The sequence below is a fragment of the Aquamicrobium ahrensii genome (genome assembly GCF_040545755.1).
Lineage (GTDB): Bacteria > Pseudomonadota > Alphaproteobacteria > Rhizobiales > Rhizobiaceae > Mesorhizobium > Mesorhizobium ahrensii.
Genome location: NZ_JBEPMN010000004.1, coordinates 56191 through 113861 on the forward strand (window position 1 = coordinate 56191; position 57671 = coordinate 113861).

A 57671-nucleotide genomic window follows, 5' to 3' on the forward strand; every position below is an offset into this window, starting at 1 on the left:
GCCATCGCGAACGTCTGCGGGAGCGTTTCCACTCTTCCGGACACAGCGCCCTGCCCGATTACGAGTTGCTCGAACTTCTGCTGTTTCGCCTCATTCCGCGCTCCGACACCAAACCCGTAGCCAAGGCCCTGCTTGCGCGTTTCGGAACGCTGGCCGAGGTTCTTGGCGCACCCACGAACCTGTTGCAGGAGGTGAAAGGGATAGGGCCGGCAGTTGCGCTCGACCTCAAGATCATCGCCGCAGCCGCCCAACGCATGGTGTTGGGCGAGATCAGGGAGCGCGAGGTTCTGACCTCATGGTCGCAGGTGCTGGACTATTGCAAGGCGGCGATGGCGTTCGAGGAACGTGAGCAGTTCCGCATCCTGTTCCTCGACAAGAAAAATGGCCTGATCGCCGATGAGGTGCAGCAGACCGGCACTGTCGACCACACGCCGGTTTATCCGCGCGAAGTGATCAAACGGGCGCTGGAACTGTCGGCCACAGCCATTGTTCTTGTCCACAATCATCCATCGGGTGATCCCACGCCGTCGCGCGCCGACATCGACATGACGAAGGAAATCATCGAAACCGGCAAGCGGCTCGGCATCGCCGTGCACGACCATCTGATCATCGGCAAGCAGGGCTATGCATCGATGAAAGGTCTGCTGCTGATCTGACTAAAAGCGGGCCGGCCGGCCTAGTTCGTCTTCGCGGAATCCGGCGCCGGCACATCCGACTTCTGCTTGCAGTCCTTCAGCCACACATCATACACGGCGTGTTCGACGGCGTTGAGGCCGGGGCTTTCGGCGAACATCCAGCCGGTGAAGATGCGCCTGATCTTGCGATCCAGCGTGATCTCATCGACCTCCACGAAAGAATCGGTCTTCGGCGCTTCCGCGCCCGGACGGGAGTAGCAGATACGCGGCGTCACTTGCAGCGCGCCGAACTGCACAGTCTCGTCAATATAGACATCGAAGGAGATGATGCGGCCGGTGATCTTGTCCAGCCCCGCAAACTCCGCCACGGTGTTGGACACACGCTCGACTGCGCCCTTCTCCTGCGCATGGGAAATGCCGGAAAGCGCGCAGATAGCGGTCAGCGCCGCCGCCACGCGGATCGAGATAGGGCCCATTACCCTCATGCAGAAACACCGAATGTTGCGCCAGTCCTGATTCGAAAGGCTAGCGGTCGTTGCGGACGAGGCAACCAGCTAAACGCAAAATGTGGCAAGAAATGCCTTGGCGGAGCGGATTCGTTCAGGATCCGGGCGTCCAGGCGTCGTAGTCACCGGTAACCTGCGGGCGATGCCCGGCGCCGAGGATCGACCCCTTGGGGCGATAAGCGGCCGGAGTGCCGGTCAGGTTCGCCTGATGCGGCTTCTCCCATTCGAACGGCTTGTAGTCTTCCTTCACCGGCGCGATGTCCACGCGATGATGAATCCAGCCGTTCCAGCCCGGCGGGATCGCCGAGGCTTCCGAATATCCGTTGTAGATCACCCATCGGCGCGTGCGGCCTTCGGAATCGATCCCGCCTTCGTAATAGACGTTGCCGAATTCGTCCTCACCGACGCGCTTGCCCTTGCGCCAGGTGTGGAAGCGCGTGTTCAAATTCTGACCATTCCACCAGGTGAAAACCTGCAGCAGAAACTTCTTCATCCAATCCTCGCCGGGCAAACCTGCCTGCCAGATGCTTATGACCCCGCCATATGGCAATGACAAGCGTCTTGGGCAAGCCTTTTGCTATTGCGGTGCACAATGCGCCTTGCCAAGCCGTCTTCATATTTCTAATGCTCCCTGCCCATCGGGGCCATGCGGCAAAAATACCGGAGGAAGAAAATGGCACCTGTCTTGTCGGCGCAATCGCACGCCAGAACGGAAGCCATCCGCGCCCGCAAGGGCGCTGAGCCGATCGTTTGCCTTACGGCCTATACCTACCCCATCGCACGGCTCCTGGAACCGCATGTCGACCTTCTGCTGGTCGGTGACAGCGTGGCCATGGTTCTGCACGGCCATGAGAACACTCTGGGCGCCACCATGGAGATGATGATCCTCCATGGACAGGCGGTCATGCGCGGCGTGCGCAACGCCTGCGTGGTCATCGACATGCCGGCAGGCAGCTATGAGGCGTCGCCGGAACAGGCGCTGGCTTCCGCGACCCGGCTTTTCGAGGAAACGCATTGCCATGCCGTGAAACTGGAAGGCGGCGCCGACATGGCCGATCGAATCGCGGCAATTGTCGAGGCCGGCATCCCGGTGATGGGCCATATCGGCCTTCAGCCGCAATCGGTGGAAAAGGAAGGCGGCTACAAGATCAAGGGCAAGACCGACGAAAGCGCGGCCAAGCTTCTGAATGATGCGCGCGCCGTGGAACAGGCCGGCGCATTCTCGCTGGTGATCGAGGGCACGCTTGAGCCGATTGCGGCCGAAATCACACGCAACCTGTCGATCCCCACCATCGGCATCGGCGCGAGCGCCGCCTGCGACGGCCAGGTGCTGGTGATTGACGACGCGGTGGGACTAACCGTCGACCGGGTGCCGAAATTCGTCAAGGAATATGCCGACCTTCGCAATGAAGTCGCCAAAGCGGCGATGAGCTATGCAGCAGAAGTGCGCGCACGCGCCTTCCCGACAGCGGACCATGTGTTCCGCAAGCAAGCGCCAAAGGCCTGACATGAGCGGACCGCATATTTCGCGCACCATCGCCGACCTGCGTACAGAGCTAAAGGGCTGGCGACAGCAGGGGCTGAGCGTCGCCATGGTGCCGACCATGGGCGCGCTGCATGAAGGCCACCTGTCGCTGATGCGCGAGGCGTTGTCGCGCGCCGACCGCTGCATCGTCTCCATCTTCGTCAACCCGACACAGTTTGCGCCGACTGAGGACCTCGATAAATACCCACGCCAGCTTGAGCACGATATCGAGCGTCTCAGAGAGGTTGGCGTGCATCTCGCCTTCACGCCCTCCCCGGACGAAGTTTACCCAAAGGGTTTCGCCACCAAAATTATTGTCGGCGGCCCATCGGCCGGGCTCGAAACCGACTTCCGCCCGCATTTCTTCGAGGGCGTCGCCACTGTCGTAACAAAACTGTTCCAGCAGGCGACACCCGACTGCGCCGTGTTCGGCGAGAAGGACTATCAGCAGCTTTGCGTGGTGCGCCAGATGTGTCGCGACCTCGATATTCCCGTCGAAATCGTCGGCGCGCCGACCGTTCGTGACGAGCATGGTCTCGCCATGTCCTCGCGCAATGCCTATCTCGATGAGGCGCAACTGGCCATCGCGCGCCGTCTGAACGTTATTCTGCGCGGAGCGTCGGCCGCTATTTCCGGTGGAGCCGACCCCGCTGCGGAGACGGCCAGCGCCAGCCTGGCCCTGCTCGATGCGGGCTTCAAAACCATCGACTATGTCGCGGCGCGCGAATGCGGTTCGCTCGGACCATGGCGACCTGAAACGGAAGGGCGTCTGCTGGCCGCCGCCTGGCTCGGCAGCACTCGACTCATCGACAATGTCGAGATCGCCGCGCGGAGCTGAGGGCCCGGCGACCGGTTACGCCAGCGGCTTTTCCATTACCAGAATGGAAACTTCAGGGTGCGTTTGCGCCGGCCTGCCGAAATCCGAAAATCCCCGCGCGCGGTAGAAGGAAACCGCCGCGGCGTTTTCCCTTTCCACCTCCACCCGCACCATGCGAGCCTCGGGAAAACATTGCTCGATCTCTTCCAGCAGCATGGCGCCGACGCCCGCCCCCTGCTTTTGCGGCAGAACATAGAGCTGGCGCAAAAGCACGAGCTTCCCGTCGTCTATCGCGGTCGCGAAAGCCATGCCGGAAATCGCCTCGCCGTCGTCGGCCACGAGAAACTCCGAATGCGGGTGCGTCAGCCTCGCCCGGAGCGAGGCCATTGAATGCCATTCGGCGGTGATCTCGTTCACCCGTTGCGGGCCATAGATCGCATCATAGGTCGCATGCCACGTTTCGGCGAGCAGCGTCCTGATCGCCTCAAGGTCGCGCTCGCCGGCCGTGCGAACGAACACTACTCGATGCCCAGCCTGGCCTTGACCAGATCGTTGACGGCCTGCGGGTTGGCCTTGCCCCCGGTCGCCTTCATCACCTGCCCGACGAACCAGCCGGCCAGCGTCGGCTTGGCGCGGGCCTGCTCGACCTTGTCCGGATTGGCGGCGATCACCTCGTCCACCGCCTTTTCGATGGCGCCGGTGTCGGTGACCTGCTTCATGCCGCGCTTTTCCACAATATCGCGCGGATCGCCGCCTTCGTTCCAGACGATCTCGAACAGGTCCTTGGCGATCTTGCCGGAAATTGTGCCTTCCTTGATGAGGTCGAGCACCGCACCGAGCTGATCGGGCGAAACAGGAGTCTCTTCAATGCCTTTGCCGGCTTTGTTCAACGCGCCCAGCAGATCGTTGATGACCCAGTTGGCCGCCAGCTTGCCGTCGCGCGCCACTGTCACCTGCTCAAAATAATCGGCGATCGCCTTTTCCGAAACGAGGATCGAGGCGTCATAGGCGGACAGGCCAAGCTTGTCGACGAAACGCGCCTTCTTGTCATCCGGCAGCTCGGTCAGATCGGCGGCGAGCGCATCGACATAGGCCTGATCGAACTCCAGCGGGAGCAGGTCCGGATCCGGGAAATAGCGGTAGTCGTGCGCTTCCTCCTTGGAGCGCATGGAGCGCGTCTCGCCCTTGTTGGCGTCAAACAGGCGCGTTTCCTGATCAATCCTGCCGCCGTCCTCCAGAATGGCGATCTGGCGGCGCGCCTCATATTCGATGGCCTGACCGACGAAGCGGATGGAATTGACGTTCTTGATCTCGCAGCGCGTGCCGAAGCCCTCGCCCGGCCGGCGCACCGAAACGTTGACGTCGGCGCGCATCGAGCCCTCGTCCATGTTGCCGTCGCAGGTGCCGAGATAACGCACGATCGTGCGCAGCTTGGTGAGATAGGCCTTCGCCTCGTCGGAGGAGCGCATGTCGGGCTTCGACACGATCTCCATCAGCGCCACGCCGGAGCGGTTGAGATCGACATAGGACATGGTCGGATGCTGATCGTGCATCGATTTGCCCGCGTCCTGCTCCAGATGCAGGCGCTCGATGCCGATCTCGATGTCCTCGAACTCGCCTTGTCTGTCGGGACCGACGGAAACGATGATCTGGCCTTCGCCGACGATGGGCTGCTTGAACTGCGAAATCTGGTAGCCTTGCGGCAGATCCGGATAGAAGTAGTTCTTGCGGTCGAAGACCGATTTCAGGTTGATCTGCGCCTTCAGGCCAAGGCCGGTGCGGATCGCCTGCCGGACGCATTCCTCGTTGATGACCGGCAGCATGCCGGGCATGGCAGCATCCACCAGCGACACATTCGCATTGGGAGCAGCGCCGAACGCCGTGGAGGCGCCGGAAAACAGCTTCGATTCCGATGTCACCTGCGCATGGACCTCCATGCCGATGACCACCTCCCAGTCTCCGGTTGCGCCGGAGATGAGGCGTTTGGGGTCGGACGTGCGTGTATCTACGAGAGTCATGTGCGGCCTGTCGTCTGTTCGGATGGACCGGAATAGGTTCCTTATCCGGCCGGTATAGATCGTATCGCTTCGCTAGTGCAAACCGCACGGCCAGACAAGCGCAAAGCCGGCGCAAGGCCGGCTCTGGCGGTTTTTGATGAAGCCCGGCGGCCTGTGAGGGCTACGCCGTGGCGATGTAGGCCCTGATGTCCTCGGCCTCGCGTTCGACATCCTCGATCCGGCGCTTCACCACGTCTCCGATCGAGATGATGCCGTGCAGCTTGCCGTCCTTCTCCACCGGCAGATGGCGGAACCGCCCCGCCGTCATGATCTCCATGATCTCGTTGACCGTGTGGTGCTCGTTGCAGATCTTGACCTTGGGCGTCATCGTATCGCGCACAGGCATGTCGAGCGCCGCCGCTCCATGCTTCGCCGTCACCCGCACGATGTCGCGTTCGGAAATAATGCCGACGATCTTGCCTTCGGAATTGGTCACCACCAGAGCGCCCACCCGATGATCGGCAAGTATGCGGACCGCCTCCCCGAGCTTCTCGTTGGGACCCAGCGTAAGAACGTCATAGCCCTTTTGTGCGAGAATGGCCTTAACCGTCATTGCGTCCTCCTCTGCGTTCGACCGGTCCCGCTTCAACCGGCCCTCACGTCGCAGGGAACATGGTGCGCTCTCGACGCCACCTTTTCAAGCGCTGCGCGCTTTCAGTCGCGGCGCGGAAGCCCGGCCTCGAACAGCCTCAGCCCGAAGAAGCCGGCCAGGAAACCGCCAATATGCGCCTCCCATGCGATCTGGGCTTCCTCGCCCGGAACGATGCCGACCAGCCCGGTGACGAGGTTGATCACCATCCATACCGTCAGGAAGGTGATGACGCTGCGCGACCGGACGATTTCCCTCATCGGCAAAGGCCGGCCGGCGAAGGCCCCCTTTCCCGTCGAGCGGTCGATGCGGAAGGCAAACCGGGCGGCGGCCCCCATCATTCCCGAGATGGCGCCGGAAGCTCCGACAAGGGGCGCCTGTCCCAGGGGGTGAATGGCGTAGAAGAAGAAAGCCGCCGCCAGACCGGTCACCGCGAAAAAAATGGCGAAGCGCAATGCGCCGAGCCGGTTGGCGAGCGGCGAGCCGAAGGCCGCCATCCACACCATGTTCACAGCCAGATGGGCGAAGCTGCCGTGCAGCAACGCATAGGTGAACGGGCTGGTGAACGCATAGACATCCAGCACATAGTCGCCGGAATAGCGGATGGGCACGAAGGCCGTGCGGATGATAAGATCGAAGTCCTGGTCCGGCGACAAAATATAGGTGCGCCCCAGATGGATGCCGATGCACAGCGCCAGCAGCACCAGCACGATGCCGGGCAGATTGAATACGGGTTCGCGGCGGGGCGCTGCTCGTGGCGCCGCACGATAGGGATCGGCCGCGCGGTCAGGTTCACTCATCGGGGATCATCCTGTTCGAAGGTTGCCATGTAGGCGAGGTCCGGCCGTTTTCCAAACGACGAATCGTCACCTCTGCCGCGAACCGGCGCTCCAACGGGCGAATCGAATCAAAAAAATGGCCGTTCAGGGCTTCCCCCGAACGGCCGATCGAGCCCCTTGGCTCCCCTGGACCTTTGACCGGAACATCGCCGCCTTTGTCAGGCAAATCGTTTTCCGAAGTAATTTCAACGTCTCACAGGAAGCGCTCGCCCGCAATCTAAACCCTTTGTTAACCTTAACGGCCTCCAGCCGTGCACAAGCCTCCGCAAGGCTGGCACGGTTCATGCTCCGCACCGCATGTAGGTCGTCGGAAATGTCCTCCTGTTCATCGTTGGGACAATCAGACTTCAGATTGCACAGAGCGGAGTGAACATGAAACTCGCAGGATCCATCGCACTGTTCCATTATTGGAATCGGCTGCGCGACGGACGCTCTGCGCCGAAGCGTACGGAAATCGAGCCAGCCGACATCAAGAAGCTGCTGGCCGACACATTCATACTCGAAAAGGATTCGCGCGGGGAAGCCGTCTTTCGCCTCGCCGGAACGCGGCTGTGCGCCGCCTATGGGCGGGAACTGAAAGGGTTCAGTTTTCCGTCCCTGTGGCGCGCGAAGGACCAGCCGCTCATTTCCCGGCTCGTGGACGGCGTGTTCCAGAAACATACAGTGATGCTCGTCGCCTATCAGGCGATCAGCCGCAGCGGCCGCAAAGTGCCGTTCGAGTTGCTGGCGTTGCCGCTGGAGGGCGGAGCTGAAAGCCAGCGTTGCCTGGGTGTCGCCGCGCCGGCTCACAAGCCGTTCTGGCTGGGGGCCGACCCTGTTGTCGACGCGACCATCGACAATATGCGGATAGTCGACCCGAAAACCGAGCAGATAGCGAGATCCGAACGTCCCGCAATCGGAGCCCCTTCCCTTGCTCCGAACGACCTGGATGCCGCAAGCACGCTGGCCGGATACGGGAAAGCGCGGCGAATCCGGCATCTTCTGGTGCTCGACGGCGGTCGCGAGGACGAATAGCGAACGCTGCCGCCAAACCGGTTTCATTTGCCGCTTGTTAACCTTCCCTGATCATAATTGTGGCAAGAATCCGTCCGGCAAAGGGCGGGGCGGCCAACGGGGTGCAGGCGGTTATGAATTCAGCGGCGAATCTGCAGACGCCGTCCCAGGCCGAGAGGCGTGGTTTCCAGCGCGTCCGGATCAAGGTCTACGGTCGTTTCATGCTGGAAGACAGATCCGAACACCCCTGTCAGGTCATCGAAATGTCGCCCGGAAACATGGCCCTGCGCACCGTCCGCATCGGCGAGCCGGGCGAGCGGGTGATCGCCTATATAGACCATATCGGCCGCGTCGAGGGCGTGATCGTGCGCACCTTCCAGAACGGTTTCGCCATGACGGTTCTCGCTTCCGAGCGCAAGCGCGAGAAACTGGCCGCGCAACTTACATGGCTCGCCAACCGCCATGAACTCGACCTGCCGGAAGACCGCCGCCATGAGCGCGTGGCTCCCCGCAACCCGATCAGCGTGCTGCACCTGATGGATGGCCGCCAGTATCCGTGCCGCATCATCGACCTGTCGCTGTCCGGCGCGGCGATCGAGATCGAGGTGAAGCCGGCTGTCGGCGTGCAGGTGACCCTCGGCGCCATGCGCGGACAGGTCGTGCGCCACTTCGAGGACGGCGTCGCGATCGAATTCGCGATGGTTCAGCGTCCGGAAACGCTCGACGCGGAATTCCACGCCCTTCGCAGTTAGGGCAATCCCGGCAAGAGCGCGACCCGGTTCCGCATTCGGAACCGTGTCAAAATAATCAGCTGGAATGTTCCCGTGATTCAGGGAAAGCAAAAATGCTCCCGAGCATTTTGCGGCCGGGCAAACACGCCTGACATCGCACAAATCCGCCAGAGAAAATGGGACAGAGCGGCAGTCCGGATTGATCCGTGCGCACCCTTTTCGAGGCGTCGCGCCGGGAAACGCGGAGATAAAATTAAAATTTGAATCAAATCTGTTTTAAATTTTATTCTTGTTTTATATTAAAATGATCTACGTTTTACTCAATATCTTCTTCCGTGTTTTGCGTCAAATAAATCCGGACCTGTCATTGTCTTCTCAAACGGGGAGACATCAGAATGACCTTCAACCGGGGCGCTTCATTCATCACAGCTCTGACACTGCTGCTTGCCGCACTCGGCACGGCCAATGCCGGCAGCGCCCATATGCATACCGGAAGCCGCACGACACAGCCGGTCGGGCACTATGAATTCTGCCAGGGGCTTCCGCAGGAATGCCGCCAGAAAACATCGAAGAAGGCGCCCGTCGAACTGACCCGCAAGCTGTGGGCCACGGTTATCGCGGTCAATAATGACGTCAACGCCAGCGTCACGCCGCGCACCGACATGGAGATCTGGGGCCGTGAGGAAGTGTGGTCCTATCCGGTCAACGGCGAAGGCGACTGTGAGGATTACGTGCTGGAAAAGCGTCGCCGCCTGATGCAGGCCGGCGTTCCGGCCGGCAATCTGCTCATCACCGTGGTACGCCAGCCGAATGGCGAAGGTCATGCCGTGCTCACGCTTCACACCAGCATGGGCGATTTCATTCTCGACAATCTGGAAGGCAAGGTCCTGCCCTGGTCGGAAACGTCCTACACTTATCTCAAGCGCCAGTCCGCGCAGCACTCCGGCGTCTGGGTCTCCATCAGCGACGGCGGCGCCGACGCCGTGGCGAGCGTTCGCTAGGCCGCGACAGAAACGATCGTCCACGCCAGCAGGACAAATCCGGTCGAGTCCCCTTCCCCGTCCCTATGACCGGATTCAGGAGCCGGCTCCCTCCCCGAGGGCCGGCTCCGCTTCTTTGTTCCTGAAGACCGGCTCAATCTGCAAGAGGTCTGAAGCCGGCGTTGAAGCGCTTGCCGTTCTCGACATAGTGCGCCGCCGACTGCCGCAGTTTTTCAATCGCCGCGTCATCGAGTGTCCGCACGACCTTGGCCGGAGAGCCGACGATCAGCGAATTGTCGGGAAACTCCTTGCCTTCGGTAACCAGCGCGCCGGCGCCCACCAGCGAGTTCTTGCCGATCTTCGCACCGTTGAGAACGATGGCACCCATGCCGATCAGACTGTTGTCGCCGATGGTGCAACCATGAAGAAGGGCCCGGTGCCCGATGGTGCACCCCTTGCCGATCGTCAGCGGAAAGCCGGGGTCGGTGTGCATGATCGTATGCTCCTGCACATTCGAATCCTCGCCAATGGCGATAGGCTCATTATCGCCACGGATGACGGTTCCGAACCAGATGCCGACATTGCGGCCGACCGACACATTCCCGATCACGGTCGCGTCCGGCGCCACCCAGTTGGTCCGCCTGTCATCGAAACGCGGTTCGATTGCATCGATTCCATAGGTCGGCATGACATCTCCTGATTAAATTGACCGGCGCAGCGGGGGTAATCCTTTTACGCTCCCTTTACCATAAATCTCCACAGTCGCACCTGATGGGCGACGGTCGCCCTGTCTGCCAACCATGTGTCCCGGGGCATGATGAAAGAGGCTGTTGCAGCACAGCAATTCAGGGTGAACGATTCGTCGCTGACGACCAGGGTCTTCTGCGGCCTTGTCGCGCTGGCGCTGCTGTCGCTTGCGGTGACCATCGCCGGCAAATGGCTCGGCGAGCGCATCGCCATGGGCGGCCATACCGACGATACGACAATCCACGCCGTTGTCATGGGCGACAATCTGCTGGCTGTTCCGGCCAACATGATCCGGTTCGAGCAGGCAAGGCGCAACGGCGACGCCGACCGTCTGGACCTTTATGTGCGCTATCCCGCGATGGAAGGCTACAGCCGCGCAACACGCGACGCCTTCAATCACACCGACGCAAGCGATTCCATCCTGTTCCTGGGATTTTCGGAACAGATCATGTCTCGCGACATGAGCGGACGCTTTGCGCCGATCTACAGTTCGCTGATCGCCAGCCCCGGAAAATCGGGGCCGGCCGGCGTCACATTCCACGAGTTCTCGGAAAATTCCGGCTATCTGGGCGAGATGCTCGCCGTAGCGGAACGCCCCGGCCGTGACCCGTTCGTGGCTCGCTGCCTGACGGGAGCCGCCGCTGAAAAATCGCTCGCCCCGTGTGAGCGGGACATTCTGGTGGGCGATCGTCTCAGCCTCACCTACCGCTTCCCGCAGCGTTTCCTCGGCGAGTGGCGGGCGCTGGACGCAGCGGTGGAAAATCTCGCCGCATCCATGCTGGGAACCTCAGCCGCGCAATCGCGCTGAGGCGCTGGTCTCCGCACCACAGATCAGGCGAGGTCGATGTCCAGAATAGCCATCGAGAAATTGTAATCGCCGTCGTCCTCGTCCTTGAAAACGATGCCGAGGAATTCATCGCCGAGATACACCTCGGCCGAGTCGTCCTTGCGCGGGCGGGCTTTCACTTCAAGGCGCGGATTCTGGAAGGCGCGCTTGAAATAGGCGTCGAGCTTTCGGATTTCGTCGGGTTTCAAGGATTCTCTCCGCTAACGGGCTGGATATGAGAGGCGCTTCTTGCACGCACTCATTCCTCTGTAAAGGCAAGGCGGCACGTTGCGCCCTGTCAAAATTCCTCGATGACCGTCAGCCTCAGATGTCGAAGCTGATGACCTGGTCCATCATCTGCGAAGGCAGAAGCTGGTCCATCTCCCGCGACGGCTGATCATCGCAACTCGTCTCGCCCACAATGCGCGCCGGCACGCCCGCCACCGTCTTGTTGTGTGGGACCGGCGACAGCACCACCGAACCGGCGGCGACTTTCGTGCAGTGGCCTATTTCGATGTTGCCGAGGATCTTGGCCCCTGCCCCGATAAGAACGCCGCGCCGGATCTTGGGATGGCGATCACCGCTGGCCTTGCCGGTGCCGCCCAGGGTGACGTTGTGCAGGATCGACACGTCATCCTCGATAACCGCGGTCTGGCCGACCACGAGGCCGGTGGCATGGTCGAGGAACACACCCTTGCCGATACGCGCGGCCGGGTTGATGTCAGTCTGGAATACGGACGAAGAGCGGCTTTGCAGATAGAGCGCGAAATCCCGACGGCCGCGATTCCACAACCAGTGCGCAAGCCGGTGTGTCTGGATGGCGTGGAAGCCCTTGAAATACAGCACGGGCTCAAGGAAACGCTCGCAGGCCGGATCGCGATCATAATAGGCCTGGATGTCGACGCGCACCACCGTCGACCACTCCGGATTGTCCTCGCGCATCGCATCGAAGGTCTGGCGAATCAGGTCCGCGCCGATATCCTGATGCGCGAGCCGTTCCGCCAGCCGATGGATCACGGCATCCTCAAGGCTCTCCTGATTGAGGATGGTGGAATACAGGAACGCCGCCAGCAGCGGATCGCGATTGACGGCAGCCATCGCTTCGTCGCGGATGGAACGCCAGATCGGATCGACCGGCTGCGGCGCATTCTGGCGCAAGAGCGTGTTCATCGACATGTCTCCGCCGCCTCCGGCGCTCCGGCGCGGGGCGTTTGAATATCGTCGGCCGGATCACAGGTTTCGCGGCCATGCACAACGGGCCGGAACGCCGCCCCGCCAATTTCGCACAGCTATAAAGCAGTTCCGGCGACCGGTGAACTCAATTTTCCTTATCATGGCTTCAATTGGGTTGCCCTGCCGCAAAAACAACCTGCCGGCTAAAAACCTTCCGCTGCGGGCATCGGCCACAGGCAAGGGCCACCGTCGCTTCTCCCCGATATCCACACAAGCGACATACAAGATGTTGGGGGTCACGAAACTTGGCAGACGAACCCTTGACGAACACCCTTCGACTCGCCTTTTATTGGTCATGCGTTCGGTGTTGCGGACGCGGCCGGAGAGTTTCGAGCCCGGTCTCTTTTCCCGGATAAAGCGCGTTTGGTCCGCATGTTTTCGTTCAGAACGGAAGGCTGCGGGAAGCGCATTTTTGCGCCCGGAGGCAGATGAATGGGTCGAAATTTTTGTCGTTTAATGCTATATTTAGTGTTTGCGATCACTCTTTCGACTAGATAGTGTGATGCGCTCCCTCAGAATGGGAAAGCGCAGCGATTTTTGGTTCTGGCAGGCGGGTGGCCGTTGGCGCTTCCCGGATTGCCGGTGCGGCCGGTCACCAGTTTCGTCGGAAAAGCAGGTTCAGCCGCTTCTCGGGCGTCATGTCCGGATCAGGCGTCGTTTTTCGGGAAGCGGGTTGGGCGAACGCCCCGAAAAGCGCTATATGTAGATGAAGGGACAAACGAGATGCGCATCGAAAGGCACTTCACCAGGGCGGGCCAGTCCCCCTATGCGGAAATCGAATTTCGCAAGGCGCTGTCGGAAATCAGGAACCCTGACGGTTCGGTGGTGTTCCGACTCGACAATATCGACGTGCCGGCGCAGTTCTCGCAGGTCGCGGCCGACATCCTCGCCCAGAAATATTTCCGCAAGGCCGGCGTGCCCGCGCGCCTGAAAAGGATAGAGGAAAACGACGTTCCTTCCTTCCTCTGGCGTTCCGTAGCCGATGAAGCTGCCCTTGCCGAACTGCCCGAGAACGAACGCTATGGTTCCGAGACCGATGCGCGTCAGGTCTTCGACCGTCTGGCTGGCACCTGGGCCTATTGGGGCTGGAAGGGCAAGTATTTCGACACGGAAGAAGATGCGCACGCGTTCAAGGACGAATTGTCCTACATGCTCGCCACCCAGCGGGTGGCGCCGAATTCGCCGCAATGGTTCAACACCGGCCTGCACTGGGCTTATGGCATCGACGGTCCCGGTCAGGGCCATTTCTACGTCGATCCCTTCACCGGCAAGATGACCCGCTCGAAGTCGGCCTACGAGCATCCGCAGCCGCACGCCTGCTTCATCCAGTCCGTGGGTGACGATCTCGTCAACGAAGGCGGCATCATGGATCTGTGGGTGCGCGAGGCGCGCCTGTTCAAATACGGCTCGGGCACCGGCTCCAACTTCTCCCATCTGCGTGGCGAAGGCGAAAAGCTCTCCGGCGGCGGCAAGTCCTCCGGCCTGATGAGCTTCCTCAAGATCGGCGACCGCGCAGCCGGAGCCATCAAGTCGGGCGGCACCACCCGCCGCGCCGCCAAGATGGTGATCGTCGACGCCGACCATCCCGACATCGAAGCCTTCATCGACTGGAAGGTGAAGGAAGAGCAGAAGGTCGCCGCCCTCGTCACCGGGTCCAAGATCGTGCGCAAGCATCTCGACGCGATCATGAAGGCCTGCGTCAACTGCGAAGGCCAGGACGACGACTGCTTCGACCCGGCCATCAACACCGCGCTCAAGCGCGAAATCAGGGCCGCCAAGAAGAACGCCGTACCGGAAAATTACATCCAGCGCGTCATCCAGTTCGCGCGGCAGGGTTACACCTCCATCGAGTTCCAGACCTACGACACGGACTGGGATTCGGAAGCCTACCTCACCGTTTCCGGCCAGAACTCGAACAACTCCGTCTCGCTGAAGGACGATTTCCTGCGCGCGGTCGAGAAGGACGGCGACTGGAGCCTGATCCGCCGCATCGACGGCAAGGTCCACAAGACCCTCAAGGCCCGGGACCTGTGGGAGAAGATCGGCTATGCCGCATGGGCTTCGGCCGATCCGGGCCTGCACTTCAACACCACCATGAACGACTGGCACACCTGCCCTGCCGCCGGTCCGATCCGGGCGTCCAATCCATGCTCGGAATACATGTTCCTTGACGACACGGCCTGCAATCTCGCCTCGGTGAACCTGCTGCCCTACCGCAATGGGGACGGCTCGATCGACATCACCGCCTATGAGCACACCGTGCGGTTGTGGACCATCGTGCTGGAAGTCTCCGTCATGATGGCGCAGTTCCCTTCCCGCGAGATCGCGGAACTGTCCTACAAATACCGCACGCTCGGTCTCGGCTACGCCAATATCGGCGGCCTGCTGATGACCTCGGGCATCCCCTACGACTCCGACGAAGGCCGCGCGCTGGGCGGTGTGCTGACCGCGCTGATGACCGGCGTTTCCTACGCCACCTCGGCCGAAATGGCGGGTGAACTGGGCGCCTTCGCCGATTACCCCCGCAACGCCGACAACATGCTGCGGGTGATGCGCAACCACCGCCGCGCCGCCTATGGCGAGAAGGACGGTTACGAGAAGCTGGCCGTCAATCCGGTTCCGCTCGAAGCCGAACATGTATGGCAGAAGGAACTGGTCGATCACGCCCGCGCCGCCTGGGACCGCGCCCTCGAACTCGGTGAGGAGCACGGCTACCGCAACGCGCAGGCGACCGTGATCGCGCCGACCGGCACCATCGGCCTCGTCATGGACTGCGACACGACCGGCATCGAACCCGACTTCGCGCTGGTGAAATTCAAGAAGCTCGCCGGCGGCGGCTACTTCAAGATCATCAACCGCGCCGTGCCGGAAGCGCTGCGCACGCTCGGCTATTCCGAAAGCCAGATCGCCGAGATCGAAGCCTATGCGGTCGGTCATGGCAATCTGAATCAGGCTCCGGGCGTAAACCCTTTAACGCTCAAGGCAAAAGGGTTTACCGACGAGAAGATCGAGACGCTGAACGGCGCGCTGATGTCGGCCTTCGATGTCAAGTTCGTCTTCAACCAGTGGACGCTGGGCGCGGACTGGCTGAAGGAGACCTTCGGCTTCACCGACGAGCAGCTCAACGACTTCTCCTTCGAGATGCTGCCGGCGCTGGGCTTCTCGCGGAAGGAGATCGAGGCCGCCAACATCCATGTCTGCGGAGCGATGACGCTGGAAGGCGCGCCCTTCCTCAAGGACGAACACCTGCCGGTGTTCGACTGCGCCAATCCGTGCGGCAAGATCGGCAAGCGCTATCTGTCGGTCGAAAGTCACATCCGCATGATGGCGGCGGCGCAGCCTTTCATCTCCGGCGCCATCTCCAAGACCATCAACATGCCCAACGAGGCGACGGTCGAGGACGCCAAAAACGCCTACATGCTTTCTTGGAAGCTGGCGCTGAAGGCCAACGCGCTGTACCGCGACGGCTCCAAGCTCTCGCAGCCGCTCAACGCCTCGCTGATTTCCGACGAGGAGGACGACGAGGACGATACGGTTGAGGCTCTGGTCGCCGCCCCCGCCGCCGCAAGGGCGGTCGAGGTGACGGAGAAGATCATCGAGCGCGTCATCGAAAAGGTGGTGCGCGACCGCGAGAAGCTGCCGAACCGCCGCAAGGGCTACACGCAGAAGGCCGTGGTCGGCGGTCACAAGGTCTATCTGCGCACCGGCGAGTTCGATGACGGACGCCTCGGCGAAATCTTCATCGACATGCACAAGGAAGGCGCCGCCTTCCGCGCCATGATGAACAATTTCGCCATCGCGATTTCGCTCGGCCTGCAATACGGCGTGCCGCTGGAAGAATATGTCGAGGCCTTCACGTTCGTGAAGTTCGAGCCGGCCGGCATGGTGCAGGGCAACGACGCCATCAAGTCCGCCACCTCGATCATCGACTATGTGTTCCGGGAACTGGCGGTTTCCTATCTGGCGCGCAACGACCTTGCCCATGTCGATACCGACTTCTCCAACACGTCGCTTGGCAAGGGCATCACCGAAGGCAAGGCCCTGCCCTTCTCCAAGGGGCTGATGCGGGGCGCCTCGCCGGTGAAGCTCGTCACCGCCACCGGCGAGCCGAAGGGCATGGCGGGCGGTTCCGCGGACAAATCCGCACCGCAGCGCACCGCGCCGACGGCCTATGCATCCAATGTCCATCCGATCACGGCCGGCGCAACCGCGCTCAAGACCGAAACCGATGGCGCAGTGGCCTTCAAGCGCGACTATGAGGAGCGGGCGAAGGAAGTCCTCGAGGAAGCGCCTGAAGCTACGGCGGAGGCCCTGTTCACGGACGCCGCCGCGAAGGAAGCGGCCGAAGCCAAGAAACTTGCCGCCGCACGTCGCCAGCAATCGCTGATGCAAGGCTATACCGGCAACGAGTGCTCGGAATGCCACAACTTCACCATGGTGCGGAACGGCACCTGTGAGAAGTGCGACACCTGCGGCGCGACCAGCGGCTGCAGTTAAGGCGAACACAAAGCCGCGGTGTCGGCCACCCTGTAGTTTGGCTCAAAACACCAAAAGACAGTCCCATACCAACAAACCGGTCCGCTATCGCGGACCGGTTTTTCTTTCAGACCAACTCACTGCCGGGGGCCGTTGCGCGTCGACAGTTCTCTACCAGAGGAACCCGTCACCTCATTGGTGCAACGGGGCCCTTCTGAAGCGAAGTGAAGCTCCTAAACGCAAATCTCGATGGGCATACCCCATATGTTTTTCAGATCAATGACCTGCGTATGGGTGGCATTTCCTGTCGCGAGATTTGCGAGGTCCGCTTGCGTGTCGGCATGCGTGATCATGAACCAGTTCGTGTCCGCCCCCGTGACCGGGAGCCGGTCGAGACTGTGCCACGTGCCCACGTGGAGCGCATATCCAAAACTGCCGTCCAACAGAAAGGCGGCGACATCCTGAGGGCCGGGCAGATCATCACCGCTGGTGGGTCGGGCGACGATCAATGCCGCCGTTGCACCGCCCAATGGCAGGAATGTCTGCTGCACGTTGAAATGGCGCTCAAGCTGCGTGACGAGCAGCGTGCTGGGCGGGGTGCGCAAGGCAATGTACAAAGGCTGGGCTACATCGAGATCGACTCGCCATGCAGCCGTGCCAATATCGCTGCTGTAGTGGGGCTCGTCCTGGCGGTCGCCATTAATCACCGTGCCGTATGGCGCAAAGGCCTCTGCAGTCATCGGTTGCGGTCGAAGCTTCAGAATATCCATATTTTGCATCCTGCTATGATTAGATGTCGGGGGCAGTGAAACCGGGACCAGCGCCCATGGTTTCGCGATTGTGGTTTCCGATAGACCTCAACGTACCGCGGCAAGTTGTGGAAGCCACAGCGCGATCTGCGGCCAGATCGCCAGGATCAGGATCATCATCAGCATCGTGACGACGAACGGGGCCGCGCCGATGATGACGTCGTTGACCGTGCCGTGCTTGCGTATGCCCTGAACGACAAAGAGGTTGATGCCGACCGGCGGCGTGATCATGGCGAGCTCCATCAGGATGATGATGATGATGCCGCTCCAGACCGGATCGTATCCGGCCGCGAACATGATCGGCGCGATGACCGGAACCGTCGCCACCATCATGGAAAGCGTTTCCATGAACATGCCGAGGATCAGATAGAACACGACGACGGCGAGGAGAAGCTGCGTTGGCGTCAGGCCGAGATTGGTGATCACGCTGTTGATCTGGTTGGTCAATCCGATCGCGGTGATGACGAAGTTCAGGAAATGGGCGGCCAGCATGATCGCAAGGATCATGGCGCTGGTGCGCATGGTGCCTTCGAAGACCTCGAGCAGGGTGCGCAGCGACAGGTTCCGCCTCCACAAGGCGATGGCGAGCGCGGCGATGACGCCGAACGCCGCCGATTCGGTCGCCGTCGCCCAGCCCATGTAGATCGAGCCGATCACGGCGAGGAAGATGACGAACGGCGGCAGGAGATCGGGCAGGGCCGCGATCCGCTCGCTCCAGGTGGAAGGCTGAAGCGTTCCGCCAAGCGAGGGCTTCGCGAGGCAAATGATCAGGACAGTCAGGCTGAACAGGCCGGCGAGGACGAGGCCCGGAATGAAGCCGGCCAGATAGAGCTGCGGCACGGAGGTTCCCGTCAGCACGCCATAGATGATCAGGTTGATCGAGGGCGGGATCAGGATGCCGAGCGTGCCGCCGGCGGCGATCGTGCCAAGGAACAGCCGTTCCGAATAGCCGCGCTTTTCCACCTCCTTGAGCGCGACCGTACCGATCGTCGCGGCGGTGGCGACGCTGGAGCCCGAGGTTGCCGAAAACATCGCGCAGGCCGCGATGTTCGAATGCATCAGCCCGCCGGGCAGCCAGGGCACCCACAGGACAAGCGCATTATACATGCGTTCAGCCATGCCCGTGCGCAGCATGACCTCCCCCAGCAGCACGAAGAACGGGATCGCGACCAGAAGGAAGTTGTTCGACGCGCTCCAGGCGATCTCGCCCAGCGCCAGCGAGAGCGGCATCGGTGAATAGAGGACGGAAAGGCTCAGCCCCAGCAGGCCAAGGACCGCGGCCACCGGGACCGCGACGGCGAGGAGGACGATGAGGATTACGATTGTTGCCAGCAGCATTTTCAGCCTTGCTCCTCGCGGCCACGCCGCATTTCGATATCGCGGATTTCCTCTTCCACCTCCTCTTCCGCAGAGCGGGTGGACAGCGTGCGCTGCATGGCCCCGATATCGCCCTTGAGACCCCGCCACACCGCATACGCAAGCATGAGGACGCCCATGATCACGGAGCAAAGCAAACCGAGGAGCCAGATCGTCTGCGGCACTGAGACCGGAATGGACAGCGCCGTCTGGCTTCGCGTGCCCGATTGCCAGGATTGCTGGACCACGCCATAGCCGCGCCAGGCGACCATGGCGAAGAACGCCAGAAACAGGACCGCCGCCGCGACGTCGAGGACAAGGCGCGCCTTGCGGGGGAACAGAACATAAAGCGAATCGATCCGGATATGCGCCCGGTCGATCAGCGCCCCGCCCACCGCCCAGGCCATGCTGATGGCCATCACATAACCGGCGAACTGGTCGGCCCCGCCGATGGTGACGGAGAGAAATTTGCGCATCAGGATATCGACGGCGATGACGACCACCGCCAGCAGCGTCAGCGCGCCGCCGAACCAGTATCCCCATCGCGTGAAGCGTCGCACGCCTCGCATCACATTTTCCATAGTCCGGTTTCCTCCGGTTGAGGGAAGGCAAGTCGCGCCGGCCGGCCCGGAAGCCGCGCGCGGGAGCCATCCGCGGACAGGGTCGGGGAGCGAACCGGCAGGCGTCGCGCCTGCCGGCGAAGGGATGGAACGGAAGCCCGTATCAGGGAGCCGGAGCGGAAGCGCCCAGCGCCTTCCCGACCGACTCGTTCCATTCCTGTGCGCATTCCGCGCCGCAACGCTGAGCCCAGCCTGGAATGATCGCGTCCTGAAGAAGCTTCATGCGGGCGGCTTCATCCTGCTCGCCCGGCGTCACGATGGAAATCTGCGCCAGCTTGCCCATGGTGCAGGGCTCCTTGCCGGTGTTGCAGTTTACGGCCTCTTCCGTCGTGAGCTTGACGGTTTCCCACATCTTGTGCTCGAACGCCCTGAATTGGTCCTGCATGAACTGCTGCACGTCGGGATCGAGACGGTTCCAGGTGTTGAGGTTGACCGCCTGGATGACGATGCTCCAACCGAGCGGGATGGCGTAAAGCGTGCTCGCCACTTCGTTCAGGCCGCCGATATTCCCGGACAGGGTTCCGGTTACGGCACAGTCGATGACGCCGTTGCTGAGCGCGGGAACGGCCTCCGCGAACGACATGCTGACCGCCGTCGCCCCGACGCCGCTCAGGAAATCGCGCATCGAATTATTGAACACGCGCACCTTCTTGCCACGAAGATCCTCAAGGCTCGAAATATTGTCGCGGCACCAGAACACCTGCGGGTTGTTGCCCCCGAAAGCGAGCAGCTTGGCGTTCCAGTTCTTCTGCATCTGCTGGTCGATGACGTCGCGATATGCGTCGCATGCCTTGCGCGCCTCGTCAGGCGTAAGCGTCAGCCCGGCAAGATCGCATCCCTCAAAGCGGGGGTCATCGCCAGCCATCTTGGAAATATCCAGGCCGGCGAAATCCATTACGCCCAGTTTCAACAATCTCAGGCCCGCCGCCTCATCGATGCCCATCAGGTCCTGGGGCGTGATGTCGGCCGTGATGGAACCGTTGGACGCATCCGGAATGGTCGTGCGCCAGAACGGCAGCTCATCCACGGTGGAGACCGGCGTCGGGCTGTTGAGGCCGATTACCTTGAAATGCGTCTTCGGCAGGTCCTGCGCCATCGCGCCCGCTCCAGAGCCAAGCGCAATGGTGAGAGTAGCCAAAACGTGCTTAAGCATGCGTTATTCCCCTGTGTTTTCGTCGAAGCTTCGGCGACGCCCGCGACATCGCCATCAGCCCACCGATATTGTTAAGCGGCCGACCACCGGCTTCGAGCCAGTTTCTCCCATTGACACCTGGATGATCAGCATGCCGGATGTTTCCGGCGCTATAATACTTATATATTATTATTGATCTTTACAAATTAGAATATTGTATTGAGAAATTCCATTATGGAATACTTATTCCAGTAAATATACAATTATATATACATATTATATTCAATTTTACTCATGAATATTTATTCTCCGGGTTTTCTGAAGGAAAATCCGGAGATGTACTCTGACATGCAATTAATGCTCTGCGGTCAGCAGGCGGCCAACCGGGTGACCCGTTCCGGATTCATATCGGTCAGATAGATGTTGCCGCGGGAATCGCCGCTGACGCCATGACCTTCCCGCAGAACAGGGCTGCAGCAGCCGATGCGCGCATTGTCGCGATCGAAAGCGATCAGACGAGGCGCCTGATCGGATACGTAGATATTGTCGTCCTTGTCGCCATAGATGGACATGGGGTGATAAAATCCTCCCAACTCTCCCAGATAGTCGCCCTCAGGCGAGAATATCTGCACGCGGTCCGCCTCGCGGTCACCTACGAACACTCTTCCGTCGCTGGCCACCCAGAGGCCGTGCAGGGTCGTGAACTGACCTGGACCCCGCCCCGGGCTGCCCCAGGTCGAGATCAATTCACCGTCCACGGAAAAGCGGTGGACATGCGTGCCGCCATAGCCGTCGGAGACGTAGATATCCCCGGAGGGAGCGACGGCGACGCTGGTGGGATGGTTGAAGGGTGAGCCCGGCCGACCCCGTTCGCCGATGGTGAAAAGCAGACCACCATCCAGATCGAACACCATCACCTGCTGGCCGTTCCTGTCGACAAGGAACAGACGATCCTGCCTGTCGATAAAAATATGATGAGTGTCCTGCACCTGGGCGTTTTCCCAGCTTTTCACATAACTGCCATCGGCGTCGAAGACATGGATGGTCGGCGCCGCGCCCCGATACAAGGAAAAGTCATAACGCTGACAGACATGGACCCTGTCGCGGCTATCCACGGCGATGTCGATCACCCGACCTTGAAACAGATCAGACGGGGCGTTCTGCCAGGTGCGCTCGACCTTGTAGCGTCTCGATCCCAGCTGGACGAAAAGATCCTCACGGGCAGCCGACGTTTCCAACTTTGCGTTCATGATATTCGATCCTCGTCCATGCTTGCTGAAGCGCCGCTATTTCCCCGCCAGACCGCCGATGCGCCGCACACCGATGAGCCATCCGGCAACGAGAAGCTGCAGCATGGAAAACAGGATGAGCAGGGTCGAGGCGGCCGCGACCGTCGGATCGATCGCCATCGCCACATAGGTCAACATGCGGATGGGCAGCGTCTGGGTTGCGGCGTCCGACAGAAACAGACTGACGGAATAATTGTCGAAGGACATGATGAAGGCGAAGATCGCGCCATTGATAAGCCCCGGCCGGATGCTCGGAACGATGATATGGGCGAAGGTTTGCACGGCGTCTGCGCCCAGGACACGGGACGCCTCGATGACGCTTTCGTCCTGCTGTTCCAGGCTCGATGCGACCGTCCTCACCATATAGGGGAACACGATCGCACAATGGCCCAGCACAAGGGCGGTAAAGGTCGAGAAGAAACCGAGCGACGTGTAATATTGCAGCAGACCGATACCGATGACGATCGATGGCAACATCAACGGCGACAGGAAAAGCGACATAGCCGCGCCTCGCCCCGCAAAACGATGCCGCGTCAGCGCCAGCGAGGCTGCAACCCCGAGCACGAGAACGATGACTGTCGACAGAACAGCCAGCTTCAGGCTGATCACCACCGCGTCGAAGAAGCCTTCAAGCTGATCGATATTCGCATACCATCGGAACGAAAGGCCCTTCGGCGGAAACTGCATGAAGGCGGCATCGCCGAACGAGACGACGACGATGACGACCAGGGGCGCGAGCAGGAAGCCCAGAATGGCGACTATCGTGGCGCGCAACGCCAATCCTGCAAGCCAGTTCATCATTTCGCCTCAATACGGTAACGTTGAAAAAAGCGGGCGGCGACAATGCCGTAGATCACCAGGATGATGAGCGTCACCATCGTCAGGATCGTTGCGATGGCCGCCCCGAAGCTCCAGTCGAGCAGAACCAGAACCTGCTGGGTGACGAGCGTCGGCATCACCTGCACTCTTTCGCCGCCGAGAAGCATGGGAATGACGTAGGCGCTGATGCTGGCCGTGAAGACAAGAGCGGCGCCAGCGCCGATGCCGGGGAGGCTAAGGGGCAGAATTACCGTGCGGAAGAGCTGGAATGCGCTTGCTCCCAGCGTACGGGACGCTTCCTCAAGAGCCGGGTTTATCCGCTCGATCGCCGCCGCCAATGGCAGAACCATGAAGGGCAGATAGGCATGGACAAGGCCGATCACGACGCCTGCCGGCGAAAACAGCAGCATGAGCGGCTCATCGATCAGGCCGAGCGAAAGCAGGGTGGTGTTGATCGGGCCGCTGTTGCGCAGCAGGATTTGCCAGCCGAAGGTGCGGATCACGACGCTGACCATCAGCGGCGAAACCACCGCAACCAGGATGACGGCCCGCCATCGCCCGCCCAGCCGCGCCATTCCGTATGCGAGCGGGTATCCGATCACCAGGGCGACCAGCGTCACGTACAGCGCCAGGCGCATCGAATTCCACAGCACGCCGCGATAGTGGGCCGAGCCCAGGAAATGGGCGTATTGCGCCAGCGTGAAGCTTCGCGCCGCATCGCCCTCGACGAAGAAGCTCTCCCGCAACAGCAGGAGCATCGGGAGCACGAAACAGAACATCATGAAAAGGAAGGACGGAAGCAGCAGGAGAAGGAAGGCGTAGGGTCTTCTTTCTATCCAGCCGATCACTTCCGAGAACGGCGCATAGATCCTGCGCCTCAAGCCGGGAACAGAAGCGTATTCTTTGGCGACCATTGCACCCATACCCTATCCCCTGTGCTCAACCTCTCCAGAAAGGCTGTCTCTTCTGTGTTCTGACTGTGAACGACGGCCCGCGTGCCTGCCGATGTGTCGATATGGTAGTGTGTGATGGTGCCAAGGTAGATGGCGCCGACGATCTTGCCCTCCACGCAGTTGCACGCCTCCGACGGGCGCTCGGAACTCAGGATCATCTTGCCCGGCCGGACGGCGGCATTGACCTTGGAGCCCGCAAGGAACCCGTGGTCCCTGCCGGAGGTCTCGGCGGTGAAGGCCCCGTTGCGCAACGCGGTCACGCCATCCGTCACCTCCTCCACCTGCATCGGGAAAATGCTGGACTGCCCGATGAACTTGAGGACGAATTCCGTCTCCGGCTCCTCGTAGAGCGTGCGGGGCGAAGCGATCTGCTCGATACGCCCGGCGTTCATCACGGCGATGCGATCGGAAATGGTCAGCGCCTCCTCCTGGTCGTGCGTCACGAAGATGGTCGTGATGCCGAGGTTGCGCTGCAACTCACGCACTTCGAGCTGCATCTCCTCGCGCAGCGCCTTGTCCAGCGCTGCGAACGGCTCATCGAGCAACAGGACGGACGGCTCCAGGATCAAAGCGCGCGCCAGCGCCACGCGCTGCTGCTGGCCGCCCGACAACTGGCTCGGATATCTTTCGGCGAAGCGCTCGAGGCGAACCAGCGCCAATGCCTCGGCCACTTTCTGCGCGACGACGTTGCGCGCAACGCCCCGCATGCGCAGACCGTAGCCGACGTTTTGCGCCACCGTCTGGTGCGGAAACAGGGCGTAGCTCTGGAACACGAGACCGATATTGCGCCGATGCGCCGGCATGTCGGTGACATTTTTTCCGGCGATGCGGACCATGCCGGAACTCGGTTTCAGAAGCCCGGCAATCAACCTGAGCAGCGTCGTCTTTCCGCAGCCGCTCGGCCCGAGAAGCGTAAGGAGCTCGCCCCTCGGCACCGTAAGGTCCAGCGCTTCGAGCGCGGTGACTGAGCCGTAGCTCTTGAACAGGTTGCGCAGTTCTATGTCGTACTGCGCAACGCCATCCACATCATATCGCCCGAGCGACAGGGCCTGCATGCTTGTCACCCGGCGACCTCCTGATTCCAACGCTCGGTCCAAGCGCTACGCTCTTTGTTGATATGCGTCCAGTCGAGAAAGTTCATTCTTTCAATGTCTTGCGGCTGGAAGGGCACCAGTTTTCGCAACTCCTCGGGCATGGTCGCCCTGGAGTTGACCGGGCCCGATATCGCCCCGGTGGCAAGGGCGGACTGGACCTCGGCGCGCAGTCCGAAGTCCAGGAACCGCGCCGCCAGCTCGGGATCGGGAGCGTTCTTCACCAGGCAGGCGCCGTTGATGCCGGCGAACGGCCCTTCCTCGGGCAGACTGATGGCGACGGGAGCGCCTTCGCGGGTGAAGCGATTGATGTTCTTGCCGTAGAACGGCGCAGCTATCTTCGCCTCTCCCTGCACAAGCAGATTGAGCGCGCTGGCGGTGTTGCTGAACATGTCCACAAGATTCGGCTTCAGCGCCTTGATCTGCTCAAATCCCGGATCGATGGCGTATTGCGCTTCGCTAACGGACTTGTCGCCCCCCAGAGCAGCCGCCATGATAAGCATCATGACGCCATTGGTCAGATTGATCGAAGGGATCAGCACCTGGCGCTTCAGGTCCTCGCGCCAGAGATCCCGCCACGACGAGGGCGGCGTCATCGCCGTGTTGTAGGCCATCGACACGTAGTGGATGGCGATTCCCACGCCGTGCCCATCCTCAAGCACGTACTGGGGATAGACTTCGGCCAGCGCCGGCAAGGCCGAAGTCGTCAAAGGCTCCGTCAATCCAAGCTGTCGCGCCTGATTGATGACGGCGTCGTCCATCATCATCACGCTGTGGCGCGGGTTACTCGCCTCAGCGCGCATCTTGGCCAGCTTGTCGAGGCTCGATCCGGCCGACATATGGACCTTGACGCCGTATTCCTGTTCGAACGGCTCGATCCAGACACGTTTCAGGACATCCGAAATGTCATCATAAATCCCCACATAAAGCTCTTTTGTCTGGGCGCGCGCGCGTCCGGCCCCGGCCGCCACGGCAACGGCGCCCGCTCCAGCCAGCGCCAGGAAATTGCGCTTGCTGCGGTCAATAGTCTGTTGCTTTTTCATGCCCATTTCTCCCAAGGTTACTCGTTCCCTGCCCCAACCTATTGTTGGCGCTCACTTGTTCTTATTGCGATCATCATAATCTTTTTCGTTTAAACTCACAAATTCATAAATTATATTTGCCCATTCCAATATGGAATATGTAAGTATAACTCAAACTATAAAAGAACATTAAAGCAATATTTTATCATTAAAAATATATACTTACATATTTTACAGATACATCGTCGCAATAATACTAAAAAAACATCTCCATCCTCGATATAATGTCTTATCTAAATTGACCTTGCCGCACCGGCCGGATGAACGATCCGCAAGGATCGCCCACCGGCATTCCATCCTCCACGACCCTCCGGCCCCGCAACATCACCAGATCGATGGTGCCGGCCCCTTCGAAATCGAGAAAGGGCGTCGAGCTCGCGCGCGTCTTCATCGAGGTCGGCTCGATCTTGCGGCGCACGGATTGATCAACGACGATCAGGTCTGCATCCGCGCCCGGCGCAACAAGGCCCTTCCGGGGGAAAAGGCCGAACAGTTTCGCCGGCGTCGTCGACAAGGCCGCCACCATCTGCGTCAGATCGATCTCACCGCCCAGGCTTCGCGCAAGCATGACGGGCAGCAAGGTCTCGAGGCCCGGAACTCCTGACGGCGCTTTCCAGATGTCATCGCGGCCAAGCTCCTTTTCCTGTGGCAGATGCGGAGCATGATCGGTGACCACAATGTCCAGTGCGCCTGCCTTCACCCCTGCGATAAGCGCCTGCCCCTGTTCGGGCAAGCGAAGGGGCGGCGCCATCTTGGCGAAAGGGCCGAGCGCGCGAAGATGGTCTTCGTTCAGGAACATGTTGTGGGGAAGCGTTTCCGCAGAGATCAACCCCGGCGCACGTTCCTTGTAGGCGGCGACCGCATCGACGCCTTCACGGCTGCTGACCTGCCGGATATGCAGGCGGCACTCCGCAAGAATAGCGGCTTCGCACGCCAGGGCGATGCCCAGGGCCTCGGCTTCCGGGGGGCGCGAGGCTGCGAAATCGAGCGGGGCCGCCCTCCCCTGTGCGCGCAGTTCGTCGGTGCGTGTCCGGATGATCGAGTCCAGCATCGGGGTGACGCCGGCGACGCCGCCGACCGCCGCTATCGCACGCAAGGCTGTCAGAAGCTGCCCAGCGTCGGCGATACGATAATGGTCGGGGACATCGGCCAGAAAGAGTTCGAACGCGCATGGCCCGCATTCGGCCAAGGCGCCGAGGTCGCCCGGATTGGGGCCAACGATGACATTCAGGCCGAAATCCACGAACGAGCGCCGCCCAAGCGCGATCTTTTCCCGAAACGTGACCGGGTCGTCGGTCATCGGATCGTCGGTCGGCATGATGACGACGGTCGTGACGCCACCGCAGGCGGCGGCCAGCGAACCGTTTTCAAACCCCTCCTTGTGGACGAGGCCCGGATCGCGGAAATGGACATGCGCGTCCACGAGGCCGGGCAGCACATAGCGGCCAGCCGCATCGTAGACCTCGCACGCATCGTAGTTCTCGTCCGGCGGACAAACGGCCCCGATCCGCTCGCCATCGATATAGATATTCGCTCGCGTGACCGAATTGTCGCTCACGAGAATACCGTTCTTGATCGCCAGGTCGAACATAATGCGGCCCGCTACGCCTTTCCGGTGCAAAGGTCGGCGATGATCCCGACCGCCCGCTCGCAATCGGCCCGATCCGCATCCAGATGCGTGGCCAGACGAACCGTCCGCTCCGCAAAGGCGGATAGAAGCAGGCCCTGCCGACTCGCGCGCTCAACGAAGGAGACCGCATCGTCGCCGCCCTCCTCAAGGCGGAAGATGACGATATTCGTATGGACCGTAGCCGGATCGAAACGGACGCCAGGCAGGCCCTGAATGCGCGCCGCGATGAGTTGCGCATTGGCATGATCTTCCGCCAGGCGGTCGATATTGTTGTCGAGCGCGTAAAGGCCGGCAGCGGCCATAATACCGCTTTGGCGCAGAGCGCCGCCGAACATGCGCCGGATTCGCCGCGCCGCGGCGATGGTCGCCGAACTGCCTGCAAGCACGCTGCCCATGGGGCAACCCAGCCCCTTGGAGAGCGCAACCGAAACCAGTTCGAAGGGTCTTGCAAGGGTCGCAAGATCGGCCCCCGTCGCGACGGCAACATTGAAGAGGCGCGCTCCATCCAGATACATGGCCACGCCGGCCTGCGATGCAACCTCGGCGATGGCGTCGATCTCGGATTGCGGAAAGATGACGCCTCCGCCGCGGTTATGCGTGTTCTCGACCACGATCAACGTGGTTGGGGGAAAGACGAAATGATCGCGCGGCTTCAGATTGGCCGTGATCTCCGCAGCGGTGAACAGGCCACCTTCGCCGATGACCGTGAACTGGACGCCGGCGTTGGCCGCAGACGCGCCGGCTTCGTGCCAGACGATGTGCGGCTCGGTTCCGACGATGACGTCGTCGCCCGGCCGGGTCAGAACCTTGAGCGCGATCTGGTTGGTCATGGTGCCGCTCGGAACGAAGATGGCGTCATCCTTGCCGAGCAGCGCCGCAATCCGCTCCTCCAGCGCGTTGGTGGATGGGTCGTCGCCATACTGGTCGTCGCCGACGGGAGCCTGCGCCATGACGGCGCGCATCGCGCTGGAGGGCTTGGTTACGGTATCGGATCGCAGATCGATCAATTGCATGAGAGGCCTCTGACGTAGCGACTAAGAGAAATGGGGAGCCGGCGTCCCTGGATGCGGCGCTGAAGCCAAGGCTGCGCCCTCGCCTTTATCATCCGCATGAGAACACCCGCCTCGTCATCTTCAGCACCTGCATGAATTTGGTCATGCCCTTAATTCCACCTTCGAATCAGCAAGCTCGAATGTTCTGCTTTCCGGCCTGCCTGCCGAGCATCGCCGTCATGCGATGGGCCGCGTTCAGCGCCACGTTCGCTCCGCGCACGATGTCGCTTTCGTGACTGTTTTCCTCGGTGGAGTGGCTGCGGCCACCGATGCTGGGGATGAACAGCATGGCGGCTGGAATGTATTTTCCTATCGCCGCGGCGTCATGCCCGGCTCCGCTGGGCATCCATACGCTGCTTGCGCCCACATCTGCGGCCGCGCCTTCGATCTCGCTGGCGAGACCGGCATTCATCGCGACCGGTTCGGTGCGAAGCACGATCTGGATTTCGATCTGCGCCCCATGAAGGCGCGACACCTCGTCAACCACTTCGCTCATGGCGACATCGATCGCGGCAAGCACATCGCTGCCGGGATCGCGGAACTGGATGAGGAGTTCCACATCGGATGGCGTCGTGTTGTTGAATCCGGGCTTCGTCGACACGTTTCCGAAAACCCATACCGTCTGCGGGCCGCGAACCCGTTCCAGCGCGGCGCGGAACTGATGCACGAAGTCGAACATCTGGATCCCCGCATCCTGGCGCATGTTCATCGGCGTGGTGCCCGCATGATCGGCGCGCCCTCGAAACCGGGCGACGTAGTTGCGAATGCCCACGATCGAGGTGACCACGCCGACATCGACCCTGGTGTTCTCCAGGATCGGCCCCTGCTCGATGTGGGATTCGAAATAGCCGACCCAGCGGCCCATTTCGGGTTCGGGGCCAAAGCTCGCCGGCAGCCGGGCCAGAGCATCGGCAAGTTCCTCCCCGTGCGGACTGCGGGCATGCCGCACATCGTCGAGTTTAAGCTCGCGGCAAACGGAACGGCTGCCGAGCCAGCCGACATAGGTCCCTTCCTCATCCTGAAATGAAATGACGTCGATGCCCACGTCGCCGACGAAGCCTTCTTCGCGCGCTCGCCTGGCGATCTCAAGGGCGTAGATCACGCCCAGGCTACCATCGAGCCAGCCGCCCATCGGCACCGAATCGGAATGCGAGCCAACGAGCAGGGCCGAGCGTCTGGCCGCATCACGGCCATAGACATTGCCCACATTGTCGATTCCCACCTCAAGGCCGGCCTCCTCCAGCCGGGCGGCCAGCCACTGCCTGGCCTCGATATCGGGCGGCGAATAGGCCGTGCGGCTCACACCCGCACCATGCTTGCCGAAGCCGGCAAGCGTCCTCATATCCGCCATCAGCCTTTCGGCATTCACTTCAAGGACCATGGAAGCCTCCCTCCGGAACCGGCGTCGGTTTTCCGCCTATGCGAGCGGGCCAACCTGAACCTCGGCGGCAAGCGCGTTCAATTCGCTAACCACCCGCTGCTGGACAGGGATGCCCTCCCGCGCCCGGCGCTGCTCTTCGAGAAAGCCCTTCTCTCCCGGATAATAAACCTCGTCGAAACCAGGACGCGGACCGGAGGCGTGCACCGCATTCAGCGCCTCATCCATCTGGCGCTTGAACTGCTCCAGAGAAATGAAATGCTCGATGCTGATCGCCTGGAAGGTCTGACTGACATTCATGGGGCCATCGTGCGGCAGAAAGCCGGTTGCGCCGCCGCCGAACAGTTGCCCGCCCATGAGAACGCAAGTGAGTATCTCATGCGCCAGCCCCAGGCCGAACCCCTTGTATCCGCCCCACGGCAGCAGGGAACGCGAGGCAAGCACGTCGGCTGGGTTCTCGGTGTCGTAGCCATCCACATCGATCGCCCAGCCCGCAGGAATTTTCTCATCCCGTTCGTAGGCCTGGAAAATCTTCTCCATCGCCGGACTGATGGCCATGTCAAGCACGAAAGGCGAATTTTCGAGCGCCGGCGCAGCGATCGAGAGCGGATTCGTTCCGACCAGCGGCTTGCGCCCGCCGTGCGGGGTGACAAGCTGCACACCGCTGTTGGTGTAGGTGATGCCGATCATTCCCTGGGCGGCGGCCATCAGGGGATAGTATTTCGCGGACGTATAGGAGTTCGCATTGCGCACGCCGACCATCCCGATGCCGAACTGGCGCGCCTTGTCGATCGCAAGCTGCATGGCGCGTACAGCGACCGGCTGGCCGAGGCTTCTCTTGGCGTCGATGAGCGCGGTGGCGGCGCGATCGCTGACGATCTCGGACCTGTCGCCGGGGAAGTCGCCGCCGGCCTTGATACGGTAGAGCACCTGCAAAAGCAGGCGGATGCCGTGCGATTCCTCACCGCGAAGGTCCGACTGGACGAAAACGTCGACAGTGAGGTCCGCATCGTCCCTGGGAACGCCATACGCCACCAGCATCGCGGTGCAGAACTTCCGCAGATCGACCTCGCTGACAATCACGCGCTCACTACGTGCGCTCGACGCGGCGATGGCTTGTGCATACGGATTCCAACTGTCGTTCATGACGTCTCCAGACCTCCCAAAAAGCGCGCGCACTTTTCATGGTGCGACAAGTAGATATCAATACTTTGCTTGAGTTTGATCCGTTGTACAAATTTAAATATTTCAAGGGCGTATTCCAAAATGGAATGCCATATATTCTGTGTATTACTTGTAATTATTAGAATTATTAATGAAATACTTGAGTTTTACACAGTCGCAGGAATGCCGGTTCCGGCAGGCGAAGCACAGGCCTTCGCCGCGGAAGGCCGCGGCGCATTCCTGCCGGAACTCGAATCTGCTCAGAGCCCGTTCGTGTTGAGGAACACGGAAAAAAGACTCCGTGTCGCGCATATGAACAGTCGGTTGCGATGGGCGCCGCCGAAGCAGAGATTGGCGGCTGTTTCCGGCAGGCGAATCTTGCCGAGAAGAGAACCGTCCGGCGCAAGGCAATGAATGCCCTCCGCGGTCCCGGCCCAGATGTGACCATGCCGGTCGATTCGAATGCCGTCATAGATGCCGGCCGGGCATTCGCAGATCAGCCGCCGATCACCGAGAACAGCGCCGTCGACAACGCTGAATGCATAGAGCGCCGACGGCTCGCATCCGCTGTCAACGACATAGAGCTCATCGCCGCCGGGGGAAAAGGCAAGGCCGTTGGGTTGGATGAGATCGGTGTAAACGGCTGCGATATCGCCATGAGGGTCGACGCGGTAGACATTGCGCGAACCGATCTCGCTCGGGCTGCGTGAACCTTCATATTCGGTTGAAATGCCATAGGTCGGATCTGTGAACCAGACCGCGCCGTCATCTGCAACCACCAGATCGTTCGGGGAATTCAGGCGTTTTCCCTCGAAGCGATCAGCTATGACGGTCAGTGTCCCGTCATGCTCCACCCGCGTGACCGAACGGGAAAAATGCTCGCAAGCCAGCACCCTGCCCTGCCTGTCCAGCGTGTGTCCATTTGCGAAATTCGAAGGCGACAGAAAGGTCGAAATCGAATTGTCGGTCTCATCCCAGCGCAGCACGCGATTGTTCGGAATATCCGAAAACAACAGGTAGCGGCCGGCCGGGACGTAAACCGGCCCCTCCAGCCAGCGCCCATCAGAGAACAGTCTCTCAACGTGGACGTTCGGCAGAACCAGCGCGCGAAAGCGCTCGTCATGAACTTCAAACCAGTCGGTCAGCATAAACTCTCCCCCTGAACACCTGCCCGGTCCAGGCAGGAACTGGAGCATTCCCGGCAAAGCAGAGAACCGTTTTGCGCCCGGAAATGCGGCTAAAGCGATGAGATGGAGCAGTTGCGCCGATTTAATGAAAACCAGAACCGCTCCGGACCTTCTCCATCCAGCCCAGCCCGGCGACGGTTCCCGCCGCCGGACGATATTCGCATCCCACATAGCCGCCATAGCCCAGCGCATCGAGGGCGGCGAAGATACGGAAATCGTCGAGTTCGCCCGTTCCCGGTTCGTTGCGCCGGGGAACCGAGGCGATCTGAACATGCCCTATCAGGGGCATTATCGCCTCCAGCGCCGTCAACACATCGCCACGCATCACCTGACGGTGATAAATATCGAACTGGAGACGGACGTTGGGATGGCCGAGGTCGTCGATGATCTCCACGGCGCGCTCGAAACTGTCGAGGAAATAGCCCGGCATGTCGCGTCCGTTGAGCGGCTCGATCACAACGCCGACACCCTCCGCGCCCGCCGCATCGGCGGCGAAAGCCAGGCAATCCTTGTAGGACGCCAGCGCCACCGCGTCTTGCGGCGAGGCGATGCCCGCCATCATATGCAGCAGCGGCGCATTGACCACCCGAGCATAGCCGACCGCCTCCCGGACCGCGCGCCGGAATTCCGCCTTGCGCTCCGGAAAGACGGCAAAACCCCGCTCGCTCCCCCTGCCCCCAGTCCCCTGGCGGCATGTTGAACAGAGCCTGGCTCAACCCGTGCGCATCAAGCCGCTCGGCCACGGTTTCTGCCGGATAATCGTAAGGAAACAGGCATTCGACCGCAGTGAAACCGGCCGCCGCCGCGGCCGCGAAACGGTCAAGGAATGGCTCTTCGTTGAACATCATAGTCAGGTTTGCGGCAAGACGAGGCATGGCTAGTTGCTCCGCTCCATTCCCGGAAGTTCGAGGCCGGCAATTTGCGCCAGCAGGCGCGCGACGGACGAATCATCGTCCTGCCCCATGCCCGCCGCTTCCGTCATGAGGAAGAGCTGGAGCGCCGCGCTGGCGACGGGAAGCGGAAAGCTTTGCTTGCGCCCCAGTTCCGAAACGATGCCGAGATCCTTGGTGAAGATCGCGACGGCGCTATGCGGCGCATAATCGCCTTCCAGAACATGTGGGATGCGGTTCTCGAACATCCAGCTGTTGCCAGCCGACTTGGAAATCACCTCGAACACCTTCGATATGTCAAGACCAAGCCGCTTGGCGAAGGTGATAGCCTCGCAGGCCGCAGCGATGTGAACGCCCGCCAGAAGCTGGTTGACGATCTTGAAGGAAGATCCGACGCCGACATCTTCCCCCAGCGAGTATACCGTCTGCGCCATCGCATCCAGGGCCGGCTGCGCCGCCGAGAACGCTTCCGGTGAACCGGACGCCATCACTGTGAGTTCGCCTGCATCCGCCCTGGCCGAGCCTCCGCTTATCGGCGCGTCGAGATAGAGCACTCCATGCTCCCCCGCGCGCGCAGCAAATTCCTGCGCCTCGACGGGCGACATGGTGGCCGATGAAATAATGACCGAACCGGGCTTCATCGCCTCCGCTGCGCCGTCGGGGCCAAACAGGACGGCTCTCGTCTGGGCCGCGTTGACGACGACCACGACCACGACGTCGGCGTCGTGCGCGGCCGCGGCTGGCGTATTAAACGCCGAGCCGCCCGCAGCCGCGAGTTTCTCCAGCGCGTCCCTGGCCAGATCGCATCCCCGAACCTCATGACCGCCGCGCATCAGCGACCGGGCCATGCCGAGACCCATGGAGCCGAGCCCGATAACGGCAACCGATTGGAATGCTTTCATAGTCGCTTTCTCCAATTCCCTATGACAGCGCTAACAGCGATTTGACACAGCCGCCCGCGGCGTGCAACAGAATAATGTTAGCGCTGTCATTTACGATGAACGCACCCATTCAGGAGGAAGTACGGGAAATGCCCCCGGTTGCCCCGACATTAAAGGACGTGGCTCTGATGGCCGGGGTGAGCGAGATCACCGTATCGCGGGTGGTGCGCAACAAGGGGCCGATCTCCAGCGACACCCGGTTGCGTGTGACCGCCGCCATCGATGCGCTGGGCTATGTTCCGAACCGTGCGGCCGGATCACTTGCCTCCGCCGGCGCTCCCCTGATCGGCGTCCTGCTGCCCTCGCTTTCCAACATCGTCTTTCCGGAAGTGTTGCGCGGTATCCAGGCGGCTCTGGCGTCGACAAACTATCAATCGCTGGTGGGTGTCACCGAGTATGATCCCGTCGTCGAACAGCATATCGTATCATCGCTGCTGGCCTGGAAGCCCGCCGCGCTCATCATGACCGGCTTCGACCATACCGATGCGACCCGCATGATGCTGGCCAAGCATGATGTCCGCGTCGCCGAACTGATGGACATCGACGCCGAGCCGATCGACATCGCCGTCGGCCTTTCGCATCGGCGCGCCGGCTATGACAGCGGACGCCATCTCATTCAGCGTGGCTACAGGCGCTTCGGCTATGTCGGTCACGACTGGGATGCCGACCGCCGGGCGCGCCGGCGCTATAACGGCCTTTGCGCCGCCCTCGCCGAGGCGGGTCTGTCGCTCACAGCCGAGAGCCGCAGCCCCCACGCCAGTTCGACGCGTGCGGGAAAGGAAACTCTCAAGGCGCTGCTGCTGGACGCTCCGAAACTGGATGTCGTTGTCTTTTCCAATGACGACATGGCTATTGGCGGCTTCTTCCACTGCCTGGAAGCGGGGATTTCGGTGAAAGAGGAGCTCGCCCTCTTCGGCTTCAACGGCCTCGCTATCGGGCAGGACCTGCCGAAACCCTTATCCACTGTACGCTCGAACCGCTTCCTCATCGGAAAGACCGCGGTCGAAAGGCTGTTGGGCGCGGCAGAAACATCAGACCACCGCCGCGTCATCGACACCGGCTATGAAATCGTCGAAGGCGCGACGGCATGAAACGAACGGGAAGGACTGAACGATTATGCTTCTAGGGGCGGTTGCCGATGATTTGACCGGAGCGACGGATCTTGCCTTGACGCTTGCCCGCGAAGGCATGCGGACCGTGCAGGTGATCGGTGTTCCGCCGGCGGATTTCGACTTCGGCGATGCCGAGGCCGTCGTCCTTGCGCTGAAATCGCGTACGATCCCGGCAAGCGAGGCGGTCACGATCTCGCGCGCCGCCGCCAGGAGACTGCTCGACGCTGGAGCCGAGCAGATCGTCTTCAAATATTGCTCGACCTTCGATTCCACTCCCGCCGGCAATATCGGCCAGGTCACGGAGGCGCTGCTCGAGTTGCTCGATGCGCCGCTGACCATCGCCTGCCCCGCATTTCCCACCAATGGCAGGGCGGTTTATCGCGGGCATCTCTTCGTCGGCGACACCCTCCTGTCCGACAGCCCGATGAAGGATCATCCGCTGACGCCGATGGATGACGCCAATCTCGTGCGGGTGCTCCAGCGGCAGACGACGCTTCCGGTCGGCCTGGTTTCCCATGATGCGGTCAAGGAAGGCAGCGCGGCGATTTCTTCCGCATTCCAGGCCGCGATAGCGGGCGGCGAGAAGATCATGATCGTCGATGCGCTGGATGACAACCATCTGCGCCAGATCGGCCGCGCAGCCTCCGGCATGAAGCTCATCACAGGCGGGTCCGGAATCGCACTCGGCCTGCCTGAGAATTTCCGGCGCGCTGGAAAAATCGGCGAAAAGAAAGCCGAATGGGCCTTCTCCGCCACGGACGGTCGCGCCGTGATACTGGCGGGATCTTGCTCGGCGGCGACACGCCGGCAAATCGATCAGGCCATGCGCGCCGAAGTTCCCGCCCTCAAGATAAATCCGCTTCTTGTCGCAAAGGGCGTCGTCACCGCGGAAAGCGTCGCGGACTGGGTCAAGACAAGCAATCACCCGACGCCCATCGTCTATTCGAGCGCCGATCCCTCGGAGGTCATCGATATTCAAAAAGAACTCGGGCGCGAGAATGCGGGCGCATTGGTGGAGGACCTGCTTGCCGAAGTAGCGGGCAGGCTGAAGCAGGACAACTTCACCCGCTTCCTCGTCGCCGGTGGTGAAACATCCGGCGCAGTGGTCCAGGCGCTTGGAGTGAGCGCCCTGCAGATCGGCCCGGAAATCGATCCGGGGGTCCCCTGGACCCGCAGCGTCGGGGAAGAGCGGCCAATTGCGCTTGCGCTCAAGTCCGGCAATTTCGGCGCAGACGATTTTTTCCTGAAAGCGTGGTCCCGCATCCAATGAGCACCATCCTCTCCGAAGCGACGCGCCTGCGGGACCAGATCGCCAGCGTGGGGAAATCTCTTTTCGACCGCGGGCTGACATTCGGCTCGACAGGCAATATCAGCGCCCGCCTTTCCAATGGCGAGATCCTGATGACGCCGACCAACATTTCGCTCGGCAGCCTCGAGCCAGCGCGCCTGTCGCGCTTCAGCGCCGAAGGCGTTCATATCGACGGCGACAAGCCGACGAAGGAGGCCTTCCTGCATCAATGCATGTACTGCCAACGCCAACATGCCGGGGCCGTCGTGCATCTCCATTCCACCTATTCGGTGGCCGTCAGCATCCTGGATGGCGTCGATCCCGACGACGTGCTGCCGCCCCTGACAGCTTATTATGTGATGCGGGTGGGCTCGCTGCCGCTCGTCCCCTATTTCCCGCCTGGCGACAAGGCGCTTGCCGCGGCCGTGGCGGAAAAAGCAGGCCACAGCCATGCCGTTCTCCTGGCCAATCACGGGCCGGTCGTCGCGGGAAAGACCCTGCTTGACGCCCAATATGCGACGGAGGAACTGGAAGAAACCGCCAAGCTCTTCCTGCTTCTTGAGGGGCGGAACACAAAGCCCCTGACGCCAGCCGAGGCGGGCGCCCTTCGGGCCAGGACGCAACGGGATTCTGCCTGAATTGAGATAGCAGCGGCGAGATGGACAATGGACGGCCTGGATTTATCCAGTATTAGTGTGGTGTCGGCCCTCGTGTCGTCACACTTCCATCCGTAACAATCCGCCGCCATTGCGGCAGAGCCCCGAGATATTTTTCGGACCGGCCGTCCCTGGAGGATCGAATGCGAATCCGCAGTATCGAGGCTTTCATTTCCGCCTATTCGGGTCGTTCAATGACCCACGCTTCCCTGAAGCTGAATCTTTCGCAACCGGCCCTCACCAAGATGATCCAGACTCTGGAAGCCGAATTGGGGATCAAATTGTTCATCCGGGGCGCCCGGGGCATTGAACCGACGATGCATGCGGAAGCGTTCTTTCCGCGGGCGAACCGGATTCTCGCCGAACTCAATGCAGCACAGGCCGAGTTCGCTGCGCTTGCGGGCGGCAACACCGGCCGTTTGCGCGTTGGCTCGGATTCCTACGTTGCGGCCGAAATGCTGCCAAATGCAGTAACCGATGTTCTTCAGAGCGTTCCCGACCTGAAAATCGAAATAGTGACCGGGACAAGCGACCATCTGGCTACAGCCATCGAAAACGGAGACCTCGATTTCTTCGTGACATCAGTCTCGCGAAGTGTGGACCTGACCGATCTTGTGACCATAACCATCCTGCAGGAACAATATTGCGTGGTGGCGCGCTCCAATCATCCGCTGACATCCAGCAACCACGTTACGCTTGCGGACATGACGGAATATCCCTGGATAAATATCGGAGACAATTTTGCCTCGACGAGCAATATCGTACCTATTTTTGAGCAGATGGGGATCAAGCTGCCCAAAAAAATCGTCGAGACGGATTCTATTTCCTATCTGGTGGCGCACCTCCTCCGCTCCGACAGCCTGAGCTATCAGCCACGCCGATTGCTGGAAACTGCAGGCCTGGCGGCCCTCAATATTGTGGACGCTCCCGGCTCGCTCGGCCAATTCAAAGTGGTGGCGGCCCATCGCAAGGACAAGCCCTTGTCTCCTGAGGCGAAGCTGCTTCTGCAACGACTCGCAGTTTGACCCGCAGGCTGGGTGGCGGCGCTCAATTCACACCGCATCCTGACGCATTACCTGCACTGTGTTTTCTCCAGATTGCTTGCCGTCGCGCCGGCTTGCACGGCATGCAGGTCGCGATAGCGGCCGCCCTCGCGCGCAAGCAACTCTGCATGGCTCCCCTCTTCGACGATGCTGCCGTCCTCAACGACCATGATGCGGTCGGCATTGGCGATGGTGGCGAGGCGATGGGCGATGACCAGGGTGGTGCGGCCTGCCGACAGATCGGCCAATGACTGCTGGATCGCGCGCTCGGTCTCGGTGTCGAGCGCCGAGGTCGCCTCGTCGAGGATAAGGATCGGCGGGTTCCTCAGGAAGATACGGGCGATAGCCAGCCGCTGCTTCTGCCCACCCGACAGCTTGACCCCACGTTCGCCGACGATGGTGTCCATGCCTTCGGGGAGAGAGGCGATCACATCGTCCAGCCGTGCGCGACGGGCGGCGTCGAGGATTTCCGCTTCCGTGGCGTCGAGCCTTCCATAGGCGATGTTCTCGCGGATCGTGCCGGCGAACAGGAAGACGTCCTGCTGCACGATGCCGATATTGGAGCGCAGCGAATTCAGCGTCATGTCCCTGATGTCGACGCCGTCAATGCTGATCGCGCCGCCAGTCACCTCGTAGAAGCGCGGCAGCAGCGAGCAGATCGTCGTCTTGCCAGCGCCGGACGAGCCGACGAAAGCGATGGTCTCACCGGGCCGGATGCTGAAGTCAATATCGAACAGGATCGGCCGGCCGGTGCGATAGGCAAAGCGAACATGGCGGTATTCAATTTCGCCATGCAGGCGATCGACCGTTTTCGCCGAAGGCTTGTCTTCGATGTCCGGCCGCGTGTCGAGAAATTCGGCATAGCGCTGAAAGCCCGCAATGCCCTTCGGATAGGTGTCGATGATCGAGTTGATCTTGTCGATGGGGCGGAAGAACACGTTCACCAGCAGCAGGAAGCCGACGAAGCCGCCCGCGGTCAACTCGCCGCGCACGACGAACCACGCGCCCGCCAGCATGACGATGACCTGGACGAAGCGCATCGACAGATAGGACAATGACAGGGAAGCCGCCATGATCCTGTAGGCTTCTAGCTTTGTCGTGAGATAGTTGCGGTTGTTTTCCGCAAACAGTTTGCGTTCGTGGTCCTCGTTGGCGAAGGCCTGCACCACGCGGATGCCGCCGACATTCTCCTCGATGCGGGCGTTGAACTCTCCGATCCGACCGTAGAGCGCGCGCCAGGTGGCGGTCATCCGCTTACCGTAGAGCGTGGTCACGATCATGGTGACAGGAACGATCGTCGCTGTGATCAGCGCCAGCGGCACATGCACCCACAGCATCAGCAGGAAGGCTCCGACCAGCGTCATCAGGGCGATGAACAGGTCTTCCGGGCCATGATGGGCAACTTCGCCGATTTCTTCGAGATCCTTGGTCAGCCTTGCCACGAGATGGCCGGTCTTCTGGTTGTCGAAGAAGCCGAAGGAAAGCTTTTGCAGATGGTCGAAAGCTTTGCGCCGCATCTCCGTCTCGATCCTCAGGCCAAGCATATGGCCCCAATAGGTGACGATGACCTGCAGTGCGGCATTGAACAGATAGATGAGGAACAGGCCGACAGTGGCCAGCGCGATCACACTGAGCTGGCCGGTTGGAAGCAGCCGGTCGATGAACAGCGTCACCGCGACGGGAAACGCCAGTTCCAGCAGGCCCGCTGCAACCGCGCTGCCGAAATCGAGCGCGAACAGGCCGCGATGCGGGCGGTAATAGGTGGCGAAGCGTTTGAGCAGATGAGTCATGGCCCCGCTTCTTTCCCGAACGAAGGGATATGTCCAGTCGCATGACTTGCACAGCCGCATAGCATCCAGTCTGCCGTCCTTTCGGTACGATCAGCGGTGTGGCGGATATCGGGTCGCCGATAATGACGGAAGGCGGCCTGAACGCATCTTCGATCAGCGGTTCGGTGACGGTGTTCAATGGCCCACCCTCCGCGACGACCCCTCGGATCCAGCCGGCGGTCCGAATCTTCTTGTGATAGTGCTCATCCGGCCAGTTGTGGAAGAACCCGACCCTTCGGTTGTCGCACCCCTGGCCTCAGCCAGTCATTTCGGCGGGAGCGAAGAAAATCCGCCGAAACGGTCCGTCTCCAGGACATCCCGGATTTCCCGCTCCAGCACGGCCACGTCCGCACCGGGACACCCGAACTCGACGCAATCCCGGAACTTTCGTGAAATTTCTTCCCGGGAGAACGGCGCTCCCCAATGGCCTTTCGGGTTGTCCACACGCTCCGACAGCACGTTCCCGGAACGAAGCTCTACACAGACGACGGCATATCCTTCGTACCAATCAGGCTTTCCGACCTGCGGCGCCGGGTGTTCGGAAACTTCTATCCGGCGCATCAGCGCCTGCAGGGCCTCGCTTTCCAATATCCCCTCGCCGAAATCCGCAGGACCGAGCATTCGGCCGTGCGCCAATGCGCCTAGCACATACTCGGCGCTGAACTTGCACTCGAGTGCGGCAGTTGGCTGGCTGTGGATGAGCGGCGCTTTCCCCTGCGGTTCGACGGCAACGCGGATGCGCACAATGTCGTCGGGTTGAACGGCCGTGCGCGCCTTGATGTTCGCCATGGCGTCGCACATGCGATGGAGATTGTAGCAGATCGCGTAATTCTTGAGGCTGACGCCATGGCGCGAAGGCGTCCATGCATCGCGCAGGCTGCGCGCCACCTGGTCCAGACGCTGCCGTCCGTCGAACAAGGCATAGTAACCCAAAGGACCCTCGAGCATCGAGGGATTGGCTTCGAAACCGGCCTGGGCGAGTTTAACGGCGACGACAGCGTTGCGAGCGGCAAACCCCGCATGAAACGGCTTCGTCATCGTGCCGAAGTTCTGGCGGCTGCCCCCAGCCATGGAGCCGGCCAGCCCCAGCGCATGTCGCGTCTGGTTCAGGCTCAGGCTAAGCAATCTCGCCGCCGCGCATGTCGCCGCCACGACCCCGACGGTCGATGTCGAGTGCCAGCCGCGCGCATAATGATCATCGATCGTCATTCCGTCCGCGATGGCCACAGCGGCGCGAACGCCAACCACATAAGCTTCGGCCAAAGCTTGGCCGCTGGAACCAGTCTGTTCGCCGAGAGCCAGAAGAACCGGCCAGATGGTCGCGGCGAGGTGACCCCTCATCGACTCATTGGTGTCGTCGTAGTCCATTGCGTGCGCGGTCGCACCGTTGACCATGGCCGCCGTTTCGGCGTCCGCTCGGCAACCGCTTGTCCAGATAGTCGAGCCACCTGGGCCCGCGCCGCCCGGGTGCGTCCTGGCGAGGATTCCAACCAGTTCGGAGTTCCGGGCAGCAAGCGCAACGCCGATCGTGTCGAGGAGCGTGTCCCGGGCCTGCCGGGCCGCCTCCGCCGTCAGGTGATGAGCGACGTCTCCGAGCGCGTATCCGGCGAGCGTCGCCGTTACAGCGTGATCCGCCCTGGCGGATGTTTCAGTACCACAAACCAAGTCTTCTTCTCCGGGCAGGCGTCAGGCGGCGAGCGGAAGTGGCGATCCTTTTTCTTCCGCCCACCGGGTTCTGGAATGCTGGAGGCCGTTCGCCCCCAGCATTCGACCGCAGCTTCAGCAGGCCCGGCCGGCCTCATTGCGCGCGACATCCACCGCAACGCCGAGATAAGATGAGGGGTCCATCAGCGACTGAAGCTGCTCCTTGCTCAGATGGGCGCTGACGCTTTCATTCGCGCTCAGAACGTCGAGGATCGGAATGCGCCTCTCATGGGCGAGCATGAAGCACTCGTGCAGCACATCATGCGCGTTGTGCCGGCCGAGGAAGGAAGCCAGGGCGCGCATCATCGGCTCTCCCGCCACCTCGGCGACGATGTTGGCGCGCATCCGCTCGCGGTCCACCTCAAGTCCCTCGACCAGGTAGGTCAGGTTGCCTATCTGGCCGTCGAGCAAGAGGAAAACCTCAGGCACAATACGCGAGTCGATCTGCCAGCGGGAATCGTCCCGCTCATGTTCGGTCGCCATCAGTTCCATAGCCAGACCGGCCTGTGCGCGCAGCATCAGTCCCGCCGATAGAACACCCTCGGCGATGCTCGGGTTGCGCTTCTGGGGCATAGTGCTGCTGCCAACCTGTTCAGGCCCGTGCGGTTCGTGAACCTCGGCCAATTCGGTCTTCTGGAGAACGGCCAGTTCATGGCCGATACGCCCGAGGGACGAACCGAGCAGGATCATGCCAGACAACATTTCGCCGAGACGGTCGCGGGCGGCCTGCCACGAGACCGGATCCCAGCCCAGCCCCAGATCGGCGGCTACCTTCTGAGCCACCTCCGTCCCCTTCGGGCCCATATAGGCGGATGTGCCGACCGCGCCAACGATACTGACGACGAACACACGCTCGCACATCGCCTTGAGCCTGGCCCTGCCACGGCGAATTTCCGAGAGCCAGTTGGCGACCTTGAAGCCAAAAGTGATCGGCAGCGCCTGCTGACCATGGGTGCGCCCCGCCATCACTGTTTCGGCCTCGCGCGCGCACAGCGCCGCCAGAGCCGCTTCGAGCGTCTCAAGCCCTTCCAGGATCATCGACATCGCTTCCCTGGAGCGCAGCATGGCGCCGGTGTCGATGATGTCCTGTGTCGTCGCGCCCCAGTGAAGATATTGCCCTGCATCGTCCGGACAGGCGTCGCGGAACTGATTGATGAACGGCATCAACTGATGAAGCGTCGCGGTGACGCCGTGCCGCATGGCGACCATGTCGAACACATGGGATTTGCCGGTTTCCTCGATCGCCGTCGCTGCTTCTGCGGGGATCAATCCGACGGCCGCCTGGGCTCGCGCAAGCGCGACCTCGGTCCTGACCCAACCGCCAACCATGTCGAGATCGGAGAACTTCCGGCGCATTGAAGCCCTGGACCACAGATCTTCGAACAGCGGACTGCTGAGCGTGTAACCTTCTTCTTCCTTCACAATAAACTCCATGATGATCTTGAAGTGAGAACGACCTGATAGGAATGACTAAATGTCACTTCTAAGCTCGTATTTTCTGGCCACGAAGCTGAGTGCGAAGCAGATGCAAAAATACACGACTGCAGCGAACATCAGTAATTCGAACGGATGAACAAGAACGCGGGAATTTGTGATGCTCACCCTCGTGTAGAATTCCTGCACGCCGATCACGGAAACAAGCGAGGTTTCCTTGATAAGCATGATGAATTCCGATGACAGGGACGGCATCATGCGGCGGATCGCCTGAGGCAGCACAACATGGAGGGTGGTCTGAAGATAGCTCAGCCCGCTCGCACGCGCCGCTTCGACATGCCCAGGATGCACGCCGAGGATACCGCTTCGGATGATCTCCGCCACATAAACGCTTGTGAAGACCACCAGTGCAATGCATCCCGAAACAAACGCCGATACATTGTAGCCAAGTTCCGTCATCAGGAAGTATGTGAAGAAGATGAACAACAGCAGCGGAACGCTTCTGACGAGTTCGATGAAGACCTTGGCCACAAGCCGCGCCGGCAAATATGGCGAGAGGCGCAGAGTCGCCAGTATGCAGCCAAGCAAAAAGCTGCCGACGATGCCTACCAGAGCCAGCGCGAACGTATAGCGCAGACCGGCAAGCATGTACTCCCAGTTGTTCAGGATCGCGCTCATGCCGCCCACGCCTCAAGCCATGATTTCAGTGAGTGGGGCCGGTTCGAATGACGGACATATCCCCATCGGTGGTCGAGATAGTTGGCCAGCGCATTGAACCCTGAACTGACGACCGTGCAAAGCACCACGAAGGTAGCCACCGCTGTCCCCATGACGAGGAAAACCTCGAAAGTGCGCGATGTGAGCGTGTAGGCCTGGAAGACCAGATCCGGGACACCGATGACCAGCACGATGCTGGTGTTCTTGGTTACTCCGACATAATGGTTGATCAGCGCCGGCAGGGACATTCTGTAAGCCTGCGGCAAGATGATGCGAACCATCGTTGTCAGGTAGCCAAGCCCGCTGGCCCTGGCCGCCTCATATTGCCCCCGGGGGACAGACTGGAGACCCGAGCGAATGGCCTCGGCAATATATGCGCTGCGATAGACGATCAGGGCGCACGCACCGGCGATGAACTCAATGCTGTAGAGGGATGTCAGCGGCGAGACGAGCCACTGGACCGCCGACAGTCCGAACACGCCGAAATACCAGAACGCCAGTTGGACCAGCACCGGCACGTTGCGGATGAATTCGACCAGAGCCGTCAGCGTAATGCGCAGGGGACGCAGGGCGGGTGACTTCGACACCCGCCCGACTGCGATCAGGCTGCCGATTAACGTTGAAAAGACAATGGCGAAAAAAGCGAGTTGCACGGTGATCCAAAGGCCGGATGCAAACAGCGCTCGACCTTCGGGTCCAAAAACAACGTTCCAGTTGACGGAGCCCATATCAAATCGTCCAGGTGCTTATTTCGGCCAGACTTCGACCTGATAGGTCTTCGCGTAGAGGTCGCTCCACCATTTCCTGAAGATGGTTTCGTAGGTGCCATCCTCAACCATTTCCATCAGTGTGAAGTTCAGATGGTCTCGAACCAGGGCGTCGCCCTGACGCACACCGAATGCGAAGGGTGAGTTGCCGATACCGTCCTCGCCGACCACCTTCAACGAAACCCCGGCTTCCTTGGCCGCGGCCACAGCGGAGCCGAGCGATCCGGCTGTATCGAAGGCTGCATCCGCCCGACCCTGCTGGACGGCGAGATAGACGTCGGCCCAGTCTTTCATCTCCAGAACGCGCGCCTGCGGGTTCATCTGCTTCATCATCTGCGACTGGATCGAGCCCTGCGCGAGAGCCACCGTCTTACCGCCCAGGTCGGCGATGGTGTTGATGGCCGAATCCATAGGCACCATCAGCTTCATAGATTCAGCAATGTAGGTGACCGAGTAGTCGATCTTTTCGTCGCGCTCGCGCGTGTGAACGATCGAGGCGGCGATGAAATCGACCTTGGACGTGGTCAGGTTGGCGATGCGATTGGCGCTTGTCACCGGCTGAAGTTCGATCTCGACCCCCCAGCGCTTGGCGATTTCCGTGGCCAGGTCAATGTCAAAGCCAACGGGCGTGTCCTGACCCTGCGGGACGAAGCCATAAGGGATCGTATCGTACTTGACGCCTACGACGACCTTGCCGTTGCTTTCGATATTCTGCCAGGTAACCGCCGAAGGATCGACGTCGCTCTTCTGCTGCTCAGAAGAGGAACAGGCCGAGACGAACATCGCCAGACCACAAACACCTGCGACTGAAAGCAGGTCCCTCTTATTTATGGGCATTTCTTATCTCCTCCAACTATTGATGTTCTAATGAAGTACACTGGATAGAAACTGCCGCGCCCTTGGGTCGCGGGGGTTTGCGAAGAGCTCTTCCGGCTTGCCGAACTCCACAATTTTCCCTCCATCCATGAAGACGACCTGGTCAGCCACCTGCTTGGCGAAACCAAGCTCATGCGTAACCACCACCATCGTCATTCCATCCCGAGCCAGGTCGACCATGACGTCGAGCACTTCTCCGATCATCTCGGGATCGAGAGCACTGGTTGGCTCATCGAAAAGCATTACCTTCGGGTCCATCGCCAGAGCTCGCGCGATTGCCACGCGCTGCTGCTGGCCGCCCGAAAGCTGCGCCGGATGCTTGTTGGCCTGATCTGCGATCTTGACGCGATCGAGCAGCTCAAGCGCCCGTTTTTCCGCGGCGGCAGCCGTCATGCCCTTCACCTTTCGCGGAGCGAGGGTGATGTTTTGCATGATCGTCATGTGCGGGTAGAGATTGAACTGCTGGAAGACCATTCCCAGAGACGAGCGCAACTTGTTCATGTTGGTCTTCTTGTCGAACACATCGACGCCATTGACGGAAACAGAGCCGCCATCGATCGTCTCCAGCCCGTTGATGCACCGGATGAGCGTGCTCTTACCGGAACCCGACGGGCCGATAATCACGGTGACAGCCTTTTCGGCCATGCTGTGGCTGACATCCTTGAGCGCATGGAACGCCCCATAGAACTTGGATACATTCGTTATGACTATGCCGCTCATGGTTGCGGTCTCCTCTGATCCGGACACGACGGGCGCGCCCTGCTGTTCTTCCGCCCCGCCTGCTCCCAGATCGCTCAACCGCAATCGGGCACGGGTCCAAATTCCGCGGAAAGTCCGTGAATTCGCGGCCGGCGCGCGCACTGGAGTCAGAAACTGGACGGTTCTGGCGTTCCGCCCCCCTCTTTCATTATGTCAGGTCTCCCGGCGGTCTCGCCGTCTCGTGCGACCGTCCGGCTCGACTTCCTGCTCCTCGGCCTTGTCGCCGAAGACGCTCGCCAGAATGCTCTTGCCGGCCCATTCGATCATCTCGTAGACGACCGCCCCCGCGCGCTCGCCATCCCGCGCCGCAAACGCATCCAGAATGACGCGGTGGGCGGCGAGCGAACGTTCGATCCGTCCGGGAATCTTGAAACCGACGTAGCGGTAGCGGATCGTCTGCTTGCCGAGAAACTCCACGACCATGCGCAGTCGCATGATGTCGGCGACGTCGAGCACCATATCGTCGAATTTTTGCGACAGGGCGCTGAACTCGACCACGTCTCCGCGCGCCGCGACCCGCTCCATGTCGGCGACGATGGCCCGGAACACCTTCAGATGCTCGTCCGTCATATTGGCCGTCCCATAGATGTAGGCCAGCTCAAAGAGGTGCTTGCGCAGAATGTAGATTTCCTCGACATCGCGGCGATTGAGCAGCGCGACATGCGCGCCACGACGCGGGATGATCTCCACCAGCCTCGCCGTCTCGAGAATGCGGAGCACCTCGCGGAACGACCCTCTGCTGATGCCGAACTTCTCAGCCCACTCCTCTTCGGCCAGGCGCGCACCGGGGTTGAGGCGCCCCTCAATGATCTCCCGCTCCAGATGCTGCGCGGCGATCGCGGCCACCGAACGCGGCAATTCGGGAATTGCCGCCATATCTCTGGATCCTGATTTAGATTTACTCACAACCGCCCTCCGCACATAGCAAATCTGCCGCCCCTGGAAACGGGACCGCTCCGAAAGAAGACATGAGAGGGAATCAAACCTCTTTCATGCCCGCTCATCGACATAGTCGCCGGAACGATCCGCCGCAGTCCTGAAAATCTGCCCCCTCGAACCGGCAGCATCACCCGTATCCCCGATCTGCTTGGCATTCTCAAGAAAAGCGATCCTTGTATAATTGTCAACAATTAATTGTTATGATAGGCCACATTCATTCGACGGCGGGGAGGCGTGGGGAGGACTTGTCCGAACGAGCATGAGGAAGGCGCCGCGCGTATGCAGGCGATCTGCGCTCGGCCTGTGTTTCACGACGAAGGTGGGGAGATGGACAGCCATGTCGCCGCCATATGTCGGAAGCGAACGCCATCATCGACCTGTGGCGTCGCGCCGAGGCCGGTAATTTTTAAGTGAAGAGGAAACTTGAAATGAACATCGTTCAACATTTCGTCGACGGCGAAATCTGGGGTGGCTCGGCCACACGCACCGCCGACATCTTCAACCCCGCCACCGGCATGGTCACCGGCAAGGTCGAGCTTGCCAGCGCCACCGACGTCGCACACGTCGTCGCCATCGCCAAGAACGCGCAGGTTCGGTGGGGCGCTCAGCCGCCCGCGAAACGCGCGGCCGTCATGTTCGCATTCCGCGATCTGCTCGTGCGCCACACCGACGAACTGGCTGAACTGCTGTCGCGCGAGCATGGCAAGACCCTGCCTGACGCGCGGGGTGAAATCGCACGCGGTATCGAGGTCGTCGAGTTTGTCTGCGGCATCCCGCATCTCCTGAAGGGCGAATATTCCGAACAGGTTGCAACGCAGGTGGACAGTTTCTCCGTTCGCCAACCTCTCGGAGTTGTCGCCGGCGTCACGCCGTTCAATTTTCCCGCCATGGTGCCCCTGTGGATGTATCCGGTTTCGATTGCGTGCGGGAACGCCTTCGTACTCAAGCCGTCGGAGCGCGACCCGTCGGTGGTGATCCGTATCGCGCAACTCTTTCACGAGGCTGGACTGCCGGCGGGCGTGTTCAATGTCGTCAACGGTGATAAGGAAGCGGTCGACGCCATCCTCGACCACCCGGACGTCGATGCGGTCAGCTTTGTCGGCTCCACTGCGATCGGCCACTACATCTACAGCCGCGGGGCCGCTAACGGAAAGCGTGTCCAGGCGCTTTGCGGCGCGAAGAATCACCTGGTGGTCATGCCCGACGCCGACATGGACAAGGTCGCCGATGCGCTGATCGGATCGGCTTACGGTTCTGCGGGTGAGCGGTGCATGGCGATTTCGATCGCCGTTCCGGTGGGCGAAAAGACGGCTGACCGGCTGGTGGAAGTTCTGGCCCCGCGAGTAGCAGCGCTAACCGTCGCCCCGTATGACGATCCAGCCTCCGACATGGGGCCGGTCATCTCTCGCCAGAGCCTCGACCGGATTCTGGGCTATATCGGGGAAGGCGAGCGCGCTGGCGCAAAGCTGGTCGTCGACGGCCGCAACGTGAAGCTGCAAGGCTATGAAAACGGCTACTTCCTCGGCGGATGCCTGTTCGACCATGTCAAGCCGGACATGTCGATCTATCGGGACGAGATTTTCGGACCGGTCCTGTCCGTCCTGCGCGCCCAGTCCTATGAAGAGGCCGTGACCCTGATCAACGATCACGAATATGGCAACGGGACGTCGATCTTCACCCGCGACGGCGACACCGCACGCGACTTCTTCTCCCGCGTTCGCATCGGCATGGTCGGCGTCAACGTGCCCATTCCGGTGCCGGTGGCCTATCACTCCTTTGGAGGCTGGAAGCGGTCTCTGTTCGGAGACCACCACATTCACGGCATGGAGGGCGTGCGCTTCAACACCCGCCTCAAGACAATGACGACCCGCTGGCCGAGCGGCATCAAGGAAGGCGCGGTCTTCAACTTTCATTCCGGCAGCGACACACAGGCCTGACTTGCGGGGTTTCCCGTCTTGGTCGGCGGGAAACCCCAGCTCCGGAGCGGCCAGGAACCGGCGGAGCGAAACGGACAGAAACAAATCTCAAACGGTCATGCAACGGAGAGACGACATGGCATCCGACTATTTCGATCTCGGCGCTTATCAGGTCGCGATCACCACGTCTTCGCCGGAGACGAAACTGTGGTTCAATCGTGGCCTTGTGCTCTGCTACGCCTTCAACCATCAGGAAGCCTATGAATGCTTCAATCTCGCGCTCGCGGGCGATCCTCATTGCGCGCTGGCCTACTGGGGCAAGGCTTTCGTGCTGGGCTGCAACTACAACAAGCCCTGGGTCGCCTTCGATCCGGATGATGCGGCTCGCTCGATCAGCGAAGCGTTCGAGGCGACGCAGAAGGCCATGGAATTGCGCGAGGGAACCTCGCAGTTCGAGCGCCTGCTGATCGAAGCGCTGCCCTACAGATATCAGTGCGGCTCCCCGCGTGAGGATCTGGAAAAGTGGAACGACGACTTCGCGACCGCGATGCGCAAGGCCTATGCCCAGCTTCCCGACAATCTGGAGATCGCCACCATCTTCGCGGAAGCGATGATGAACCGTACGCCCTGGCAGCTTTGGGACATCAATGCCGGGACGATAGCTGCCGGAGCCGACACCGAGGAAATCCTCAGCGTGCTGGAAAAGGCCATGCATTCAGGCGGAATGACCCATCCCGGCATTTTGCACCTGTATATTCATGCAATGGAGATGTCACCCACCCCTGAAGCCGCGCTGCCGGCGGCCAATGCGCTGCGCAACCTGGTTCCGGATGCCGGCCACCTCAACCATATGCCGAGCCACATCGACGTCCTTGTCGGAGACTACCTTTCCGCGATCGACGCCAACACCGCCGGCATCGAGGCCGACAGCAAGTTCCTCGCGAAGCGGGGGCCGCTCAATTTCTATTCGCTCTATCGCTGCCACAACTACCACTTCAAGATCTATGGCGCGATGTTCGCCGGGCAATATGAAACGGCGATAAGCACTGCGAACGCCATGCTCACGACTTTGCCGGAGGATTTGCTTCGGGTGGAATCCCCACCGATGGCCGACTGGCTGGAGGGCTTCGTCTCCGTCAAGCAGCATGTGATGGTCCGCTTCGGTCGCTGGAGCGAGATCATCGCCCAGAAATTGCCGGAGGATCAGAATCTGTTCAGCGTCACGACGACGATGATCTGGTATGCCAAGGCGGTCGCCCATGGCGTCCTCGGCAATGTCGAGGAGGCCAAGGCTTGCGCGGCAGAGTTCGACGCTGCGCTGTCGCGGGTTCAGGAGAGCCGCTACCTGTTCAACAACCGCTGCATCGACATTCTGGCGGTCGCCCGCGAGATGATGCTGGGCGAGATCACCTATCGCGAGCAGCACTACACGCAGGCTTTCGAACATCTGCGCAACGCTGTCGCGCTCGACGACGCCCTGCCCTATGACGAGCCGTGGGGCTGGATGCAGCCGGCGCGTCACGCGCTCGGCGCGCTGATGCTCGAACAGGGGCGCGTCGAGGAATCGATGGCTGTCTACGAGGCCGATCTCGGACTGAACGACTCGCTGCCCCGGGCCTGCCAGCACCCCGACAACATATGGAGCCTGAAGGGTTATCAGGAATGCCTCCAGAAACTTGGCCGCGCCGCAGAAGCGGAAGCGGTGCGCGCCAAGGTCGAGAAACTGGAGAAGACAAGTGACGTCTCGATCAAGTTCTCCTGCTTTTGCCGGAAGAAGTGACGAGGGGGCGGCTGCATGTGCCTCTGCACAGGGACGCTCATCCCCGACACATCTGCCGCATCCGAAGACGGGACAGGCGGCGGCCGCCATGACATGGCGCTCTATCTGGTCATCGTCGCGGTGCTGGCCGTCAACCTGACGGCCTCCATCGCCTATGTCGCCTTCTGACCAATTGTGATTTTTCGCGGGATGAGGGCTCTGGCCTAAATTTGCTGCAATTTCTGCTGATTTCTGGCCATTGGCATGGAGGTTTCAACGATGGTCCAGAGATTTCCGCGCTCACGATTGGTGGCTGACGGTTTTGCGAAGGAGCGATCTGCGGCCTACTCATTGGCTTGACCCCTGCCGCAGATCGTTTCGATCCACGCTCCCGAGAGGGAGCGACCGAAAACAACACCTTAAAGTTAACGCTTTGTTTATGCTTCGATCCACACTCCCGTGAGGGAGCGACCAGCACGGCATTGTTGATCATGCCGAGGCCACCCTTGTTTCGATCCACGCTCCCGTGAGGGAGCGACCCGTCAGCGCCCGTGATCATCCCGGCTTCGATGCGGTTTCGATCCACGCTCCCGTGAGGGAGCGACGACCTCTTGGCTGATCGGTTAGGCGTGACGCACGAGTTTCGATCCACGCTCCCGTGAGGGAGCGACATACTTTTCGCGCCACCCCTCGACAAAGTACCGGCAGTTTCGATCCACGCTCCCGTGAGGGAGCGACGCCGCGCCGCCAGCACGTCATCCAGCGTGGCGGCGTTTCGATCCACGCTCCCGTGAGAGAGCGACCACTCCAATCGCCGACAACCAGTCCGCCTTGCTGTTTCGATCCACGCTCCCGTGAGGGAGCGACTCGTCAACGGACCCTTGCCTCGCGGCATGGTCCTGTTTCGATCCACGCTTCCGTGAGGGAGCGACGCCGTATCGCGCGCGGTGTGGTGCGCTATGTGCTGGTTTCGATCCACGCTCCCGTGAGGGAGCGACGTGGTGATTCATCTTGTCACCGCAGGGTGGGAGGGGTTTCGATCCACGCTCCCGTGAGGGAGCGACGTGCCAATCACCTTTCAACATCCCGACGCCGAGGTTTCGATCCACGCTCCCGTGAGGGAGCGACCGCCTGTGGCCCGATTACGCACAACCAGCCAGAGGTTTCGATCCACGCTCCCGTGAGGGAGCGACGAAAAGCATGAGGCCGAAGAAGATGACAAAGCCGTTTCGATCCACGCTCCCGTGAGGGAGCGACGGCTTGCGGGTGAGACGGCACCGTTCTTCGACGGGGTTTCGATCCACGCTCCCGTGAGGGAGCGACCCCGGCGTACTCACGTTTTAGTTCGCGCCAGTACGTGTTTCGATCCACGCTCCCGTGAGGGAGCGACTCGAAAGCCATGTCGCTCGGCAAGCTTAACGGCATGTTTCGATCCACGCTCCCGTGAGGGAGCGACCCTCACCAGCGGGCCACCACCACCAGAGGAGATGCAGTTTCGATCCACGCTCCCGTGAGGGAGCGACGCTTTGCTGGATTTGCGACCGGGCCGGACGATGTGTTTCGATCCACGCTCCCGTGAGGGAGCGACTACGCCGTCACAGCGCGTTGTGCAAAACATACTGGTTTCGATCCACGCTCCCGTGAGGGAGCGACGCGCTCTCATTGCTTCTTTCCTTTCTTGAAGCGTTGTTTCGATCCACGCTCCCGTGAGGGAGCGACGCCTGGCCGAAAGCACCGAGGCCGGCAACAAAGGTTTCGATCCACGCTCCCGTGAGGGAGCGACGTGATCTTCCCGTCAGTGTTGAGCACGTCGGGGAAGTTTCGATCCACGCTCCCGTGAGGGAGCGACAGTTTGCGCCGTCCGATCCAACAAGCATGCCATCGTTTCGATCCACGCTCCCGTGAGGGAGCGACATCAGCAACGGACGGTTGGTCGCGTTCGCCATTGTTTCGATCCACGCTCCCGTGAGGGAGTGACACGTTTACGGCTATCGAAACCAAGGCGAGCAATTGGTTTCGATCCACGCGCCCGTGAGGGAGCGACCCAATTGCAGAACGTAAAATCATGGTTGAGCGGGGTTTCGATCCACGCTCCCGTGAGGGAGCGACACGCCCTTGCTTGTCAGCGTCGGCGTTTCCGAATGTTTCGATCCACGCTCCCGTGAGGGAGCGACCTTGCCCGCACCTATTCCGACAACCCGATCGACGTTTCGATCCACGCTCCCGTGAGGGAGCGACGCGGCGGGGGCTGGTTCCGGGTATAGGTAGCACCGGGTTTCGATCCACGCTCCCGTGAGGGAGCGACTTTGGAGCGCGCTTGTCTCGGGTGGCGAGTTTGGTTTCGATCCACGCTCCCGTGAGGGAGCGACGGCGGAACTGGCTGGTCGTTGCAAAGAATAACGTCGTTTCGATCCACGCTCCCGTGAGGGAGCGACGCGATATGGAATGGTCATATTCGCTCATCGGTCAGTTTCGATCCACGCTCCCGTGAGGGAGCGACCCACCGCCGTAAGCTGTAAGATAGGTTCCGAAAGTTTCGATCCACGCTCCCGTGAGGGAGCGACCGGCAGGGCGCACCAAAACATCGGAGAAAGGAAACGTTTCGATCCACGCTCCCGTGAGGGAGCGACGTTGTGCCGGGGCTTGGGCCGGACGCCTATGCCAAGGTTTCGATCCACGCTCCCGTGAGGGAGCGACGGCAGGAAAAAGTGCCGGAAATCACGTTGCGCAAGTTTCGATCCACGCTCCCGTGAGGGAGCGACCAAGCAATGGGCCATCCTCGGCCATCTTGGCAAGGTTTCGATCCACGCTCCCGTGAGGGAGCGACCACCCCGCTTTCTTCTCCATCCCCGCCCAGGATGTTTCGATCCACGCTCCCGTGAGGGAGCGACGGCCCCATGGGAGGGGGAATGATGGCGCTGAAGAAGTTTCGATCCACGCTCCCGTGAGGGAGCGACCCATTCGCGATGTGAAACTCCGACTCACTTACAGGTTTCGATCCACGCTCCCGTGAGGGAGCGACAGTTCACGCCGAACAGTTTGAGAAACATGACGTTGTTTCGATCCACGCTCCCGTGAGGGAGCGACCGTGCTGATCTAACGCATGGATTTTCAAGGCACAACTTGGTCTGGTCGCGCGAATACGACGAGCAGCAAGGGGTTGCGGCGCGCAAGCCAAAAAGCGGCGCAAGAAATATCAACGATTTCAAAGAGCAGCAGCTGGTGCGAACCGGACCGGATTCCGATGCACGCTACAGGTTCGCACCCGCGGTGCGGATGGAAATTTCAGATGATCAGCGGTCCGTTGAGATCGGTGGCCGGTTTTGCTCCGACATATTCCACACGTCGTCGCCAGTTTGCACCGAGGTGATAGTAGCGCAAGCTGTCAGTTTGCGGGTCGATCAGGCTTTCCAGTCTGGCCTTCAGCCGGGTCCATTGCGCAGGATCGACCTCGATTTCGAAGACGGAATACTGCACCCGCTGTCCGAAATCCCGGCAAGCCTTTGCAACCGCGCGGAGCCGGGCCGGGCCGTTACCCTGTGTTGTGCTGACATCGTATGTCACCAGAACGAGCATGACACATCCTATTTCCAGAACCACGGCGGATAGGCGTCAATGTCGCCACGCAGATGGCGTGACAGCATCTGAGCCTGCAGATATGGCACCAGGCCCAGAGGCGCTTTCTCGCCAAGAAAAGGATGCGTGCGTTCTTCCCGCTTCCTTTCCTGCCATGAAGTCAGGACTGTACGGCGCGCATCTTCATGCAACATGACCGCTCCGCCATCCCTGGTCTCGAAATCGCGCGCCCGCAACTGGCGGCGGTTGATCAGCGACAGCGCCATCCGGTCGGCCACGACCGGCCGCAACTCCTCCATCAGATCGAGCGCCAGACTTGGCCGACCGGGCCTGTCACGATGCAGAAAGCCAGCGGCGGGGTCCAACCCCACCGCCTCCAGCGCCGAGCGGCAGTCATGCGTAAGCAAGGTATAGAGGAACGACAACAGAGCGTTGACCGGGTCGAGCGGCGGACGGCGCGAGCGGCCACGCCAGCGCAGTTCGGCATCCGGCGAGCGGATCAGATGATCGAAGACGGAGAAGTAGAGGTTGGCGGCCTCGCCTTCGGAGCCGCGCATGCGCTCCACTGTCTCATCGGCCAGTTCCACCCTTCGCATGATATGCGCCAGACGTACGGTGACCACTTCGATCGACTGGCGAACAACTGCGTCATAGTCGCCGCCATAGTCACGCAATGCACGCATGAGAACGGCTCGCTGGTTGGCGATCTTGCCGACCAGGAGAGAGCGCACAATATCCTCGGGCGCATCGCATGCCCGGTATTGGGCCCGGCGCAAAAGCACGTTACCGGCCGTCGGGCCGTCGACGCGCGCCTGAAACCGGCCATTTCGGTCAAGAAGCGTCAGCGTGACGCCAGCGCCTGCAAGAGCGCCGATGAGCGCCGGCGACACAAGAATGGCCCCGAAAACCACCACGCCGGCCAACATATGCAATGGCACCCGGCTGCGCTCCACGCCATCCACTTCGGCCACGAGGTTTTCGCCTTCCTTGCGCAAGACGGCGCCTTCCGTGGTCACATAAACCGTATTAAGCAGCTTTTTTCACGCTGGCCGCTTCTCCTCAAGGCTTGCCTCAACCATGCGCCGCCGCCATGCGCGCACCGGGCGCGCCACCGTGTCAGGCCTGCACAAGGGCAGCAGCGAACAGGCCCGGCAGCGCTGGCGATGCCGGGTCGGAGGCGGCGTCTCGCCACTCGAAAACACGACGGCAAGCGCGGCGATGGTGTCCAGGGTAAGTCGCCGAAGTTCATCATCGAACGGCACCACCACCCGTCGCCGCGTCTCGCCATAGAACAACGCCCCTTCGGGAACGCTCACGCCCGTCATTTCCTCCAGACACAGCGCCTGCGCGCATAGCTGAACCTCGTCGGCGCGATGTAGCTTCGGCTTGCCGCGCTTGAACTCGACTGGAAAAGGCGTCTCGCCGCCTGCCACCGGTATGAACTCGACAACATCGGGCACGCCGCCGATGTTGAGCGCGCGCGAGGCCAGCGGAAGCGACATGACACGGCGCGTGCCGCGCACCTTCCGGCCGCCGCCCTTGTCAGCCACGGCGTGCATGACATGACCCTCGGCGGTGAAGCGATTGTCCGCCCATATGCGTTCGAGGTGGATCAGCGCCGCCTGGCGCAGGCAATAGACAGCGTGCTGAAGAGCAGAAAGGGGAAGCGGCTCCATATCCGACATGACCGCGTCTCCCCTTCGCCGCCCCCGATCACAGCAGTTCGAGGATTTCGACGCCATCGGGCAAGTCTTCGCGATCGATCTCGATAATATAATCCGAGAAAGAGCGCGCGGGCGGCTGGTTGTCGAGGCGACGGTCGACCTCGCGGAACTCACCGTCGATGTTGCGGCCAATCCTGACGCGCTCGAACAGGGCATGGGCCGGCGCGTTGCCTAGGGCATTCCCGTGCCTGAACACCACCAGCTTGCGGGTGGCCATTTCGCCCCGCGCGGCCGAACGGTCGTGCTCGAACATGGTGGTGAGCGCCTCGAACAGAAGGTCGAGATCGTCCTGGGAAAAGCCAGTGCGTTCGGCGAATTTGGCCGAAATGAAGCCATGAGCGACATAGAGGCCATAGGGCACGATGTGCTTGCGGCCCATGGTGCGGTTGTCGGTGCGCCCGTCGCTGTCGTCGCCCTCGGCGCTCTTCTTCTTTTCCGCCTCGTTGGTCGCGGCCATGCGGGTGATGGAGATTTCCAGCGGCCAGATCGGCTCCACCGAGCGGGCAAAGCCAAGCTGCACCGGGCCCTTGACCTGTCCCGCGTTGATGCCGGTGGACATAACCGCGCCGAAGCTGCGCACGTCGAAGAAGTTCCGGCACATGAAAGCCGTAAGCGCCTTCGCTTCAGCATCGTCCTTGGGGTTGAGCTTGGCGTCCTTCTCCGCTTTCGCGTCGTCCGGACGCAGCGCCTTGTAGGCCTGCCGGTGCTTTTCGTTGAGGATCGCGCCTTCCTGCACATAGATGTGGAAGCCATCGACGCCCTCGCGCGCCAGTTCGACGTAGTTCCTGATCTTGCGCTTCAGGCTGACATCGGTGACCAGCCCGTTATTGGTCTCGGGATCGAGACGCGGCAGGTTGCCGGCATCGGGGTCGCCGTTCGGGTTGCCGTTCACCACCTCGAACACCAGGGCAAAATCGTAACGGTTGGCAATCGCGGTCATGCGTCTTCTCCAGAAGCGACGGCTCCATCCGTCTTGTTGAAAAACTCGTTGCGCTGGTGGTAGTAGCCGAGGCCGAAAAGGGCCTGTTCATCGGCTGCGAGCGTTGTCGGAAACGGATCGTCGCCGGGTGACATAAGGGCCATGATGGCGGCAATCTGCTTTTCCAGATTGACGCGGTGGCCGGGTCGCTGTTTGCCGACCTTGGACAAATGATTGGCCGCACCGCTGTCGAGCAAGGCGAATACCTTGCGCGGCTGCGCCGAGGCGGAGCCGTAATATTTTTCC

General features: G+C 61.1%; 52 protein-coding genes, 1 pseudogene and 1 CRISPR repeat array (2 of these 54 only partly in view). Of the genes and pseudogenes, 15 read left to right on the forward strand and 38 right to left on the reverse strand.

All coding sequences use genetic code 11. From position 1 onward, the window contains the following. On the forward strand, positions 1-656 hold the 3' portion of the coding sequence (gene radC / locus ABID44_RS07305) for a RadC family protein (RefSeq protein WP_378226291.1). Its footprint begins 100 nt before the window's first position; only the last 656 of its 756 coding nucleotides appear in the window; the start codon falls outside the window, past its left edge; it ends in the stop codon at positions 654-656. Positions 657-676: 20 nt separating this feature from the next. Here radC and ABID44_RS07310 read toward each other — a convergent pair whose 3' ends face one another. Continuing rightward, positions 677-1120 (reverse strand): DUF2155 domain-containing protein, encoded by a 444-nt coding sequence (locus ABID44_RS07310; protein ID WP_354151044.1) that lies wholly within the window; start codon positions 1118-1120, stop codon positions 677-679. A gap of 115 nt (positions 1121-1235) precedes the next feature. Continuing rightward, on the reverse strand, positions 1236-1634 hold the full coding sequence (locus tag ABID44_RS07315; RefSeq protein ID WP_354151045.1) for an NADH:ubiquinone oxidoreductase subunit NDUFA12: 399 nt from the start codon (positions 1632-1634) through the stop codon (positions 1236-1238). A 180-nt stretch (positions 1635-1814) separates the two neighbouring features. On the opposite strand from ABID44_RS07315, the gene panB reads away from it, so the two are divergent. Both panB and panC read left to right on the forward strand, forming a co-directional pair. Next, complete coding sequence (gene panB, locus ABID44_RS07320; protein WP_354151046.1) at positions 1815-2648, forward strand: 3-methyl-2-oxobutanoate hydroxymethyltransferase; 834 nt, start codon at positions 1815-1817, stop codon at positions 2646-2648. A 1-nt stretch (position 2649) separates the two neighbouring features. Continuing rightward, entirely contained in the window at positions 2650-3504 is an 855-nt protein-coding gene (gene panC, locus ABID44_RS07325) for a pantoate--beta-alanine ligase (RefSeq protein WP_354151047.1), read from the forward strand. A gap of 15 nt (positions 3505-3519) precedes the next feature. Here panC and ABID44_RS07330 read toward each other — a convergent pair whose 3' ends face one another. The 4 genes from ABID44_RS07330 to ABID44_RS07345 all read right to left on the reverse strand — a co-directional run bounded on the left by ABID44_RS07330 (position 3520) and on the right by ABID44_RS07345 (position 6929). Beyond that, the gene (locus ABID44_RS07330) at positions 3520-4002 is read right to left on the reverse strand and encodes a GNAT family N-acetyltransferase (RefSeq protein ID WP_354151048.1); all 483 of its coding nucleotides are present in this window, start codon (positions 4000-4002) and stop codon (positions 3520-3522) included. Continuing rightward, positions 4002-5501 (reverse strand): Asp-tRNA(Asn)/Glu-tRNA(Gln) amidotransferase subunit GatB, encoded by a 1500-nt coding sequence (gatB, locus tag ABID44_RS07335; RefSeq protein ID WP_354151049.1) that lies wholly within the window; start codon positions 5499-5501, stop codon positions 4002-4004. The genes ABID44_RS07330 and gatB overlap by 1 nt, the downstream gene beginning before the upstream one ends. Before the next feature lie 160 nt (positions 5502-5661). Next, a complete protein-coding gene (locus ABID44_RS07340) occupies positions 5662-6093 on the reverse strand; it encodes a CBS domain-containing protein (RefSeq protein WP_354151050.1) in 432 nt (143 codons plus the stop codon). 101 nt (positions 6094-6194) lie between these two features. Next, complete coding sequence (locus tag ABID44_RS07345) at positions 6195-6929, reverse strand: rhomboid family intramembrane serine protease (RefSeq protein WP_354151051.1); 735 nt, start codon at positions 6927-6929, stop codon at positions 6195-6197. A 411-nt stretch (positions 6930-7340) separates the two neighbouring features. On the opposite strand from ABID44_RS07345, the gene ABID44_RS07350 reads away from it, so the two are divergent. The 3 genes from ABID44_RS07350 to ABID44_RS07360 all read left to right on the forward strand — a co-directional run bounded on the left by ABID44_RS07350 (position 7341) and on the right by ABID44_RS07360 (position 9693). After that, positions 7341-7982 (forward strand): PAS domain-containing protein, encoded by a 642-nt coding sequence (locus ABID44_RS07350; RefSeq protein ID WP_354151052.1) that lies wholly within the window; start codon positions 7341-7343, stop codon positions 7980-7982. A 113-nt stretch (positions 7983-8095) separates the two neighbouring features. Continuing rightward, positions 8096-8713 (forward strand): PilZ domain-containing protein, encoded by a 618-nt coding sequence (locus tag ABID44_RS07355; protein ID WP_354151053.1) that lies wholly within the window; start codon positions 8096-8098, stop codon positions 8711-8713. A gap of 374 nt (positions 8714-9087) precedes the next feature. Then, positions 9088-9693 carry a transglutaminase-like cysteine peptidase gene (locus ABID44_RS07360; protein ID WP_354151054.1) on the forward strand — a complete coding sequence of 202 codons (606 nt, stop codon included), beginning with the start codon at positions 9088-9090 and terminating at the stop codon, positions 9691-9693. A 133-nt stretch (positions 9694-9826) separates the two neighbouring features. On the opposite strand, the gene ABID44_RS07365 is transcribed toward ABID44_RS07360, so the two are convergent. After that, on the reverse strand, positions 9827-10360 hold the full coding sequence (locus tag ABID44_RS07365) for a gamma carbonic anhydrase family protein (RefSeq protein ID WP_354151055.1): 534 nt from the start codon (positions 10358-10360) through the stop codon (positions 9827-9829). Between the two features lie 129 nt (positions 10361-10489). On the opposite strand from ABID44_RS07365, the gene ABID44_RS07370 reads away from it, so the two are divergent. Continuing rightward, positions 10490-11227, forward strand: coding sequence for a hypothetical protein (locus ABID44_RS07370; protein WP_354151257.1), 738 nt, complete (start codon positions 10490-10492; stop codon positions 11225-11227). A 23-nt stretch (positions 11228-11250) separates the two neighbouring features. Here ABID44_RS07370 and ABID44_RS07375 read toward each other — a convergent pair whose 3' ends face one another. After that, positions 11251-11454, reverse strand: a complete 204-nt coding sequence (locus tag ABID44_RS07375) for a DUF3126 family protein (protein ID WP_354151056.1) — start codon at positions 11452-11454, stop codon at positions 11251-11253. A 115-nt stretch (positions 11455-11569) separates the two neighbouring features. After that, entirely contained in the window at positions 11570-12421 is an 852-nt protein-coding gene (cysE, locus tag ABID44_RS07380; protein WP_354151057.1) for a serine O-acetyltransferase, read from the reverse strand. 780 nt (positions 12422-13201) lie between these two features. Here cysE and ABID44_RS07385 point away from each other — a divergent pair. Next, on the forward strand, positions 13202-16975 hold the full coding sequence (locus ABID44_RS07385) for a vitamin B12-dependent ribonucleotide reductase (RefSeq protein ID WP_354151058.1): 3774 nt from the start codon (positions 13202-13204) through the stop codon (positions 16973-16975). 212 nt (positions 16976-17187) lie between these two features. On the opposite strand, the gene ABID44_RS07390 is transcribed toward ABID44_RS07385, so the two are convergent. The 16 genes and pseudogenes from ABID44_RS07390 to ltnD form a co-directional block, all read right to left on the reverse strand. Then, on the reverse strand, positions 17188-17724 hold the full coding sequence (locus ABID44_RS07390; RefSeq protein WP_354151059.1) for an ureidoglycolate lyase: 537 nt from the start codon (positions 17722-17724) through the stop codon (positions 17188-17190). Between the two features lie 87 nt (positions 17725-17811). After that, the gene (locus ABID44_RS07395; RefSeq protein WP_354151060.1) at positions 17812-19101 is read right to left on the reverse strand and encodes a TRAP transporter large permease; all 1290 of its coding nucleotides are present in this window, start codon (positions 19099-19101) and stop codon (positions 17812-17814) included. 2 nt (positions 19102-19103) lie between these two features. Continuing rightward, a complete protein-coding gene (locus ABID44_RS07400; protein WP_354151061.1) occupies positions 19104-19700 on the reverse strand; it encodes a TRAP transporter small permease subunit in 597 nt (198 codons plus the stop codon). Between the two features lie 142 nt (positions 19701-19842). After that, positions 19843-20892 carry a TRAP transporter substrate-binding protein gene (locus ABID44_RS07405; RefSeq protein ID WP_354151062.1) on the reverse strand — a complete coding sequence of 350 codons (1050 nt, stop codon included), beginning with the start codon at positions 20890-20892 and terminating at the stop codon, positions 19843-19845. Positions 20893-21239: 347 nt separating this feature from the next. After that, entirely contained in the window at positions 21240-22121 is an 882-nt protein-coding gene (locus tag ABID44_RS07410) for an NHL repeat-containing protein (protein ID WP_354151063.1), read from the reverse strand. 36 nt (positions 22122-22157) lie between these two features. Then, positions 22158-22961, reverse strand: a complete 804-nt coding sequence (locus tag ABID44_RS07415) for an ABC transporter permease (RefSeq protein WP_354151064.1) — start codon at positions 22959-22961, stop codon at positions 22158-22160. Next, complete coding sequence (locus ABID44_RS07420; RefSeq protein WP_354151065.1) at positions 22958-23893, reverse strand: ABC transporter permease; 936 nt, start codon at positions 23891-23893, stop codon at positions 22958-22960. Before ABID44_RS07420 ends, ABID44_RS07415 begins: the two co-directional genes overlap by 4 nt. Continuing rightward, on the reverse strand, positions 23857-24987 hold the full coding sequence (locus tag ABID44_RS07425) for an ABC transporter ATP-binding protein (RefSeq protein WP_354151258.1): 1131 nt from the start codon (positions 24985-24987) through the stop codon (positions 23857-23859). The genes ABID44_RS07420 and ABID44_RS07425 overlap by 37 nt, the downstream gene beginning before the upstream one ends. Positions 24988-24992: 5 nt before the next feature. After that, the gene (locus tag ABID44_RS07430) at positions 24993-26066 is read right to left on the reverse strand and encodes an ABC transporter substrate-binding protein (RefSeq protein WP_354151066.1); all 1074 of its coding nucleotides are present in this window, start codon (positions 26064-26066) and stop codon (positions 24993-24995) included. Between the two features lie 268 nt (positions 26067-26334). After that, the gene (locus ABID44_RS07435) at positions 26335-27663 is read right to left on the reverse strand and encodes a dihydroorotase (RefSeq protein WP_354151067.1); all 1329 of its coding nucleotides are present in this window, start codon (positions 27661-27663) and stop codon (positions 26335-26337) included. A 44-nt stretch (positions 27664-27707) separates the two neighbouring features. Then, positions 27708-28748: a threonine aldolase family protein gene (locus tag ABID44_RS07440; protein WP_354151068.1), complete on the reverse strand. Its 1041-nt coding sequence runs from the start codon at positions 28746-28748 to the stop codon at positions 27708-27710. Between the two features lie 166 nt (positions 28749-28914). Further along, positions 28915-30168, reverse strand: a complete 1254-nt coding sequence (locus tag ABID44_RS07445) for a hydantoinase/carbamoylase family amidase (RefSeq protein WP_354151069.1) — start codon at positions 30166-30168, stop codon at positions 28915-28917. A gap of 36 nt (positions 30169-30204) precedes the next feature. Next, positions 30205-31311: an Ldh family oxidoreductase gene (locus ABID44_RS07450; RefSeq protein WP_354151070.1), complete on the reverse strand. Its 1107-nt coding sequence runs from the start codon at positions 31309-31311 to the stop codon at positions 30205-30207. A 278-nt stretch (positions 31312-31589) separates the two neighbouring features. After that, a complete protein-coding gene (locus ABID44_RS07455) occupies positions 31590-32477 on the reverse strand; it encodes an SMP-30/gluconolactonase/LRE family protein (RefSeq protein WP_354151071.1) in 888 nt (295 codons plus the stop codon). 121 nt (positions 32478-32598) lie between these two features. Then, positions 32599-33391 (reverse strand): annotated as a pseudogene (gene otnI / locus ABID44_RS07460) (2-oxo-tetronate isomerase). A gap of 2 nt (positions 33392-33393) precedes the next feature. Continuing rightward, complete coding sequence (ltnD, locus tag ABID44_RS07465) at positions 33394-34308, reverse strand: L-threonate dehydrogenase (RefSeq protein WP_354151072.1); 915 nt, start codon at positions 34306-34308, stop codon at positions 33394-33396. 128 nt (positions 34309-34436) lie between these two features. On the opposite strand from ltnD, the gene ABID44_RS07470 reads away from it, so the two are divergent. The 4 genes from ABID44_RS07470 to ABID44_RS07485 all read left to right on the forward strand — a co-directional run bounded on the left by ABID44_RS07470 (position 34437) and on the right by ABID44_RS07485 (position 38428). Beyond that, positions 34437-35438 (forward strand): LacI family DNA-binding transcriptional regulator, encoded by a 1002-nt coding sequence (locus ABID44_RS07470; RefSeq protein WP_354151073.1) that lies wholly within the window; start codon positions 34437-34439, stop codon positions 35436-35438. 25 nt (positions 35439-35463) lie between these two features. Next, the gene (gene otnK / locus ABID44_RS07475) at positions 35464-36729 is read left to right on the forward strand and encodes a 3-oxo-tetronate kinase (protein WP_354151074.1); all 1266 of its coding nucleotides are present in this window, start codon (positions 35464-35466) and stop codon (positions 36727-36729) included. Then, positions 36726-37385, forward strand: coding sequence for a 3-oxo-tetronate 4-phosphate decarboxylase (gene otnC / locus ABID44_RS07480; protein ID WP_354151075.1), 660 nt, complete (start codon positions 36726-36728; stop codon positions 37383-37385). Before otnK ends, otnC begins: the two co-directional genes overlap by 4 nt. Before the next feature lie 161 nt (positions 37386-37546). Then, complete coding sequence (locus ABID44_RS07485) at positions 37547-38428, forward strand: LysR family transcriptional regulator (RefSeq protein WP_354151076.1); 882 nt, start codon at positions 37547-37549, stop codon at positions 38426-38428. Positions 38429-38475: 47 nt separating this feature from the next. On the opposite strand, the gene ABID44_RS07490 is transcribed toward ABID44_RS07485, so the two are convergent. The 8 genes from ABID44_RS07490 to ABID44_RS07525 all read right to left on the reverse strand — a co-directional run bounded on the left by ABID44_RS07490 (position 38476) and on the right by ABID44_RS07525 (position 47408). Continuing rightward, positions 38476-40236 (reverse strand): ABC transporter ATP-binding protein, encoded by a 1761-nt coding sequence (locus tag ABID44_RS07490; protein ID WP_354151077.1) that lies wholly within the window; start codon positions 40234-40236, stop codon positions 38476-38478. Positions 40237-40539: 303 nt separating this feature from the next. Then, positions 40540-41940 carry an MmgE/PrpD family protein gene (locus tag ABID44_RS07495; RefSeq protein WP_354151078.1) on the reverse strand — a complete coding sequence of 467 codons (1401 nt, stop codon included), beginning with the start codon at positions 41938-41940 and terminating at the stop codon, positions 40540-40542. Positions 41941-42054: 114 nt separating this feature from the next. Next, entirely contained in the window at positions 42055-43401 is a 1347-nt protein-coding gene (locus ABID44_RS07500; protein ID WP_354151079.1) for a class-II fumarase/aspartase family protein, read from the reverse strand. Between the two features lie 48 nt (positions 43402-43449). Beyond that, the gene (locus tag ABID44_RS07505) at positions 43450-44091 is read right to left on the reverse strand and encodes an amino acid ABC transporter permease (RefSeq protein WP_354151080.1); all 642 of its coding nucleotides are present in this window, start codon (positions 44089-44091) and stop codon (positions 43450-43452) included. Beyond that, positions 44088-44858: an amino acid ABC transporter permease gene (locus ABID44_RS07510; protein WP_354151081.1), complete on the reverse strand. Its 771-nt coding sequence runs from the start codon at positions 44856-44858 to the stop codon at positions 44088-44090. Before ABID44_RS07510 ends, ABID44_RS07505 begins: the two co-directional genes overlap by 4 nt. 18 nt (positions 44859-44876) lie before the next feature. Then, the gene (locus tag ABID44_RS07515) at positions 44877-45734 is read right to left on the reverse strand and encodes a transporter substrate-binding domain-containing protein (RefSeq protein ID WP_354151082.1); all 858 of its coding nucleotides are present in this window, start codon (positions 45732-45734) and stop codon (positions 44877-44879) included. 27 nt (positions 45735-45761) lie between these two features. Then, positions 45762-46493, reverse strand: coding sequence for an amino acid ABC transporter ATP-binding protein (locus tag ABID44_RS07520; RefSeq protein ID WP_354151259.1), 732 nt, complete (start codon positions 46491-46493; stop codon positions 45762-45764). Positions 46494-46685: 192 nt separating this feature from the next. After that, positions 46686-47408 carry a GntR family transcriptional regulator gene (locus tag ABID44_RS07525; protein WP_354151083.1) on the reverse strand — a complete coding sequence of 241 codons (723 nt, stop codon included), beginning with the start codon at positions 47406-47408 and terminating at the stop codon, positions 46686-46688. A 491-nt stretch (positions 47409-47899) separates the two neighbouring features. Here ABID44_RS07525 and ABID44_RS07530 point away from each other — a divergent pair, with 491 nt between their 5' ends. The 3 genes from ABID44_RS07530 to ABID44_RS07540 all read left to right on the forward strand — a co-directional run bounded on the left by ABID44_RS07530 (position 47900) and on the right by ABID44_RS07540 (position 51335). Continuing rightward, the gene (locus tag ABID44_RS07530; RefSeq protein WP_354151084.1) at positions 47900-49408 is read left to right on the forward strand and encodes a CoA-acylating methylmalonate-semialdehyde dehydrogenase; all 1509 of its coding nucleotides are present in this window, start codon (positions 47900-47902) and stop codon (positions 49406-49408) included. A 115-nt stretch (positions 49409-49523) separates the two neighbouring features. After that, a complete protein-coding gene (locus ABID44_RS07535) occupies positions 49524-51167 on the forward strand; it encodes a tetratricopeptide repeat protein (protein ID WP_354151085.1) in 1644 nt (547 codons plus the stop codon). A gap of 15 nt (positions 51168-51182) precedes the next feature. Then, on the forward strand, positions 51183-51335 hold the full coding sequence (locus ABID44_RS07540; RefSeq protein WP_354151086.1) for a hypothetical protein: 153 nt from the start codon (positions 51183-51185) through the stop codon (positions 51333-51335). A gap of 186 nt (positions 51336-51521) precedes the next feature. Continuing rightward, positions 51522-54233: direct repeats of the CRISPR family, unit length 31 nt; unit sequence GTTTCGATCCACGCTCCCGTGAGGGAGCGAC. A 198-nt stretch (positions 54234-54431) separates the two neighbouring features. On the opposite strand, the gene cas2 is transcribed toward ABID44_RS07540, so the two are convergent. The 5 genes in view from cas2 to cas8c are tightly spaced (at most 28 nt apart) and all read right to left on the reverse strand, a layout consistent with a single transcriptional unit that may run on beyond the window. Beyond that, entirely contained in the window at positions 54432-54722 is a 291-nt protein-coding gene (gene cas2 / locus ABID44_RS07545; RefSeq protein WP_354151087.1) for a CRISPR-associated endonuclease Cas2, read from the reverse strand. Positions 54723-54730: 8 nt separating this feature from the next. Then, positions 54731-55756, reverse strand: coding sequence for a type I-C CRISPR-associated endonuclease Cas1c (gene cas1c / locus ABID44_RS07550; RefSeq protein ID WP_354151260.1), 1026 nt, complete (start codon positions 55754-55756; stop codon positions 54731-54733). 6 nt (positions 55757-55762) lie between these two features. Next, complete coding sequence (gene cas4 / locus ABID44_RS07555; protein ID WP_354151088.1) at positions 55763-56407, reverse strand: CRISPR-associated protein Cas4; 645 nt, start codon at positions 56405-56407, stop codon at positions 55763-55765. A gap of 28 nt (positions 56408-56435) precedes the next feature. Next, on the reverse strand, positions 56436-57386 hold the full coding sequence (gene cas7c, locus ABID44_RS07560) for a type I-C CRISPR-associated protein Cas7/Csd2 (RefSeq protein WP_354151089.1): 951 nt from the start codon (positions 57384-57386) through the stop codon (positions 56436-56438). Beyond that, positions 57383-57671 carry the 3' portion of a type I-C CRISPR-associated protein Cas8c/Csd1 gene (cas8c, locus tag ABID44_RS07565; protein WP_354151090.1) on the reverse strand. It continues 1478 nt past the right edge of the window, so 289 of the gene's 1767 nt are visible here — the last part of the coding sequence; its start codon lies beyond the right edge, outside the window — the gene reads right to left on this strand; it ends in the stop codon at positions 57383-57385. The genes cas7c and cas8c overlap by 4 nt, the downstream gene beginning before the upstream one ends.

Coding starts and splice junctions, on each gene's coding strand:
- ABID44_RS07310 (WP_354151044.1), bottom strand. CDS start 1,120: ATGAGGGTAATGGGCCCTATCTCGATCCGCGTGGCGGCGGCGCTGACC.
- ABID44_RS07315 (WP_354151045.1), bottom strand. CDS start 1,634: ATGAAGAAGTTTCTGCTGCAGGTTTTCACCTGGTGGAATGGTCAGAAT.
- panB (WP_354151046.1), top strand. CDS start 1,815: ATGGCACCTGTCTTGTCGGCGCAATCGCACGCCAGAACGGAAGCCATC.
- panC (WP_354151047.1), top strand. CDS start 2,650: ATGAGCGGACCGCATATTTCGCGCACCATCGCCGACCTGCGTACAGAG.
- gatB (WP_354151049.1), bottom strand. CDS start 5,501: ATGACTCTCGTAGATACACGCACGTCCGACCCCAAACGCCTCATCTCC.
- ABID44_RS07340 (WP_354151050.1), bottom strand. CDS start 6,093: ATGACGGTTAAGGCCATTCTCGCACAAAAGGGCTATGACGTTCTTACG.
- ABID44_RS07345 (WP_354151051.1), bottom strand. CDS start 6,929: ATGAGTGAACCTGACCGCGCGGCCGATCCCTATCGTGCGGCGCCACGA.
- ABID44_RS07350 (WP_354151052.1), top strand. CDS start 7,341: ATGAAACTCGCAGGATCCATCGCACTGTTCCATTATTGGAATCGGCTG.
- ABID44_RS07355 (WP_354151053.1), top strand. CDS start 8,096: ATGAATTCAGCGGCGAATCTGCAGACGCCGTCCCAGGCCGAGAGGCGT.
- ABID44_RS07360 (WP_354151054.1), top strand. CDS start 9,088: ATGACCTTCAACCGGGGCGCTTCATTCATCACAGCTCTGACACTGCTG.
- ABID44_RS07365 (WP_354151055.1), bottom strand. CDS start 10,360: ATGCCGACCTATGGAATCGATGCAATCGAACCGCGTTTCGATGACAGG.
- ABID44_RS07370 (WP_354151257.1), top strand. CDS start 10,490: ATGAAAGAGGCTGTTGCAGCACAGCAATTCAGGGTGAACGATTCGTCG.
- cysE (WP_354151057.1), bottom strand. CDS start 12,421: ATGTCGATGAACACGCTCTTGCGCCAGAATGCGCCGCAGCCGGTCGAT.
- ABID44_RS07385 (WP_354151058.1), top strand. CDS start 13,202: ATGCGCATCGAAAGGCACTTCACCAGGGCGGGCCAGTCCCCCTATGCG.
- ABID44_RS07390 (WP_354151059.1), bottom strand. CDS start 17,724: ATGGATATTCTGAAGCTTCGACCGCAACCGATGACTGCAGAGGCCTTT.
- ABID44_RS07395 (WP_354151060.1), bottom strand. CDS start 19,101: ATGCTGCTGGCAACAATCGTAATCCTCATCGTCCTCCTCGCCGTCGCG.
- ABID44_RS07400 (WP_354151061.1), bottom strand. CDS start 19,700: ATGGAAAATGTGATGCGAGGCGTGCGACGCTTCACGCGATGGGGATAC.
- ABID44_RS07405 (WP_354151062.1), bottom strand. CDS start 20,892: ATGCTTAAGCACGTTTTGGCTACTCTCACCATTGCGCTTGGCTCTGGA.
- ABID44_RS07410 (WP_354151063.1), bottom strand. CDS start 22,121: ATGAACGCAAAGTTGGAAACGTCGGCTGCCCGTGAGGATCTTTTCGTC.
- ABID44_RS07415 (WP_354151064.1), bottom strand. CDS start 22,961: ATGATGAACTGGCTTGCAGGATTGGCGTTGCGCGCCACGATAGTCGCC.
- ABID44_RS07420 (WP_354151065.1), bottom strand. CDS start 23,893: ATGGTCGCCAAAGAATACGCTTCTGTTCCCGGCTTGAGGCGCAGGATC.
- ABID44_RS07425 (WP_354151258.1), bottom strand. CDS start 24,987: ATGCAGGCCCTGTCGCTCGGGCGATATGATGTGGATGGCGTTGCGCAG.
- ABID44_RS07430 (WP_354151066.1), bottom strand. CDS start 26,066: ATGAAAAAGCAACAGACTATTGACCGCAGCAAGCGCAATTTCCTGGCG.
- ABID44_RS07440 (WP_354151068.1), bottom strand. CDS start 28,748: ATGCAATTGATCGATCTGCGATCCGATACCGTAACCAAGCCCTCCAGC.
- ABID44_RS07445 (WP_354151069.1), bottom strand. CDS start 30,168: ATGGTCCTTGAAGTGAATGCCGAAAGGCTGATGGCGGATATGAGGACG.
- ABID44_RS07450 (WP_354151070.1), bottom strand. CDS start 31,311: ATGAACGACAGTTGGAATCCGTATGCACAAGCCATCGCCGCGTCGAGC.
- ABID44_RS07455 (WP_354151071.1), bottom strand. CDS start 32,477: ATGCTGACCGACTGGTTTGAAGTTCATGACGAGCGCTTTCGCGCGCTG.
- ltnD (WP_354151072.1), bottom strand. CDS start 34,308: ATGAAAGCATTCCAATCGGTTGCCGTTATCGGGCTCGGCTCCATGGGT.
- ABID44_RS07470 (WP_354151073.1), top strand. CDS start 34,437: ATGCCCCCGGTTGCCCCGACATTAAAGGACGTGGCTCTGATGGCCGGG.
- otnK (WP_354151074.1), top strand. CDS start 35,464: ATGCTTCTAGGGGCGGTTGCCGATGATTTGACCGGAGCGACGGATCTT.
- otnC (WP_354151075.1), top strand. CDS start 36,726: ATGAGCACCATCCTCTCCGAAGCGACGCGCCTGCGGGACCAGATCGCC.
- ABID44_RS07485 (WP_354151076.1), top strand. CDS start 37,547: ATGCGAATCCGCAGTATCGAGGCTTTCATTTCCGCCTATTCGGGTCGT.
- ABID44_RS07490 (WP_354151077.1), bottom strand. CDS start 40,236: ATGACTCATCTGCTCAAACGCTTCGCCACCTATTACCGCCCGCATCGC.
- ABID44_RS07505 (WP_354151080.1), bottom strand. CDS start 44,091: ATGAGCGCGATCCTGAACAACTGGGAGTACATGCTTGCCGGTCTGCGC.
- ABID44_RS07510 (WP_354151081.1), bottom strand. CDS start 44,858: ATGGGCTCCGTCAACTGGAACGTTGTTTTTGGACCCGAAGGTCGAGCG.
- ABID44_RS07515 (WP_354151082.1), bottom strand. CDS start 45,734: ATGCCCATAAATAAGAGGGACCTGCTTTCAGTCGCAGGTGTTTGTGGT.
- ABID44_RS07520 (WP_354151259.1), bottom strand. CDS start 46,493: ATGAGCGGCATAGTCATAACGAATGTATCCAAGTTCTATGGGGCGTTC.
- ABID44_RS07525 (WP_354151083.1), bottom strand. CDS start 47,408: ATGGCGGCAATTCCCGAATTGCCGCGTTCGGTGGCCGCGATCGCCGCG.
- ABID44_RS07530 (WP_354151084.1), top strand. CDS start 47,900: ATGAACATCGTTCAACATTTCGTCGACGGCGAAATCTGGGGTGGCTCG.
- ABID44_RS07535 (WP_354151085.1), top strand. CDS start 49,524: ATGGCATCCGACTATTTCGATCTCGGCGCTTATCAGGTCGCGATCACC.
- ABID44_RS07540 (WP_354151086.1), top strand. CDS start 51,183: ATGTGCCTCTGCACAGGGACGCTCATCCCCGACACATCTGCCGCATCC.
- cas2 (WP_354151087.1), bottom strand. CDS start 54,722: ATGCTCGTTCTGGTGACATACGATGTCAGCACAACACAGGGTAACGGC.
- cas4 (WP_354151088.1), bottom strand. CDS start 56,407: ATGTCGGATATGGAGCCGCTTCCCCTTTCTGCTCTTCAGCACGCTGTC.
- cas7c (WP_354151089.1), bottom strand. CDS start 57,386: ATGACCGCGATTGCCAACCGTTACGATTTTGCCCTGGTGTTCGAGGTG.